Raw genomic sequence first — 56,312 nt, forward strand, 5'->3', positions numbered from 1 at the left:
TTTCTAGCAATTTAAATTATAAGGGATACCTACTTTTTTTAAACTAAAAGTGTGCAATATCTGGGGCTCTTAAACAATTAGTTTTATTTTTCTTAGATACTATCATTACACTTTACAATATTTTAGATTCTAATTTCATTAAAAAAATATAAGGTTGCAGTATCTTCGTTTTCGCGAAGCGTTCCGATGAAGTCACCTGTAGTGTTCTGTGTGAAAAAGTTGATAGCATATGTGGAAAAATATATAAAATTGATAAAATAAAGTTGTTTATATATATTAAAAAATTGAATTATTAATTATCTACTTTTTTGCCGCACAAAAAAGTAGCAAAAAACGCAATTGCTAAAACTTTATATTTTAAGAATATGTATTAAATATATGGGTAATACCATTGTTTTAGGTTAAAAATGCAGTTGTTTTGGTTCTTTTATACCAATAAAAGAACTGGGGGTGCGGGGCAAAGCCCTGCAGATATTTAAAATTTAAAAAAATTATTTCTGATAAAATATAGTTGTATACATATTAAAAAATTTGAATTATCAATTATCTACTTTTTTGCCGCACACGCTCTGCGGGCTTCGCCAAAGTTTTTATACTTCGGATACGCTACGCTAAAAACGCAAATACTATAACTACTATATATGTAATTTTCAACTTTCTTAATTTTTTTGTTGTTCTTTTTCCCGCCGCAAAAAGAACCAAAAAGTGCAAATCCTATAACTCTATATAAAAAAGGAGCTTAGCTTTTAATTAAGTTAAACTCCTTTTTTATTTGTATTTTAGTTAATTATAATTTTAATATTTATCAAAAAATTCTCTTTTAAGCACATCTTTATAATCCTTAAAAGTATAATTATTAAGACTTCTATATTCTTCTTTCAAAAAATCTTTATCTCCTTTTTTAATTGTTAATTGATTCCATCTATCAAAATTTAAATTATAATCTTTATAGTAAATAGTTATTTCAAAACATCCGAAGTATTCTATTTTTTTCTTATCTCCTGACTGTAATTCATATGGAAGCTGATAATTATTTCTATCTTCACAATTATAATTAGATATTAAATACTTTATCAATTTATTTCTATATGAACCTATTAATACTCTATCATTAGGGGATCTATATCTATAAACATAGAAATTTCCATAATCATTTTTTATATTATGAGCACCTTTTGCTTGCATCCAATTTTGTAAATCAGGTTCTTTATATAAAGCTTCATGTGCTATTTTTACTCTTTCTCTAAATGCTTCATTATTATCTATATTAATTTCAGAATTACGCTTAGTAGATTTCTCTAATTCTTTAATTAATTCTTCTTTATTTTTTGAATTATCAAACCAATATCTAATAATATTATTCATTAAATAACGTCCATCACTACTATAATCATAGTATTCTTTATATCGAATTAATATTTTTAGTGATTCTGTAGTATCTTTAAAGTTATCTGATAAATCCCAAAAATAATCTATTTTTGATATCAAAGCCCTTAAAAATAAATGATTTTCTAAAAATTCTTCTTTTGTACCATTAGGACCAAATACTTTATACATCATTTTTTTTCTATGATTGAATTTGCCTATATCCATATTATCATCAATTAAAAAATCTATATAACCTTTAAAAAATGGATGTTTTTCAGCTTCGGTAAAATATTTTTCCCAGTTGTTATTTGCAACTATAAACTTGCATTTTCTTCTTTCATATTGAACGGCTTCTTTTGATATTTCAGACTTTATTTTATTATTATCATCAGCTAAAAAATTATATATATTTGAATAATGTTCTGATAATTCATAAAAAAGTTTTATTAGGCTTATATAAGAAGATTCATCTATATATGAATTTTCAGTTATATTCCATACTATTCTCATCCATTGTTTAAAAGATGTTTCATTATATTTGAAATTATTTTTGTCAATATAAAATATTAAAGCAGAAAATATTATAATATCTTCATATTCATATTTTATTTTTGATAAAATATCATAATCATTTTGATCCCATATAGGTTTAATAGTATTTAAAATGTTATTATTATATTCATTCTCTAAAAGATCTAATACTTTGAATATTATTTTAATTATATTTTTGTTTTCATCATAAGTTTCTTCAAATACATTAAAACTAGAATATTTATTTTTTTCATTTAGTTCTTCAAAACTTCCATTTTTTAAATATTTATTATAATATTTATTATCGATTAATTTTTCATTACTTTCTTCATAATTTATTATAAAATATATTAATGTAATTCTATAGAAAAATTTAATGTATAAATCATCTAAGATAATATTGTTTTGTTTATTTTTTTTATTATACTTTTCAGATAATTGCCAGAAAAAGTTTGTATATTTGTTATCTAAATCGCTTAATTGCTGCTGTATTGAACTATCTATTTTATTTTCATTACTTTTTATAAAATAATTAGTTAAATCAGCTTTAAAATTTTCAAAACTTGTTAAAGGCTTTCCTCTAGCATTCATTTTCAGATAAATTTCATCAGTAAGTTTGAAATCTTCCAAAGGTAAAAAATAAAACTGTATTTTTTCTAAATTATAAAATAACTTAATAGAACTATTATCTTTCGTAATTTCATTATATTTTTCATCTATTTTATCTATCATATTAAGCATAGCTTTTATGGTAGGGTCATTTTCATTTGTAAACCAATAAAAATTTTTTATTATATTAGATAATTTTACTTCATTATCTTCTTCACTTTTATCTAAATATTCATCATCATAATATTTTTTTATTTTTTCCATATTATCTATTATATTTTGGCAGAACTCTCTTGATGATACTCTTGTAGAATAAGTAAATTTATTTAAACATTCTATTTTGTTAAATTCATCTTTTGCTAATTCTCTCAATGCTATATACCAATGAAGCAAAAATAAAGTTGTAACTCTCTGCTGTCCGTCCAATAAATAAACTACATTTTTATCTACAGAGCCGTATATAAAATCTAACTCTAATTTTTTATCATCTTCTTTTAAACATTCAAATATTTTATCTAAAAATCTATTTGCTACTTCGCTTTCATTTTCTCTGCCCTGAGCATAATCTCTTTGTATCTTTGGTATTTCTATTCTAAAATTTTTTTCTATATTAAAAAATTCTATTAAACTTAAAGGTTTATTTAAATCATAATTCATAATATAATCTCCTTTATTTTGTTAAAAATTTTTCTAGTGTTTTATATATATCTTGCTCATATTTAACAGCATCTATTTTTGTCCATTGATGTACACTAGATGTTTCTATACTTTCATCAAAATATTTTAAAAATACATATTTAGTACATATAGGAATAAAATTCTCGTTATTATTTTTATCTTTCTCTATTATTATTTTTCTTTTAATAGCAAAGAATGCATTATGATATTCTCTATTGGTTTTACTATCAAGCAATACTAAATTACCTAAATAATCTTTTAATTCTTCATCTATAATATTTTCATCATTAGAAAATTTATTTTTTATTTTTTTATATAAATCCGATAATTTTTTATTTCTATTTTTATCATTATTTTTTATATTTTTAAATTCATTATTTAAAGTATTTAATTCATTTTTTACATATTCATTTTCTAATATACTTTTTATGTACCCTTCTAATTTATCTTCAGACTGTGGCGTTTTAGGCTCTATATGTTCAATATCCCATTCTTGTTTTCTAAATAAATAAAAAGGAAATTTTGAATAAGAATTATTGTTTTTTATCATATACTCTATATTATAGAGTAAAAGCAGCATTTTTATATTATCTCTAGTTTTATTATCATAGTAAATATTACACTTATTATTTTCATTATAATATTTAATGTTTTTTAATATTAACTTTATTCTATCACTTAATTTATTATGGAACTCTATTTTTGTATTATTAGTATACAAATTATATAATTCAATTATATCTTTTTTTGTATCTTTAGACCAATATATAATATATCCAATATAATGATAAAGAGTTAAATCATTATACCATTTATTCATAGCATAAAAAGAATATCTTATTTCTTTCCAAGTATCTTCCATAAAAGACATTTTATTTTTATTCTCCTTCCACTTTTTGTAAAAATATCTGAAAGTTTTATAATTATCTTCACCTATTTCATTTAATAATTTTTTTATTTCATTTTTATCTTTTTTATTACTTTCTTCTAATAGCGATTTATTAAATACTATTTCAAAAATATAGTCTATCCTATTATATTTTTTATCCATATCATTATTAATGAATCCCCAAAATCTATTATCCTGCAATGTATTTTCTATATAATCCCATTCGCTTGCAATTTCTATTTGAGTATGTTCATATAAAGCTTCATCAAAATTTTCATTATGTTTGAAATTAGCTTTCTGTAAAAATAAAGCTTTAATAAGTTCAGAATTAGTAAGAGGAATTTTTCCTATATTTATTCTTGTGAAAATTTCTATAGGATTAGCATTATGATTAGGTTCAGGTTCATACCATATAAATTGTACTTTTTCTCCATCCAATAGAATATCTTTTATTATTTCTTCTATGCCTTTGTTTTCATCTTTACCTTTATTTTCTTTATTGCTTTCAAACCATTTTTTTATTGTATGATATGCATTATAGATATATTCAAAATCGATATGTGTTATGTATTGTTCTTTTTCGGACAATTCTTTATCTGTTAATGTTTCTTCCAAAAAAATTTTAGAATCTTTCCTTGTACTATAAGTTATTGTGTATATATTTTCTTTAATAATATTCTTACTTTTTAAATATTTTAATATTAAATAAATTGTAGTTAATCTCTGCTGTCCGTCTATAACTTCATATACGTTATTTTTATCTTTAAGTCCTAATTCATTTAATTCTTTTTCATCTGATATTTTTTTTAATACAAGGGGCTGAAGACAATAAAAGCCTTCATTATTATTTTGATGAAACTCATAAATATCGTTGAGCAAATCGTTTACCTGTATTTCGTCCCATCTATACCCTCGCTGATAACTAGGTATAACGAAATTATAATTATTGTTTAATAAATATTTCACTGTAAGCATTTCTACAGACTTATTATTATTTTCTTGATTAGTTTGTTCTGACATATAATAATCCTTAAAACTAAGTATACGCCATATAGTATAACACATTTTTACGACAAAAACTGTCACGAATGTTGTTTTTTGCATATAAAGTAATATTTTGTGAGAAAAAATTAAATAATTATCTGTTCTCGCTTCTGAATTTGGCGGGGTCTGTGAATGGGCGTCTGCCTTGAAATTTCGATGAATAAACTATATTGCTTCTACATTTATTATAATAATTTATAATTTTGATTTTTTTTATTAATATATATTGACAAAAAACTAATTTAGTATTATAGTACTAATATACTAAATTAAAGACTTTTAATGATTCAAATATCAGAAGCTTCAGCTATAGCATTACATTCTGTGGTATATATATCTATAAAAGATTTCGCATCTCTAAAGGATATAGCAGAGAGATTTGATGTATCTTCAAATCATTTATCAAAAGTTCTTCAAACACTTGTAAAGGCTGGATATCTTATATCTTCAAAAGGTCCGGCTGGAGGATTCAGAATAGCTGAAGGAAAAGAAGATACTTCATTTCTTGAAATATATGAAGCTATAGAGGGTAAGAATTGGGAAAGAAGCTGTTTATTTCATTCTAAATGCGGTAAATATTGTTCAAACTGTATAATGGGGGATCTAGTTAATGACATAAACAGAAAATTCAAAAACTATATGGAAAGCCATACAATTAAAGATCATTATCTGCTAGATAAAGATTTCAAGATAAATGAAACAAATGATAAAAAATAAAAACAATAAAAAACAAATGGAGGATTAATCATTATATGGATAATAAAATGTTTTGTTATCAATGTCAGGAAACAATGAATAATACAGGCTGTGTTGTATCAGGAGTATGTGGTAAAAAGCCGGACTTAGCATATTTAGAAGATTTGCTTGTTCATGTAACTAAAGGACTTTCTAATATAACAACTGCTATAAGAAAAGAAGGCGGAAAAGTAAATAAAAAAATTAATCATGATATAACATTCAATTTATTTACTACAATAACAAATGCTAATTTTGATAAAGAAGTTTTTTATAAAAGAATAGAATATACTTCAAAACTTTGTAATGAATTAGCAAATCAAGTAAAGGATAAATCATTAATACTTGAAGAATCTTTATGGACTCCTAAAAGTAAAGAAGATATGGATGCTAAATCAAAAACTGTCGGAGTACTAGAAGAAAAAAATGAAGATATAAGAAGTTTAAAAGAAACTGTTATATACGGAGTTAAGGGATTAAGTGCTTATATGAGGCATGCAAATATGCTTGATTATGAGAATGAAGAAGTGGATGCATTCATACAAAGAGCTTTGAATGAAACATTAAGAAATGATATAAATGCTGATGAACTTTTAGCCTTAGTACTTGAAACAGGAAAAAACGGAGTTGATGGAATGGCTTTACTTGATAAGGCTAATACCTCTACTTATGGCAACCCAGAAATTACAAAAGTAAATATAGGCGTTGGTACAAATCCGGGTATATTAGTTTCAGGGCATGATTTAAAAGACATAGAAATATTATTAAAACAAACAGAAGGTACAGGAGTAGATGTATACACTCATTCAGAGATGCTTCCTGCTCATTATTATCCGGAATTAAAAAAATATAAACATTTTGTAGGAAATTACGGCGGAGCTTGGTGGGATCAAAGAAAAGATTTTGAAAACTTTAATGGCCCAATACTTATGACTACAAACTGTATAGTGACGCCTTTAGAAAGTTATAAAGATAGAATATATACAACAGGTGCTGCTGGTTTTGAAGGATTAAAACATATAGAAAGTCATACTGATAAAGAAAATGATAAAGATTTTACTCCTATAATAGAGCATGCAAAAAAATGTAAAGCTCCTAAAGAAATAGAAAGCGGTTTTATAGTAGGAGGATTTGCTCATAATCAGGTTTTATCACTTAAAGCTAAGATAGCTGAGGCTGTTAAATCTGGTGCTATAAAAAGATTCATTGTAATGGGCGGTTGTGATGGAAGACATAAAGAGAGAGAATACTATACTGAATTTGCTAAAAAACTTCCTAAAGACACTGTAATATTAACTGCAGGATGTGCTAAATATAGATATAATAAATTGAATTTAGGAGATATTAACGGTATACCTAGAGTATTGGATGCAGGACAATGTAATGATTCTTATTCATTGGCAGTTATAGCTTTGGGACTTAAAGATTTATTTGGTTTAGAAGATATTAATGATTTACCTATAGTTTATAATATAGCTTGGTATGAACAGAAGGCTGTAATAGTTTTACTTTCTCTTTTATATTTAGGAGTTAAAAATATTCATCTTGGACCTACAGTTCCTGGATTCTTATCACCTAATGTAGTTAATATATTAGTTTCAAAATTTGGTATTTCAGGAATAACTAATGTAGATGATGATTTGAAAAAATTTAATTTGATAGCATAAACTCAATAAATATTATAGAATAGAACCCAGCTTTTATGCTGGGTTTTATTTTTATAAAAAAGTATAATAAAAAAAATATTATCTGTTTTCACTTCTAAATTTTGCTGGATCAGTGAATGGACGTCTGCCTTGAAATTTGGATAAATAAACTATATTGCTCGCTATATTTACAAAGCCGTTATCTCCGTATTTCATTATGGTTTCTTTGGCTTGCTTGTCTTTCATCATAGGATATGCTAATGGAATATCATCTATAAATAAATGACATAGTATACGCCCGAAAGCATCATAAGAGCCTACAAGCATGCTGACATTTGAAGCATTATTAATTTTGTTTTCAACATAGGCTTTAACATTGGTTCCATAGTTCTGCTTTAGTTCTGGTGCATCGAGTCCTATGAATCTGTAATAATTGTCTTTGTATTTTATAGTGTCGCCGTCTACCACTCTTATAGAATTTTTATCGAGGGCTTTTAAATATTTTGACAGCTCTTTATTGTAGTTGGAATCTATATTATAAAAATCTTTATTTGTAAATGATAGAAAAAGTTTTGTATTATAAGAATCTTTTAAAGTTAAATATTCATCACTGTTTATATCGTCAATATTCAAAATCACATGGCTATAATGAATTTTAAAAAATCTAAGTTTATCAATCAGCTTATCATCGCTAGCATAAAACATAATTTTGTCTTTGAAAAATAAAGTATAAAAAATTAGTTTGAACTTGCCTATAAATTTTATGCTTGGAAAATGAGTTTTTATATATTTTTTATCATCATTTTCAGCATACAATACATAAACTTTATCTCTGTTTTTTATATAATCATATATAATGCTTGCTTTATTATTTTCTATCATGCTTATTATTGATTTTGAGTCAATGATTAAATCTTTGCTTTCTTTAAGATTAGAAGTTTTTATAATAAAAATAAAAGCAAATATTATAATGACAGTATAAATACAAGCCTTTATAATCTTTTCATTTTTTTGATTAGAAGTTCGCATTTAGCTTTTATATCCTCAGAAGATACTATCTCTGTAAGCATGCATAAACTCATGGCTTTATGTTCTATAAGCAAATCCATATTATTTAATTTTATTCCTCCTATACAAACGAAAGGAATATCCAAATTTTTAACTACATAATCAAGATAATCAATACCGGTAGCTTCATTAGCATCTGGTTTAGTATTAGTTGAAAATATAGGACCTATTCCAATATAATCTGCACTTGTATGAATGGCTTCTTCTGCCTGTTTTTCATTAGTAGTAGAAAGCCCTACAATTTTATCATATCCTACAATTTTTCTTACTACTTCGATAGGCATATCTTTCTGACCTATATGAACTCCGTCAGCTTCAACTGCAATTGCCAAATCAGCATAATCATCTATTATAAATAAGGCATCATACTCTTTTGTAAGCTCTCTAATCTTTAAGCATTCTTCATACTTTTCACGCATATATTTATTAGGGTTGTCTTTTTCTCTATACTGAATAATTTTAATGCCGGCTTCAAGCATTGATTTTACAACTTCTATATTATTTCTTCCGTTTGAAAAATCTTCTGCTGTTACGCAGTATATTGAATCTTTAAAATATTTCTCTTTTAAAATCTCTCTTCTTTTATTTATATCTTTTGTATTTATTATATCTTGTATACCTTTCATAAATAATTCCTAAAATTTATTTATTATATTTTATATTTTTTCAAATATTAAGTAAAGTATAAAATTATTCGCCTCCAGAGCAAATCTAAAAATATAAATTATTTTGCAATTCAAATTTTATTATATTCAAAATTTTGTTAACCGTGCGTTAAATAAATTTTAAATTTAATTAACACTTGGGTGGGTTCTTAAAATTCTAATAAAAGTAGAAAAATAAATGAAAGTGAAAATATCAAAATAAAGTAATGAAAAATAAAGGGCGGGGTATGTAAATAAAGTTTTAAAACTTAATTACATTTACCCACCCTCTAGGCTTTTTAATTTTTTATGATATTTTTGTATTATTTTTCTTTTAAACTTTCAATAGTTATTTTAGCTGCCCACCCAATATTTTTTAAATTTATTGCATACTCACCGCACGCAGAATAAAGTTTATTAATATGAATAATTAATAATAGCATGATAATTATATAAATAGTTGTGTTTAACGTGCGTTATAAAAAATAAAAGCCTAATATGTTTTTATTATCATACTAGGCTTTATTATTAAATTAATTTCTAATTAATTTATTTCTTTTTATTCTTTTTTGCTTCTTTTGTATTTACTTCAAGTGCAGGATTATAATCTTTTCTTGTATAAATATAAACAAGCATAACAATACCGATTAACATCATAGGCATAGAATAAATAGCACCAGCTGTGATTGGTCCTGCAGTCCATTCTGTAATATCTCTTGCAAACTGTTCTATTAAAGTTCTGAAAAGTCCGTAAAGGAAAATCCAAACCCAAAGCCTTGTACCAGGTCTTATATTTTTATTCTTCTCGCTTAAATAACCTATTAAAAAAGATACTAAAGCAAGAACAATACCCTCAAGAAATGCTTCGTATAATTGTGAAGGGTGTCTTAATTCTGTATAAGGTCTTATTGCCGGAAACATTGCTGCCCATCTCTCATAACCGCCTACTGCATCATATAACGGAAATTTCATTGCCATAAAAGAATCAGTAACTCTTCCGTAAAGTTCAGCATTCATAAAGTTTCCAATCCTTCCAAAGAACAAACATAAACTGCATGGAAGTGTGGCATTGTCTGTGATATTGTAAAAATCATATTTATACTTTTTGCTGAATATAAATAATGCTATAAACATACCTATGAATCCGCCATGAAATGACATACCGGCGAAACCTGTGAAACTAAATCCATTATCAAGATTAATACCTATTATTTCCCAAGGTGTTAAAAAACTCTTTGGTGAGTAAAAAAGAAAATAACCAATTCTAGCTCCTGCTATAGCACCTACAGCAGCATAAAAAACCATGTCATATATACCGCCATTTTTTTCATTAATATTGAATTTTATCCAACCCCTTTTTTGAATAAAATATAATATTATGCATGATACTAAAATGCCTACAATGTACATAAGCCCATACCATCTTATAGCACCTAGTATTGGTATATTAGGCGGAAACACATAAGGCGTGAAAAATTCTGGATAAGTCATATATTTTCCTTAAAAAATTATTAATTATTTTTATATACTAATTATTTTCTATATATAAAAGAAGATTTTTAATATAAGATAATACATTGAAATTGTTAATCTATCAAGTGTTTATATGTTGGATAATTTTCTATTTAGTACTAATTTTACACTTGCACTTTAGCGAATCGTATCCGAGTTTATCGAGGATATAAGGTTCTTTGATGAAGTCTGCCTGCGACCGAAAGAAGTCCTTTAGGTAGTCGTGCGGCGGGAAAAAGAACAACAAAAAAATTGACAAACTTAAAAATTTTTAGTATATACCTAAACAATTATATTTTGTCAAAAATAAAACTATAGTTTCTTTTTAATATATGGGGCTTTGCCAACCGCTCTGCGTGCTTACGCAATACCCCAGTTCTTTTACCGAGTAGGTACCTTCGGTATTGGTATAAGGCGAAGCCCGCCTCGCTGTGCGTGCCTTCGGCAGGCGAGAACCTATATCCTCAACAGGCTCGGATACGCTTCGCGAACAACTGCATTTTTAACCTAAAATTAGGGTATTACACCATTTGATAGATATTCTTAAAATATAAAGTTCTAGCAATTGCGTTTTTTGCTACTTTTTTGTGCGGCAAAAAAGTAGATACAATTTACATAAAGTGCATCAATTGACAAACTTAAAAATTTTTAGTATATATCATTTAAATATTTATTTTTTATTTAATATAGACAAAGACCTTTTAGCCTCTAATGATAAAATATCTTTATTATCTTCATTTATAAAACTATTTAGTATTTCTTTGCTTTTATCAAGATTAAATGCTGATAGGCAAGTTATACATTTCCATAAAAGAAGTTTGTCATCTTTATACTTGTTCATTAATTTTATTATACATTCAAGATTTTTCTCATTTTGTAAAGTTTTATTATAAAAACATATATATCCGAAGGCGTCTATAGCTTCATAAATTTTTATTAAATTACTGCTTTTTAATATTTTTATTAATGCAGGTAAAATGCTCATATCCATTTTAGATAAAGTTCTTGCTATTATATCTCTAGGCAGGGGGTACGATTTTTTTGATGATATTTTTTGGGGTAATTTTTTATATTGATTATTTCCTATAATTCCAAGATATTCAGTCATCTTTTCTGCAGTATCAATATTTCCATGCTGAAGAGTTTCACAAATTGCTATTTTAGTATATAAACTTTTTTCTTCAGATAATTGCATTAATAATTCATTTTGTACATTATCTTCATTTATGTAAGGCATCAAATTGATAGAAGCCGATGTTCTTATTATAGCATTACCATTATTCAAACAATCAATAAGCTTTTCTAAAGAATAATTTTTAAGCATATTGATATCATCGTCCAATGCCATCCCTCTATTTGTTAATTTATCCAAATCGGATTTTAAATTATGTTTCATATATTAATAATATTATTTTTTTGATATTATGCAACAATAATTGTTATTTCTATTTTATAAAATATAATTTTTATATATATTTTTTCATCAAATTGTTATATATTATTATTGTTCATAACTTATAAAAAAGGAGCTGTTAATGTATCAGGATTTTAATAAAACTAATTTACAGAATTTAGGAAACGGACTTAAAAGAAGAATATTGGCCTATTCTGATAATTTAATGACTGTTTATATGGAATTTGATGAGGGTGCTGTAGCTGAAACTCATTCTCATGATGAGCATGAACAAATAACATATATTATAGATGGAGAGTTTGAGTTTACAGTTAATGGAGAAAAGTATTTATGTAAATCAGGTGATAGTTTGCATTTTGCTAAAAATATGAGCCATGGCTGTAAATGCATTAAGAAAGGCAAATTATTAGATACTTTCACACCTAAAAGAGAAGATTTTTTGAATAATTAATTTGAATATGAATATAAATCAGGCAATAATCAATTACGCTAAACAATTAGAAAAAATCAATGATGATTATAAAGTGTCATATATTGAGGCACAAACTATTATAATGCATGCTTTATGTATTAGTAAGATAAAATTAATATCAGAAGGTTTAAAAGAGCTTACAGATAGTGATATAAATAAAATAGATAGTTTTATAAATAGACGCTTAAATTATGAGCCTTTATCATATATAATAAATAAAAAAGAGTTTTACGGATTCGATTTTTATGTTGATGGTAATGTGCTTATACCAAGACCTGAAACTGAAGAGCTTATTGATTTGGTGTTAGATTATGCAAAGGATAAAGATAATATTTCAATATGCGATATTGGTTCAGGAAGCGGAAATATACCTGTAACATTAAAAAAATTATTTTTAGAGAAAAATAAAAACATTGATATTACAGCTATTGAAATTAGTGAAGGTGCTTTTCAAGTTATAAATAAAAATGCTTTAAATATATTAGGAAATGAAAAAATTATAAATATAATAAATGCTGATGCTTTAAGTTTTATACCCGAAAATAAATTTGATATAATAGTTTCAAATGCTCCTTATGTGCCTTTAAGAGATAAAGATTCGCTTCAAAAGGATTTGGAGTTCGAGCCTCAAAATGCTTTATATTCAGGTTATGACGGACTTGATTTTTATAAGAGTTTTTTAAGTATCATAGAAAAATATTTAAAAGATAATGGAGCTTTCTTTTTTGAAATAGGCTATGATCAGGGAGAGGCATTGATTAATATATGTAATTCTCTTGATATAAAAAATGTATCGGTAAAAAAAGATTTAAGCGGTAAGGACAGATTTCTTGTTTGTAAAAATATGAAGAATTGTTAATTTTAAGGAGAATAATATGCAGTATGTGAAGTTTGGAAGCAGAAGAGGGGAGCATGGTGATATTAAACTTTTGGATATATTCTATAAGCATAATATTGTATTTGCTGAAGTGAAGGCAGGGGCAGAAAAAGTAAAAGAAAAGAAATTTTTAAAAGGTACTAGAATAATGATAGCAGATGGTTTAACTGCAGTTGCTGTTGCAGAAGCTTTGACTGATTCAGATTCTCTTGATAAGTTCAATATTAAATTTGGAAAAAATGAAATTGATAGGGTTAATGTTTCAGATTGGGTAATAGCTGCCAAAGTTAAAATATATAAATTAAAAGAGGAAGATTATTTTCCTACTACAATAGGTAAATTCTATCATATAAAAAATAAAGATAAAATAAAATTAATAGATGAATTATTAGAAAAATATTCAAATTAATATTAAATATATATATTTAAATATTATCCAAAAAGTAATTCTGAATTTATTTAATTATTGTTCATTTAATACAAAACTATATAAAAATTAAATTTTTTTAATAAAAAGTCAAAAAAATTACATATTGATTATTGTATATAGTATTTAATTAATATAAAATTATGTCTCATTTTAAAAATTTAATTTAAAGGAGTTTACAAAAAGTGAACAAAAAAACATTATTACCAATTATTTTACTAATTTTATCTTTTATTGTAATCGGTTGCAATGGCGGCAGTAAATATGCTGACACTGTAATAACGGGTACAATATACACATCTGAAGCTGATAAAAAAATAGTAAATGCTATTGCTATTAAAGATGGTGTATATCAATATGTTGGAGATGAAGAGGGAGTAAAAGAGTTTATAGGTGATAATACCGAAGTTATTAATTTAGAAAGCGGTATGGCAATGCCTAGTTTTTTTGAAGCCCATGCTCATACAGCTAAAGGCGGTCTTTTAAAATTATATCAAGTGCAGTTGTATTCAGGTAAATCCGTAGATGATTATGCTAATAATATCAGAGATTTCTATGAAAAAAATAAAAATGTAACTGTGTTAAGAGGAAGAGGCTGGAATAATGGATATGCTCCTGTAACAGGCCCTACAAAAGATGTACTCGATAGTATAACATCAGAAATACCAATAGTAATGACTTCTGAAGATGGTCATGCTGTATGGGTTAATTCAAAAGCTATGGAAATAGCAGGAGTAAATGCTGATACTCCAGATGTTGAAGGTGGAGTTATAGAGAGAGATCCTGTAACTAAAGAACCTACTGGAACATTCAGAGAAAAAGCAGCAGATTTAATTACTCAAAAAATTCCAGATTTTGGGGTAGATGAATATAAAAATGCAATACTTGCATATCAAGATGAAGTATTATCATATGGAATAACATCTGTTTTTGAACCTGGTATTAATACAGTTGGGCCTTCTGATAATTTTTTTACAGCTTTAAATGAACTTGATAAGAATAATGAATTAAAATTAAATTTCTTTGTTGGTTACAGTTTATACAATACAGATAACCCTAAAGAAAAATTTGATAAAATATCTCAGCTTAGAAAAGATGTAAACGGAAATAAATTCAAAATGACAACTTTGAAAATATTTGCCGATGGTGTAGTAGAAGGTAAAACAGCTTATTTACTTGATGATTATGCTTCAGATAGCGGATTTAAAGGCTATAAACTTTGGGAACAAGATTCTTTAAATGATGTATATCTTAATGCTCAAAAACTAGGTTTACAAATACATGTACATTCTATAGGAGATGCAGCTGCTAGACAGGCTATAGATGCTTTTGAATATTTAAAAGACACTACAGGTGAAACTAACAAAAGACATGCTATAACTCATTTACAGTTAGTTAATAAAGATGATATAAAAAGAATGGGAGAATTAAATATAGTTGCTGTTACAAACCCATATTGGTTCTTTAAAGAAAAAGGATATTTTTATGAATTGGAAGTACCTTATTTAGGAGAAGAAAGAGCTAATAAAGAATATCCTATGAAAGACTTATTTGATGCTGGATGTGTAGTATCAGTTGCAAGCGATTATCCTGTAACAATATCGCCTAAACCTTTGGATGCAATACAGTTTGCTTCTACAAGAATGAATTTGGATGGAGAGCCTTCTTCTTTACTTGGAGCAGATCAAATTGTAAGTGTTGAACAGATGATGGACTGTGCTACAATAAATGGTGCTTATCAGAATTTTGCTGAAGATAGTTTAGGTTCTATAAAAGTAGGAAAGAAAGCTGATTTTATAATATTGGATCAAAATATACTTGATATAGTTCCTACAGATATTACTAAAACTAAAGTATTAAAAACTTACTCTGATGGAAAATTAGTTTATCAGGCAGCATAATTGATTTTTCATTTAATTAAAGAATAAAAAAGCCCCGTTTTATTTATTAAAATAATTCGGGGTTATTCTTTTTTTCCTCTTAATTTATCGAATAAACTTACTATACCTGCTATAATCAGACCGATTATACAAAATATTCCTCACATAAATACTCCTTTTATAGGTATTTGTTGTATTATACCCTAATATGGTATTTAAAGCAATAGTTATAATTCTTTGTAAATAATGTCAGAAATAAAATTAAAATATTTATCTGTTATAGCTTTTATTTTCTCATTTGCATTAATCTGTGCATAACCATCATATCTTTTTATCATTTCTATATCATTGTTAGAATCGCCTGCAACTAATATTTTATCTATAGACTGATTATTATTTTTTAGAAGTTTATATACAAAATCAACACCATTAGCTTTATTAACAGTATGCTTTACTATATCAACCGTTCTAATATTGGCATAGGCTGTTACTTCTTCAAATTCTTTATTAATGGTATTTGCTACAATTTCAGTAGTTTCTGCATTAGGAGTCATTTTGTTTATCTGTATAATATCTTTTACAGTTTCTATTTCTTTTATATTTATTTTTTTATCAACTCTAAAAGGAAGTATATCATTTCCGTCTTTTGATTTTACTGATATTATATAATTATCATTTGCTATTTCTACAGTGCCTCCGAACTTCTCATGCAAAAATCTTATAACCTTATATGATACTTCATCATCAATAGCATCTTTAAATATTACTTCTCTTTTGTTATTAAATACCAAAGCTCCGTTATTTGCTATTAAATAATCAAACTCTAATCCATGCCTTTCAATATGTTCAAATATAGAAAATTTATTTCTTCCGGTTGCTATAGTAAATATGTTTCCAGCTTCTCTCCATTTTTTCACAGCATCAAAAACACTATCATCGATTTTTTCATGAATATATATAGTCATATCATAATCGCTAAAAAACAATTTCATAATAACTCTCTTAATTTTATTTTTATTGTTTAAACTTTTAAATCAATACATTTTCTAATGTTTCAAAACTTTTATTTTTTGCATCAATCTTTACCATAGCACCATGAGCCATAGTAAGTTTAGTTTTTCCATGTCCGCATTTTACATTTGTTAGTACAGGTATATTTAAATTACTTAATCTCTCTATTATAGTTTCTTTAGCAGTTTTAAAACCTGTTTCTTTTTCGCCTTCGACTAAATCGCAGTTTTCAAAATCTCCTACTACGATTCCTTTTATGGATTTGCCTATTTCTTTTGAATTAAATAAAGTAGATATAATCCTGTCAATCTTATAAGGTTTTTCATCTACTTCTTCTATATATAATATATAATCTTTATTTAATTTTGGAAAATATTCCGTACCGAAACTAGACATCATTACAATGAAATTTCCGCCTATAAGTATGCCTTCTGCTTTTGAATCATTTCCATAAGATATACTTTCAAACTCTGAGCCGTCAGGATTTTTATAAATGATTTTTTCATTGCTTTCTAAAACATCGAACATATCATTTAATGAAGCTTCATCGAATGATTTTCCTTTTACCATATCTATGCTTACCATTGGGGCATGGAAAGTGATGAGTTCTGTTTTTTCATAAAAAGCCAAATGAAAAGAAGTGATATCACTGTAGCCTGCAAATATTTTAGGATTATTTTTTATAATATCATAATTCAATTTATCAAGTATTCTGACAGCTCCGTAACCGCCTCTTGAGCATATAATAGCATCGACTTCATCGTCTTTAAAAAAATTATTTAAATCTTCCGCCCTTGCTTCATCAGTTCCGCCGTATCCATTATAATTATCAAATACATGTTTTGACAATTTTACTTTGTATCCTCTATTTTCTAAATATTCTATTCCTTCATCGAGTTTATCTTTAGGGCATGCACTTGAAGGAGTGATTATTCCTATTGTGTTTCCTTTTTCTAATCTTTTTGGCTTTATCATAAAATTAATATCATTCTCCTATAATTTTTATCAATACTCTTTTAACTCTTTTTCCGTCATATTCTCCGTAGAAAATCTGTTCCCAAGTTCCGAAATCAAGTTTTCCTTCTGTAACAGCCACAACAACTTCTCTTCCCATTAATTGTCTTTTCATATGAGCATCAGCATTATCTTCATAGCCGTTATGATTATATTGACTATGAGGCTTTTCAGGAGCTAATTTTTCAAGCCATACTTCAAAATCCTGATGTAGTCCGCTTTCATCATCATTGATAAATACACTTGCTGTTATATTCATAGCATTGCATAAAACAAGTCCTTCTTTAATACCGCTTTCATTTAAGCATTTTTGAACTTCAGGAGTGATATTGATATAACCTCTCCTTTTAGGGTAATTTATTTCTAAAACTTTTCTATAAGATTTCATTTTATTCTCCTAAAAAATTTTATTATCATGATATAATAAAATTTCAAGCATGACAAGTTGTAACATACAGTTATATTAATATTTTTTATAATTAAATTATATTATTTTGTATTCGTTGTACCCGCATTGATTATTTTATCAAACGTCAACTATACGCGACTGAAGGAAGTATACCGAAGGTGAAGGTATATGGCATCGTACTTTTTATTACAAATTATGTATTTTCCGCACGCAGAATAAAATTAAAAATATAGATTTATTTGCAATTCAAATTTTACTATATTGTTAATTTCGTTTACCGTGCGTTAAAGAGATTTTTCGTCAAAGTTTTTATCCTTAGGATACGCTACACGAAAACGCAATTGCTAGAACTTTATTTAAAAACATTCTGTTAAATATAGGATATACACTAAATTTATACTAAAATGCAGTTCTTTTGGCTCTTTTATACCAATAAAAGAACTGTGGGTGTGGGGGCTAGTCCCCACAAATAATAAAGATAAGAAAATAATTTTTGACAAAATATAGTTGTTTAGGTGTATTCCCGCCGATATAAGTTAGGTATAGTACTTTTTATGATAGAGTAAAGTATTAATAAAAAATTAATAAGCCAATAAAAACAATATTATACTAATTCCAACTTTCTAATATTTTTTATATTGATATTGTTTTTTGAAAGATAGCTTTTTATATCGCGTACCCTTATAGCTTTTTCATTGCTTTCTAAAAGTGTTATGAGCAAATCATCGCCTTTCTTTATAACTAAATAATCGCCTTTTCTCTCCTCGCTTGTTTTTAATTCTTCCTTGTTTGATAATATTTTTAATGCTTCTTCATCATTATCAGTTTCTATCTTGTAAATGGTGTTCTTTGGAAGAGCTTGAATATTTTTAGCATTTAAAGGAGTAGATACTGCATTAATTATTTCAATTCCTATATGAGAAAGTAAATTGTTTATTTTATTTTTTAGCAACTCCACATCTATAGAATCAGTTAAACTTATTTCCATATATTCAGCTTCACTTTCGCATGCAAATGGAGTAGGGGGAGTAAACACAACTTTTTCTAATGGGTGAAAACCTTTGCTTAATGCTATGCTTGCACCTGCAATCTTTAAAGCACAAATCATAACTCTTGATAAATCATGCATTCCTAAAAGTGATGATATGCCTTCTTTTTTGAATTTCATTAATACTTTATAATTTACAGCAAATATATCTCTTTTCTTTAAAGTTTTTAATTCTTCAACCATTTGAGTGAAATTTGTATTTAAAACTTCTTTTTTATATTTATGGCAGTATTTTTTATAATCTATACCGCAGTTCTGACAATTTCCAGTGAAGCAGTAATCTGTAAATTTACCGTTTTGAAATCTTTCGTACTCCTTATCAAAGAAAGTTTGACTTACAAGAGTATCAATGCATTTCCAAGGAGTATTTATTTTTTTGCTTAATAATTCTTTTATAGTGTATCCGCTTTCTTCTATTACTTCTTTCCAAACATCATATTTAAAATATTCTACCCAAGCATCAAATTTTGCACCTTTCTTATATGCTTTATAAATAATGTCCCCGATTTTTTCATCGCCTCTTGAAATTATACCTTCAATTTCTGCCATTCTAGGAGGATGATATTTTATAGCTACTTTAGTGCCTCTGAAATGATCGCGTACCTTTCCTATATAAGTAATTGCTTCTTCATCTGTAAGCTGATTATTATTTTCTAAAGGAGTATGAGGTTTTGGAATAAATACATTAATCGCAGCATTTATTTTTACTTTATTCTTTGATACTTTTATCATTTTTTCAAGGGCTTCTATTATTTCATCAGCTTCTTTGTCCGGATTATCAGTGAATCCTATCATAAAATAAATTTTTACTATCTTCCAGCCCATTTTTTGAACATCAGCAAGTATATTGTAAATGGCATCTTCGTCCATTTCTTTATTGATTTTTTCTCTTAATTCATGGCTTCCAACTTCTAATGCAAATGTTAAGCCTGTTTTTCTAAACTGTGCTATTCTGTCTGCTGTATCTTTATCGAATGAATCTATTCTTAATGAAGGCAGAGAAAGAGAAAATCCTTTATGCTCTCCTAATGTCTGTAAATATTCAATTAATTCTCCAATATGAGGATAGTCATCAGCGGAAAGAGAGAATAAATTTAAAGTATTAGCTCCAGTAGCTTCTAATGATTCCATTGCTATATCGACAATTTTTTCTATAGTGCGGTTTCTTACAGGGCGATAAGTGATTCCTGCCAAACAGAATCTGCAGCTATGAGTACAGCCTCTAGCTATTTCAACGGATATTCTATTTTGTATTCCTTCTACAAGTGGTACTAAAGGTTTTTTTACATAAGGCATTTCATTAATATTTTCAACGAATATTCTTTTTACATGTTCTCTTGGATATTTTGGAACATAAGCGTATTCAAGTTTTGAAAGCTCTTTTAATATATCATCTCTTTTAGCTCCGTTTTTTTTGAGATTATAGATTATATCAACAAAGTTTTTCATCTCAAAATCAAACTCTCCGAATAAAAACACATCTATAAAATCAGCCAAAGGAAACGGATTGAATACGCTTGGTCCGCCTGCAGCTATTATAGGTACATCTTCTCCTCTTTCATCTCTATGTATAGGTATTTGGCTTAATTCAAGTACTTGAAGTATATTTGTATATATAAGCTCATACTGCAAAGTAAATCCCAAAACATCAGCGTCTTTTACTTTGCTGAAAGTTTCCAAAGTATAAAGCGGTATATTTTTTTCTCTTAAAAGTTTTTCAAAGTCTTCAGCTACTGCATAAACTCTTTCACAGGAAGCATATTCTATAGAGTTAATAACCTCATAAAGTATAGAAAGCCCTAAATTGCTAATTGCTATTTCGTACATATCCGCAAAACACATAACGAATTTAAAAGGCATATCAGGTTTTATTATAGCATTTATTTCACCGCCTAAGTATCTAGTAGGCTTTATTATATCTTCACTTTTTACAAGTTCTAGTATTTCGTTTTTCAAGTTCTCACTCATTATATTATATATTCCCGATTATTATTTTGAATGATTATTATATAGTAAAGTTTAGTATAATACAAATACTATATTAATTTTATTGATAGTATAAATATTTAATTTATAATACTATTATAAATTAAATATAAGAGTATTTTATGATAAAAGAAAATATTGATAAAATAAATAATTTAATAGATGAAAAAAATCATAATGAGGCTTTAAAATTTGCTAAAGAATTATTAAAAGAAAATGATAAAGACGAAGGAATATATTATTATATTGGTAATATATATTCAAGTTTAGAAGAATACAATAAATCAATAGAATACTATGATAAAACTATTAAATTAAATCCAAAATATGAAAAAGCTTATAATAATAGAGCCTTATCTAAAAATGCAATATTTGAATATGATGGGGCTTTAGAAGATATAAAAAAATTATTTGAATTGAATACAGATAAAGAATATTTATATATGTATTATGATAATTTAGGTTTAATAAAATCCAACATAGGTGAACATGATGATGCTATAGCAAATTTTAATAAATCAATAGAATTGAATAATAAATATGATAATGTTTATAATAATAGAGGATCTACTTATTTATTACTAGAAAAATATGATGAAGCTATAAAAGATTTTAATAGAGCAATAAAATTAAACGACAAATTTAAATGGGCATATTTAAATAGAGGTATAACCAAAAATAAATTAGGGCAATATAATAAAGCCATAAAAGATTTTGATAAAGTAATAGAAATAGATTATCACTATAAAGAAGCATATTTAAATAGAGGTATATCAAATTTTTGTTTAGAAAAATATAATGAATCTATAGAAGATTTTAATAAAGTTATATCACTAGATGATCAATATGAAGAAGCTTATTATTATAATGCTTTAAATTATTATGTTTTAGATAATTATAAAGAAAGTTTATATAATTTTTCTATGTTGTCTAAACTAAACTATAATTTTTCTGCTAGTAATTTACTTAATATTATTACTAAATATTTTAAGTTAAATTATAATAGTATATTAAATATAATTAATTTATTGCTAGAAGATAATTCATATATTGATATATGGAAAAGAGATATAACTTTATCTATTATAAATAAAGAAATAGAAAATATAGATAATTATATTTTGAAGAATATAAAAGAAGTATTATTATTTGAGTATTTACTTATTTCTTTATTATCATTTAAAAGTGAATTACTATATGATCATTATGAAAAGGAAGTTTCTATAGTACATTATACTTCTTTGGAAATATTATTTTCATTATTAGATGATAATAAAAACAAATTGAGAATAACAAGTATAACAACTGCAAATGATAGAAATGAAGGTAAAATATTAGAAAATATTTTTTATAATAATAATGTAAATATGAAAATAGAAAATAATAATGAATATAACTTAATTCCATTTCAAACATCTTTTAGCAGAAATAAAGATTCTTTAACTATGTTCAGATTATATGGTAAAGATAAAAATATAGAATCTACTGGAGTATGTTTGGTATTAGATGAATCTTATTTTGATGATGATCCATTTGGAGATATCATTCCTGTAAAGATGAATTCTCAATATTTAGATTTAGAAAATAGTTATATTGATAATGAAAATAAAGAAAATTATTATAATAAAAATTCTTTATATTGGATTTTATATTATAATGAAGATAAAAATCAATTAGTTTTTAATCCAACAAATTCAAAATATAAAAGTATAATAATAAATTTAGAAAATGTATATAAAGCAGAATTAAAAGAAAAAGAGAAAAATATAGAAATTGTAATAAAATTTATTTTTAAAAAAATATTTGAAGCATCAGATAATATAAATAAAATAGAAAAAGATAAAATAAAAAATATTATATTTAGTTATTTATTTGAAAATATAAGATATCTCATTAAACATGAAGCATTTTTTGAAGAACAGGAATTAAGAATTATTTCAATAAATAATATTGATTCCAAAGATATAAAAAGAGATTTAAAAAAGAAAAGATTGTATATTGATTATTGTAAATTATTTGATAAAAATGAAAATTATATTAAGGAAATTATATTAGGTTCAAAGGTATCAAATGTGCAATCAGTTGCAGAGTACATAAGTAAAATATTATTAGAAAAAGAAAATAATAAATTAAAAAGTACAAAAATTACTGTATCTAAAGCCCCTTTAAGGTAATATTTTTAATTATAAGTTTGAAATTTATTCATATATATAAATGTGAAAAAGGAATACCAACCCAAGCGTTAATTAAATTTAAAAATTTTTTAAACGCACGGTGAATGCATTTTTATATATTATTTGATTTGTATTGATAATCAATTTTATATTTTTTGGCATCGTTCAGCGTGCGGTTAAAAATATAATCAGCTTATAACTATTACAAATTCTCTTTTTTTGTTTTCCTGATATTTACTGCATATATCTGATACTCTATCTATAATGATTTCTTCGCTTTCAGTTGTAATATCTAAACATAAAGCGATTTCTTTATCTTTGGAATATACTTTCTTGATGGCATTAAGTACTTTGCCTAATCTGTAAGGAGTGTCTAATATGATAACAGGAACATTTAATCTTTTTAAATATGATAATTTTTTTTCGCGTTCTCTGTCATCACGCGGCAAAAGCCCAGCATAATAAAATTTTTTGAAGTTAAAAGGCAGGCACATAATAGCTGCCGTAACACTGCTTACACCTGCTACAGGACGCACCTTTATATTATGAGCATAACAATATTCAAGTAAAAGCCTTCCAGGATCTTCTAATATTGGAGTGCCGCAATCGCTTATAAGGGTAACTGTTTTGCAATTTATAATCTTTGTAATTATTTCATCAATATCTTTGGATTTTTTTGTATGTTCGCTAAACTCTATCAAGCATTCTTTATTTTTATTTATATTAAGTGCTTTAAAAAGCTTAGTAGCCTCTCTAAAACTTTCAACTAAAACAATATCGCTTTCAATTAAAACCTCTTTTAATCTTTCAGTATTGTCTTTATAATTACCAATATCTCTTGCAGCAATGTAAACAGTAAGCATATATATAATCCTATTTCCTTAATGATCTATTTGTATTATAGTTCCAATTTGTGCTTACTATATTATTGCTTATAAATATATTAGTAAAGAATGTATTAGTAAGGAAGTTATTAGCTTTAGAACGCTCATCCATTTCATTAATCTTTTTTACTTTAAGGTTTAAAGCCCTAATAACAGCATAAGTTTCATTATCAATGTTTCCATCTATTTTTTCAGGTCTGAAATGACATTGAAAAGCATAAAGCACCTTTCTAGAATCCAAATCCCAAACATTATTAGTAGGCATACTTGTATATCCGTATTTTATAAACTCTTCTTTTATATCCATTACTTTTGCTTTTTTATATTCATCATCATTTAAAAAGTTGCTGTAATCATATTCATCATACCACATACCTAAATTATATTCATCATGAAGTCTTTTCCATGGGAATTTAGGGCCCGGGTCTTTTTTTCTATATGGAGCTATATCAGAATGGCCTAATATATTATAAGGTTTTATTTGATATTTCTCTATTAACTCTTTAAGTAAATATGCAACTTTCTCTATTTGACTATCCTCAAATTCTATATATTCATCATAAGAAGTAAAGAATAATTCATCTCTTTGCTTTTGCGTCATTCTATTTAATTCTTCATAAGTATTTGTAACTTTTTTTAGGAATCCTAAATTTACTATTTCTATACCGATTGAGGAATCATTCATACTATATCTATTGTCAAACATAGTAATTCCAGCATGCCAAGCTCTGTCGCCGTCATCTACAAGTTTATATATAGGCTCATCTTTTTTTGTAGTTATGAGATAATGTGCTGATACTCCAGGATCAGTTAATACTTTAAAAGATAAATCATCATTTAAAGCAGTGTAATGAAGTATAATATATTTTATTCTTAAATTATATGCCGGAGATTTGAAAGCACTTGAGACTTTCGGTGCTATTTTTCTAGTTCTTATTGGTGTTATATTTTCATCATTACATGATGTAATAGCTAATATCATTATTAATAAATAAATAAATCTAATCAATTTAAACATATATAGGAACTCCATTAAATCTATATCTTATAAAACCTTTATAAAACTCTTTAACTTCAACATAAGCAAAATAATATGCTTGTGCTGTATTTATTCTGGCATATTTATGAAGTAAATTACTATAAAAACTATAAATAAAATCTAAGTACTTACCGTCAGCTAAAGAACCAATGCCGGAAATAACTGTAGCTACTCCGGAAGAAAGCAGTGATTTTGTAAGTTTATTATCAGCTTCTTCCATATTGCATGCATTAATAAAAATAAGTGATGGAGGATTTTGTAATGCTGTTACTGAATTTAGTATATAATCCTCGCTTAATTTTATCCCGTCTTTATATCCATGAGTTATAATATGTACTATATCATAACTTTCCAATATTTTAACAAATTCAAAATAATTATGCTCTTTTTTGTATAAATCTATTTCTATATTTTTTATATCATTTTGTAATGATAAAATAGAATCAATCTCCTGTTTATCATACAATATATCATTATTTGGTATTGAAATAATAGCCATTTTTAATTTTTTATTATCTGACTTTTTATTATGCAATATATTAGATGCATTACTATATGAAAAAATTATATTTTCAGATAAAAATTTTCCGTCATAAGAAAGTATATCCCAAGGAATGCTATATGTTTTATCATCAAGATGCAAATAAACTATTCTAAATCCGTCAAGCAAATGTTCTCTGAAATCTTTTTCCGGTATAAGCATATTCATTAAATAGCTTCCAAGTTCTATATATCTTTCTATATTACTATTTTCACTATTTGAATATTTTAATAAACGAATATATTCTTTATATATGCTTTCATAAGCTTTATTGTCAAAATGTTTTTCATATTCTGCTACATAAAGCGAAGGATATGTTTCTATAGCTTGGTACTTAAAAATATTATTATCTATAGAACATGAAAAAAATGTCTGCGATATATTATCATTTAGAAGTATTAATCTGTCTTTTAATTTTGAAAATGTTTTTGAATCTATTTCATATATTGAAAAATCAGAGTATTTATCTTCTAATTTATAATATATTCCTCTTCTTCTTTTATAATTATCACTTATATTTATACTTGTGTAATTATTATCTATTTGTTTTCTATTACTAAAATCTATTTCATAATAACCATATAATTTATTTTTATCATTATCATACAGAAATATATTTATTAAACTATTATTTTTTTTATTATTTTTGAAAATCTTTTTTATAGAAGAATTTTTTAAAGTAATATATTCCATATTATGAGATAAAAAATAATCTCTATTTTGAGTTACTATATATGATTTATATTCTGTCATCAAAATATTATTTAAGTAAATTTATATTAATTAGTTTAGGGTATTATATAGTAATTTTTACATATAATCAAATTAAAATATTACATAATCGATATAAATTTTATAACTATTTACTTTCAAAACCGTCAAATGTAAATTTATATGTATTATTATCAGGATACAAAACTATTGATATTAAATCTGTATTATTGTTTTTAGATTCATCATAATCTTTTAAAGGTATAGTACAGTAGAAATCATTTCTAAAAAATAAAGTTCCGCTATTTCCAATCCAAATATATCCTTTAAATGTTACTTCATCATCTTTACTATTATATGATATTTCTAATTTGGAATCTCCGGCATAGAAAGGCATACTCATACTATTTCCTATTCGATCATCACAGAATAAATAATTTACTACATATCCAGGATCTCCCCAATTTCCTGTATGAGTAAAAGTTTTGCCGTTGGCGTAATTTTTTATACTTAATTCTTTGGGAAAAATATTATTTTTATTAAATGCTTTCTGGGAAGATTTTCCAGATACTTTAAACTTAAAATACATAATTTTTGTGATGTTGTCATTATTATTATTCCCATCATCATTCCCGTTATTATTTCCTGAATTTTCATTATTATTGGATGAATTTGAACTACTGCTATTTGGATTTAATACTTGATAATTACATCCTAATATAAACAAACAAAAAATTGATAAAATGACTATAATTATTCTTTTCATATTAAAAATCTAACAAATTTAATATACTTTGTCAATATTTTTGTTAAATTTAACAGATATAAATGTAAATGTATTGTAAATTCCAAAATTATGATATATTATGTTTATTATTTTTATAAAACATATTGAAATAAATTTATATTGAATATATACTTATTAGTAATTATTCTTAAATAAGAATAATAAAATAATTTAAGGAGGCTTAATTTGAGTTGGATAGGTGCTATTATACTATTAAGCGTGCTTGTATTCGTTCATGAGATGGGACATTTACTTGCAGGCTTAGCGGTTGGAATAAAGGCTGAGGCTTTCTCTATAGGTTTCGGCCCTATACTTTTTAAAAAAGAAATTAAAGGAATAGACTTCAGATTTTCTGCAATACCTTTCGGAGGATACTGTAAATTTAAAGGTGAAATTGCTGAGGACGGTAAGGTAGAAGAAGGGGATTTTTTAAATATGTCTCCTTTAAGAAGAATAATAGTTTATTTTGCCGGTCCTTTCTTTAATTATCTATTTGCTTTTGTACTTTTGGCTGTATTGGTTTCTATGCCATCAAAGATAGATTTATATTCGCCTACTGTATCAGTATTCAAAGACGGAAGATATATGCATTCAAAATCAGGCATAACATTAGCTTATGAATACGGAATACAGAGCGGAGACACTATAACAGCTATAAACGGTATAAAAGTAGAATCTGATAATGATATATTAAAAACAATAAATGATGAGGCAATACAGAAAGCCGCTGAAAATATTACTTTCACATTAAACAGAAACGGTAAAACTTTAGATATAGTAATACCTTCTGTTGAAATGTTAAAGGCTTTAAGCGGAGAGAGAGCATTAGGTTTATACTTTGGAAATGACCTTATAATAAAAAATGTAATTTCCGATTCTGCTGCTTCTGAAGCAGGGCTTATGGCAGGCGATAAAATAATATCTATCAATGGAATGGCTGCTAATAATATAGCAGATTTCAGACCTATAGTAATGGATAATGCTTCTCAGAAAATCAATATCACAATTCTTAGAAATGGTGAAGAGATTACAAGAGAGGCTATACCAAGACCTGTAACTTCAAAATTACTTGGAACTTATGGAAGTTTAGGAGTAGAGTTTGACAGCACTCCTATGAGAGTTGAAAAAGTTGCAGGAATACCTTTTCCAAAATCTATACCTGAAGCTTTCAAAGAAACTGGTAATTATATTGTTTCATATGTAAATGGACTTAAACTTCTATTCACAGGTAAATTATCAGTTCGCGAGAATTTGGGAGGCCCTGTTAGAATAATACAGATTTCATCACAGGTTATTTCTGTTGATATAGAGTACAGACTTAGAACTATACTTTCATTTACAGCTACTATAAGTTTGATACTTTTCCTTATGAATCTTCTTCCTCTTCCTGTAGTAGACGGAGGTATGATAGTATTTTCATTTATAGAGCTTATAATGAGAAGACCTATAGACAGAAAAGTTTTAACTAAGATACAGGCTGTAGGTGCTGCTTTCTTAATAACTTTAGCAATATTCATAACTATTAATGATATAACACAGTTATTCAGATAAAAATATTTTCTTCGATATAAAAATACAATAAATAAGAGGCTTGCTTTTTTAGTAGGTCTCTTTTTTATTTTGCTTGAAAATTTTATTCTAATTCCCACCCTTTTATATTTATTGTCTTATATAGAATATTTAACTTCCATTATTTTCATTGCTTTATTAGAAATTCTAGCACCCACCCAAGCTTTTTTAAATTTTAAAACTTTACTCTACGCACGGTTAGCGAAATTTAAAATATAGTAAAAATTAGAATTCAGAATTATATATCTTTTATAATTTTACTCTGCGTGCGGTGTGTAGATTATAAAGTAAAATAAAATTTTGGGTGGGTTTTATAATTGCATAAAAGATTTTAAAGAAGTATAAAGTAAAAATAACAAATAAAAGCTGTAAATATAAAAGGGCGGGTTTTTTAATAAAGTTAAAATATAAAGCTAAAATAATATAAAAATTAAAATGACTAGTATAATTTTGTAATGATACAAATATATTATTAATAAACACTGTATAAATAAATTTTAGATAATTCTAACATAAAATTGATGTATATATTTACATTTCTTTTTTTATAGTGTATAATTCTACTGATTTTTGTAGGAACAATATTTTTTTATTAAAAATTTTATTTTTAATATTAATAAATATTTTATTTAAATTGATTGTAAACTAGGAGGTTATTATGTCAGAAAAACAATTTAAGCCAAAAACTAAAGAAGAATTAAAAAAATTAGTGGAAGATAAAAGTATTAATCTTGGAAACATTGATACAAGTTTAATAACAGATATGAGATATTTATTTCTAATTAGTAAAAGAGAAGATTTTTCAGGTATAGAAACCTGGGACGTATCTAATGTTACAGATATGGCAGCAATGTTTAAAGAGTGTGAAAATTTTAATCAGCCTTTAAATAGTTGGGACGTATCTAATGTTACAAATATGTATGCTATGTTTTATGGTGCAAAAACTTTTAATCAGCCTTTATACAAATGGAATACTTCTAAAGTTACGAGTATGGGTGAGATGTTTATGAATGCCAAGAGTTTTAATCAGGATATAAATAATTGGAATGTATCTAATGTTGAATATATGAATGAGATGTTTTTGGGTTGTGCTAATTTTAATCAGCCTTTAAATAGTTGGGACGTATCTAATGTTACAAATATGTATGCTATGTTTTATGGTGCAAAAACTTTTAATCAGCCTTTATACAAATGGAATACTTCTAAAGTTACGAGTATGGGTGAGATGTTTATGAATGCCAAGAGTTTTAATCAGGATATAAATAATTGGAATGTATCTAATGTTGAATATATGAATGAGATGTTTTGTGGTTGTGAGAATTTTAATCAGCCTTTAGATAAGTGGAATACTTCTAAAGTTACGAGTATGGGTTATATGTTTTCAGGTTGTGAGAATTTTAATCAGGATATAAATAACTGGGATGTATCTAATGTTACAAATATGTATGCTATGTTTAAAGGAGCTGCAAATTTTAATCAGCCTTTAGATAAGTGGAATACTTCTAATTTAACAGGTCTTGCAGATATATTTTGTGATGCTTTTTCATTTAATCAGGATTTAAACAGCTGGAAAACAGAGAAAGTAGAATATATGAATAATGCTTTTTTTAATGCCTCATCTTTTAATCAGGATAATATTAAAAATTGGAATTTCAAAAAAGTTAAAGATTTTGATAATATTTTTAATGATGTTTCATTAGATTTAATTTTAAAAATATATTCTTTTCAAAGCTCAAAGTCTGCTATATCAAATCTTAAAAAAATTATAGCTGAATTTGATAAAAAAGAAGTTTATAAACTTGGCTTAAAATACAATAAAAAGTCAGTATCTGAAGTTCTAAAAAAACTTGAAAATACTTGTTATGATGAATTAAAAGAGCTTATTTATAGTAAAGAAGATATTATAAAAGAGTATAAAGAATTAGAAAAAGCAGAAAAGAAATCCGAAGCAAAAAAAGATAAAAAAGATAGTAAGCAAATAAAAATGCATCAGCCAAAAAACAAAAATGAATTAATAAAACTAATAGCAGAGAAAACAAAATTTGATAAAATAGATACTTCTTTAATAACAGATATGAGTAATCTTTTTAAAGATTCTAAATTAAAAAAGTTTGACGGTATAGAGACTTGGGACGTATCTAATGTTGTAAATATGGAAAGTATGTTTGAAGGAGCATTAGGTTTTAATCATAATATTGAAAGCTGGGACGTTTCAAAAGTTGAGAATATGAGTTCTATGTTTAAAAAATGTAAAAAGTTTAATTATCCTTTTAATGATTGGAATGTATCTAAAGTTGTTAATATGAAAAATATGTTTGCTAATTGTGAGAGTTTTAATCAGCCTTTAGACAAGTGGAATGTAAGTAATGTAAAGGATATGTCATCAATGTTTTATTATGCTGAAAGTTTTAATCAAAATATTAATGACTGGGAGGTATCTAATGTTGAAAATATGTCTAGTATGTTTGAAGGTGCTGAGCTTTTTAATAGTGCTTTGGATAAATGGAATGTATCTAATGTAAAAGATATGTCATCAATGTTTTGTTTTACTAAAAGTTTTAATCAGCCTTTAAATAGTTGGGATGTTTCTAATGTTGTTGATATGGAAGGTATGTTTAAATTTTCTAGTTTCAATCAGCCTTTAGACAAATGGAATGTAAGTAATGTAAAAGATATGTCAATGATGTTTGATAATGCTAAAAGTTTTAATCAGCCTATTAATAATTGGAATGTTTCTAATGTTACAAGTATTAGTCAGATGTTTCATTATGCTTCATCATTTAATCAGCCTTTGGATAATTGGGACGTTTCTAATGTGGAATATATGAATTCTGTATTTTATTATGCTGAAAGTTTTAATCAGAATTTAGAATCTTGGAATGTATCCAAAGTAGAGCCTAATCGTATGAGAGATATGTTTAATAACTCAGCAATGGAAAATAATAAGCCTTCTTGGTATAAAGATTAATTTTTATTAAGTTTTAATTAGCTAATAATTTTTTAATAAAGTTATTAGTTAATTAAATTAATAAATCTATATATCAGGTATCATAATAAATTTTAATATAATAATTTTTAAATTTATTAACATTATATATAAAATGAACTAATTAAAGATTATATCAACTTTTTTGCCAAAGCGGCAAAAAGACAAATGTTATAATTAAAATGGCATTTAATAACTTTAGTATTGCACTAAAAAGTTGATATAAAATTTATTTTCTATAAGTTATAAAATATTAGTTAGTAAATACCTGAACCCAATATAATCTGCCATTATATTCAAATACACCAACCCCTATTTTACCGAAATTCTTTTGAAGTATATTTGCTCTGTGTCCAGGTGATTTAAGCCAGGAGTTCATAACATCATCAGCATCGAATTGTCCGTTGGCTATATTTTCACCTGCTGTTTTGTAAGTGATATTATATTCTTTTAATACTGTAGAAAAGTCTGTTCTGTTTGGTCTTGTATGCGAGAATAATTTTATTAATTCTTCGGCCCTTTTCTGGGCAGCTTCGCTTAATTTTGCATCTAAGACTAAATTAACAGATACATTATTTTGCTTTCTAGCTTCATTACATAACTCAACAACTCTTTCTCTCTCTTTTTGTATATTTAATTCCTGTTTTACTATGCTGTCATTTCTTGATGCCACATAAATTATCATCCAATATTTTTTGCCATTATTCTTATATACGGAAGCAGCAGCATGAGTGAATTTATTGTTTAATATTAAATTTCTTTGTGATTTAAGCATTTGAGCAAATACTTGTTCCGCTGTCATATCTGCAATGATAGACCCTTCAGAGTATGAAGCAAATTGTATATTATTGTCTTGCAAAGCAGTAGATTTTCTTATTCCGCTTGCTATTTCTTTAGCTCTTTGATTGGCGGCATTTTTTAATTGAGTTTCCGTTTTGTATTCATTAAGACCTGATTTTTTTCTTTCATCATTTATTAATTTAAATAATTGATTTGCTTCATCATTATTTTGAGCAAAAGATATTTGAGTAAAAACTATTAAACTTAATAATATTAAATATGCTTTTTTACAATATTTCATTTTTAGTCCTTTTGAATACATTATTTACAAAAATTATATTTCTTATATAATACTACATAATATAAAAACTGTTTATTTTTAAAGTATGTAAAATAATAGTAAATTTTAAAGCAATTTTATAACGATCAACAAAGGAATATGTATGAAATATATAATAGCTTTAACAGGTGCCACAGGAAATATGGGACTTGAAACTTTAAGACAATTAATGGAAATAGAAGATATTGAGCTTGTAAAGGTTCTTGTAAGAAAAGAAAGTAAAAAAGCAGGTGAAAAATTTAAAAAACAATATGGAAAAAGAGTAGAGATAGTATCAGGTTATTTATATGAAAGAGATGACTGCGAAAAATTATTGAAAGACTGCCATTATGTGCTTAATCTTGCTGCAGTGATACCTCCAAAATCTGATAAATATCCTAAACTAGCACATCTTACAAATTTTGTAGGAGTTAAACATATAGTAGATATATTGGAATCAATGGATAAAGATAAACGCCCTAAACTTGTGCATATATCAACAGTAGCACTTTACGGTAATAGAAATGAAAAACACCCTTGGGGCAGGGTAGGCGATCCGTTATTAATAAGTCCTTATGATGCATATTCTTTTTCTAAGTTAAAGGGTGAAAGATATGTACTTGATTCATCATTAGAAAACAGAGCTATAATAAGACAAACAGCAATGCTTCATAGCAGAATGCTTACAGATAATATGAGCGACGGATTAATGTTTCATACTTGCTATAATGCACCTCTTGAATGGGCTACTGCCAGAGACAGCGGTTTATTAATGAAAAGAATAATTGAGGAAGATATAAAAGGCAATTTAGATGATTATTTCTGGAAAGGCTGTTTCAATTTAGGAAGCAAGGCAGAAAATAGGCTTATAGGTTATGATACATTTAATGACGGATTCAAACTCATAGGCGGATCAACTAAAACATATATGAAGCCTAATTGGAATGCTACAAGAAATTTCCATGGACTTTGGTATTATGACGGATACAAACTTGAAGAGTTATTCTCTTATCAGAAAGAGTCCGTTACAGATTATTGGAATGAAATAGGAAAGACTCATTGGTATTATTCATTAGGAAAAATAGTACCTCCTTCTTTAATATCATTCTTTGCTATACAAAGACTTTTGCCTCATCCTAATTCACCTACATATTGGAGAAGAAACGGAGAGGACGGTAAAGTTATAGCTACATTCGGAAGTTTAGAAAATTTTGATAATCTGCCTAAGAAATGGGAGAATTTCAATTTACTTTTTGAAAATAAAGACTCCGAAGGAAATTATATAGATTATAAAGCTTTGCTTGATATAAAGAATGCTAAACTTCTTAATCATGGCTATGATGAAAGCAAAAAAGACAGTGAAATAGATTTAGAAGACTTGAAAAAAGCTGCAGAGTTCAGAGGCGGAAAACTTTTAAGCAGTAGCATGACTAAAGGCGACTTACATACAAAATTAAAATGGGCTTGTGCAGAAGGTCATGAATTTGAAGCTTCTCCATTCACAGTTATAAAGGCAGGTCATTGGTGCATGGAATGTATGCCTGATTATCAATGGAATTTTGACATGCTTGCAAAAAAGAATCCTTACTTTGCTCAGGTTTGGTATGATTCGCATAAAGAAGATGAAAATATGCTTTATTATTTCGATGAAGATTTTAAGGCGTATTATAAGAAGATAAATGGTTAAAAATATTGAAAAAATATAGAAAAATGCTATAATACATTATCAAGCTCTTTGACATATTGAAATTTCGCACGAGAGGGTGATTTTTTGATAATTACATAGAAAATAGCTTGATAATTACATAGCTGGGCGAAAGTAAAGCGAATTTACAAAGAGGATTGATAATTACATAATGAGTTTAAAAACATATAAAGGAAGAAACTAGTTTAAAAACCTTGTGTTGTAAATAAATATTACTAAATTTTTACAAAAAATTTAAGAAAAAATTACGGGTTTTTAAACTCATTCCCCGCGAGGGGACGAAAAGGTTCCTGCCTTTCTTCCTCCTGTTTTTACAGCTCCTTTCTTTTGTTTTTAAACTCATTCCCCGCGAGGGGACGAAAAGATATCAGTCATATTACATTTATAACCAACATCGATTATATCATAGTTTTTAAACTCATTCCCCGCGATACCACAAGGGTACTTCCTACGGTCGGGGGACGAAAACTGTTGTGCCTGCTGCTATTGGCACAGTTAAACTTTTATCAGCTAGTTTTTAAACTCATTCCCTGCGTAGCATTCCGGTACGGAGCTGAAAGGGGACTAAAACATTTTAGAATATATTTTAATGATATGTCTTTTCTTTAATTCAAGTTTTTAAACTTATTCCCAAAATATGGAGTGGTAATTACAAGTATATAAGTTTGGGTAATTAGCAGGTAATAAACCGCACCTATAGTGGACTATCTTAAATGTTTAGTAATACGGTGCGGGAAGCCACGCGGCGAGCGTTTTTAAACTCATTCTCTACAAAGTGAAGGGCAGCAGCCGAGTAGGCTATGTAATGAAAGGTAATAAACCGCACGTATAGCAGACTGTCTATAAGGTTGGCAATTCCGTGCGGGTTGCCACGCGGCGAGCGTTTTTAAACTCATTCCCGCTTACTGTCTTTTGGCAGTTTGAGGGACGAAATTATGCCTTTGAACTAAAAATAAATTTTGACAAAATATATTCACTTTAGTATAATTAGCGTATAAAATTTAATAGGTTAATAAGATGAGTATTTATGAAAATAAAAAAGCTGTAATATATTGTTTTTCAGGAACCGGAAACACTGAAAAGGCAGCTAAAGAATATAAAAAAATATTTGAAGAAAATGGTGTTGAAACTTTAGTTTATAATGTAGGCGATAATTTTGATAATATGCCTAGTCCTGAGTATTATGATTATGTATGTCTTGCTTATCCTATACATGGATTCAATGCACCTTATCCTATTTTTGATTTAATAAAATTATTTCCAAAGCTAGATAAAAAGAAGATATTTATTATAAAAACTTCCGGAGAGCCTTTAACAATTAATAATATTTCTTCAGAGCCTTTAATGGCAAGATTAAAACCAAAAGGTTATATACTTACTAATGAATATCATTATATAATGCCTTATAATATAATATTCAGACATACCGATGAGTTCGCAGCTAAGATGTGGAAAACTGCTAAGGCTTTATGCGTTATAGAGGCTAATGAAGTTTTACAAGGCAAAGAAAGTTTTTTAAAGAAATTTCCATTCGGCAGATTAATAGCATTTTTATTTAGAATAGAACACCCTGCCATGAAAGTTAATGGTAATTTATTTAGAGTTAAAAAGATTTGCACTCATTGTAATTTATGCGTGAAAAAATGTCCTGTTAATAATATTTATAATGATGAAAAAGGAAATATCAAATTCAAAAATAAATGCGTAATGTGTACAAGCTGTGCATTTAGATGTCCTGTTGATGCTATTAGTATAGGTATATTGAATTTCTGGAGAGTTAATGGGGTTTATAAATTTGAGAATCCTCCTACAGGAATAAAAGGTAAGCATGACAATTACTGCAAAAAGGCATACAACAGATATTTTGCAGATGCAGACAAAAAAATACATAATTATGCCGGCAGGGCAGAAGAAGAATATAAACAAAAATCATATTATAAAAACATAGAAAATTATCTTTTATAATTAGTATATACTGAAACGATTTAATTTTGCCTACTACTACATATTATATAATTATTATCAACTTTTTTGCCGCACACGCTCTGCGGACTTCGTCAAAGTTGCTGCCGCAGGCACGCTACGCGAAAACGCATATACTACAACTTAATATTTTAAGAATATGTATTAAATATAATATAATACTATTATTTTGTGTAAAAATGCAGTTGTTTTGGTTCTCGCCGAAGGCGGGCTTCGCCTTATACCAATACCGAAGTACCTACTCGGTAAAAGAACTGGGGTATGGCTTCGCAGCAAAGCCCCAAATATTAAAAACAAAATATAATTGTTTAGGTATATCATAACAATAAATATTATTCTAACACTTTTTTTATAATTTCCGAAAATAAAAAAAACAATATAAAAATAAGTTTGGAGCGGAAAATGATAAAGAAGTCTTTAGCAATATTAATAGCTTTATTGTTAGTTTTTACAATATCATGTAAGAAACCTGCAGAAGGCAATATAGAAGATGATTATATCAATGAGATAGAAAAGGAATATCAAAACTCATCAAGTAATGATGTTGTTGTTGAAACTAATAATGGTGTTTCTAATAATAATACATCAAATAATATGTCATCTGCATTAGATAATGATTATAAGCCTGTAAATAACAAGCCTAATCAAAATATAAATAGAACAGATAATAATACTTCATCTTCTTCAGCAGCACCTGCTAAGAAAAGACCATTGAAAGCTACTATATATAATTTTTATAGCCCTTGGACTTCCCAAGATGATCCTTTGATGATTAGAGAAATAAGAGTTATGATAGCTAATAAAGAGTACACTCAGGCTCTAAATTATATAAATAAATTAGATTTTAATAATTTACCTGAAGATGTTGATGTAGGACATTTATATCAATTTAAAGGTATAGTTCATTATTTCCTTGCTAAAGAAGGAAAATCAAATAATACTGTAGATAAAAATCATATTACTTCAGCTGATGAATGCTTTAAGAAAGTAGCGGGATTAACTTCTATAGAAAAATTTAAACCTCTTTCATTATTATGGAATGGTATGCTTTATCAAACTTATTCAAGTGATAAAAATGAACTTCAGGAAGCTATTGCTTTGTTTGACAGAGTTATCACAGAATATCCTAGAACTAGATTTGCTAATGATGCTGTATTCTATAAGGCTGTAACTATGAAGAAATTAGGTATGCCTGAAAATGAATATAATGATCTTTTCCTTTCTATAAAAAGAGGCGGTTTTGTTGATACTTTAGTTTTCTCACAAGTAATAAATGACTATGTTCCTGCTAATGATTTAGTAGATAGAGAAATGTTAAAATAAATTTTCGCTTATTTTTGTTTTCAAAAAGTGATAGTTTATATAAAAATAAACTATCACTTTTTTATTTTTATGATTATTTTTTTATTATAGTTTTTCATCTTTAAGAAGATTATTAAATTGATTTCTTGAATAAACTGTTATTTTATCATTGTATGAAACATAGCTTTTAGCACTATTACTTAATGTTACAGGTACTATTAAAATACCGTTTTTAGCTCCTGATTCATTAATCATCATTTGGAAATCTCTTATTAATAATTCTCCTATTTCAATTTTTTTCCATCTTTTGAAAGATATTAAAGTGGTATCTCTTTTATTTCCTTTGGTATTGTATGTTATATAATTAACCTCATCACCGTAATCACTTTTAGAAGCAGCATCAGTATATTCCTGTATTATAGAATACGATAGTTTTGTGCGTATTAAATTCTGACATAATTTTTTGAAGTCAATCATATTCATATTATAAATGTGATCTACTTTCTGAACAATCTTTAAGCTTATTTCATTATTGCTGTTATTATCATTTATTTTTAATTCATCTAATATTTTCTTAATATTTATATTATTTTGTATTGTTATAAGATAAGCTAAATAACTTATATCTATAAAAGAACCTTCCCATAAATCAACAGCTCTCTCCCAGTTTTGAATATCTTCTTTTTCTACATACTTTTCATAATTATCATTTTTAGAATTATCCAATTTCATTAAATTTCTTAATTTACTAAGTTGTTCTGTAGCTTTATTTATATCTGATAAATATTTTATTATAAGCTCAAAATTATAAGTATTTAATTCAGGCAATTTTAAATCATTGATAATTTCAAATAACCTTTTGGATAAAGATATATCTCTTAAAAAATATGAGTAGAAAGAATAGTCTAATACTAAATCAGATATTTTTTTATTAGGATTTGATATATTATATTTTTTATATAGATTATCATATAATTCTCTAAACTTTTCATTATCAAGAACTTTATACAATATATGCAGATAAATTCTATCCATATATAATTGATTATTAATATGTTTATTGATTATAATCTGCTCTATAAAACCTCTTGCTATATTTAATTCATCAGAAAGCATATACATAGATATTAAAGTTTTATTAATATTATCTATATCTTTATCATTTTCTTTTGCTAATCTTTTTTGAAGTTCTTCTAAAAAGACAATAGATTTTTTATAATCTTTTGTTTTAAAAAAACTAAAAGCAGCTGCTTTAAGATTATCTGTATCAAATTCATTTTTGTTTAATATAGCTTTATTAAAATAATCGCAGGCAAGTATATAATATCCTTCATTGCAAAGAGTAGTTCCTGCTTTAATATTACAAGGCATATTATTGGAATCTAATCTGGCAATTTTTAGAGTATATTTAAAAGCTTCTTCATTTTTATCGAAATTCTCATAAAAGCTTTCGAGTTTTTGACATATCTCTAATTCCTCTTTTTCTTTAAAGAAAGAAACCTGCAGTAATTTTTCATACATTTTTAATGCTTCTTCTATTTCGCCTATTTGTTCTTTAAGTTTAGCTAATTGATAAATAGATACATAATCTTTTTCATCTTCATTAATTTTTTTTGTCAATTCTTCTATTTGCTTTTTTACATATTTTGGAGACAAAGTTTTCTTGTTGCTAAGAATTCTTTTTAATAATTAAAATTAATAATACTATTGCTGATAATATAATATAAACCATTTTAACAAACCTTTTTACTTATATTTATATACAATAAATATAATAAAAATTATATAAGTTTTTTACATAAAATCAATTTTTTTTATTATAAAAAAACTATAGACTAAAATATTTTTTTAGTATATTATATATCAACTAAATATATCAAATTAATGGGTTTTCAATATGGAAAAAAGGGAAGAAGATTTTAGTATTTCGTTTATTACTATACTGATTATTTGTTCTTATATAGCTTGTCAAATGATATCAAATATAGCAAGCGTTAAGATAGCCAATGTTTTAAGTCTTGCTGTTGATGGTGGTACATTTTTATATCCTTTAGCTTTTACAATAAGAGATATGGCACATAAAACTATAGGCAAGAAAAATACTCAGAAACTTATAATAGTATCAGCAATTATTAATATTTTTTCTCCTATTTATTTTTATATAATATCACAAATACCTGCGGATGCAAGTTGGGAGTTTAATGAGGCTTTTCAATTAACTTTAAGTCCTGTACTTAGAATAGCAATAGCATCTATACTAGGCTCTACATTATCAGAGCTTGTTGATACAGAAATATATCATCTTTTCGTAACTAAGATAACAAAGAAACATCAGTGGCTTAGAGTATTAATAAGCAATGCTTTTAGTATACCTGTAGATAATTTAGTATTTGTTGCTATAGCGTTCTGGGGAGCTTTGCCTTTTGATGCTTTGGTAGGAATATTTATATTTAATTTCATAGTAAAATATGCTGTTACAGTGATAAGCGTTCCTATGATTTATTTAGTAAAAGATAAAAATATATAAAATATGGTTAATTATAACTATAAATACTATTGACATAAAATACTATGATTGTTATCTTTTTCTAAATAAAAATTGATTATAAGAAAATTAATAAAATAATATAAAAAGAGAGTTTAATTAATATGAAAGCTAGTATTAAATATTTGTCATCATATTTACCTGAAAATGTAATGACTAATTATGATTTAGAAAAGAAATTGGACACTAATAATGATTGGATAGTTTCAAGAACAGGAATAGAAGAAAGAAGAATAGCAGATAAAAAAGAAAGTACAGGAGATATGGCAGTTAAGGCTGTGTCAAAATTAAAAGATAAAGGTGCTGTAATAGAAGATGCTGATGCTGTAATAGTTGCTACTTCTACAAAATCATATACTTTTCCTTCTACTGCAGGACTTGTTCAAAAGGCATTTAATATAAAAAATTCATGTCTTGCTTTTGATATATCTGCTGCTTGTTCTGGATATATATATGCTTTAAATACAGCTGCTTCACTTATAGAAAGCAGAGAATGTAAGAAGGTTTTAATAGTTGCTGCTGAAAAATGTTCTGATATACTTAATTGGGAGGATAGAACTACTGCTATATTATTTGGAGATGGGGTTAGCAGTGCTTTATTAGAGGCTTCTTCAGATGATTCTAAAGGCATTATTTCAACAGATATAGGTTCTGAGCCTAATGATGAAATACTTATAGTAAAAGGCGGCGGAAGTGTTAATCCTATTACAGAAGAGAATGTTGAAGATAATACAAACACTATAACTATGGCAGGTACTGAAGTTTTCAAAAAGGCTGTTAAGACTTTCGATGAAACTATCAATAAAACAGTAAAAAATGCTGGTTTAGAGTTAAAAGATTTATCACTTATAATAACCCATCAGGCTAATACTAGAATAATGAATGCTGTTGCAAAGACTTTAGGTTTGAATGATGATAAATTTTATATTAATATACAAAAGTACGGCAATACATCTGCAGCTAGTGTAGGTATAGCATTTACAGAGGCATTTGAATCTAATGCTATCAAAGAAGGCGATTATGTTCTTCTTACTGCTTTCGGAGCCGGTCTTACTTGGGGATCTACTTTAATTAAATTCTAATTAAGGAGCATTTTATGACATTATATGAGTATTTATATTCTGGATTTGGTAAAGCTGAAGACTTGAATTGTGCGGAGAAAATGCTTTATGGAGCTAATAAAGTTTATGAACTTGGAATAAATAGAAATGATTTGAAATTGGCAGCAGGTTTTGGAGGCGGTATGGCTGTTGGTATAACATGCGGTATATTAACAGGCGGAATAATGGCTTTTGCTAAGGCTTTTATAGAAGATAGAGGACATGAAGGCACTCTTTTAAAAGAAATAGAAGCAGAATATATAAATAAATTTAATGAAAAAATGAATAGCATTAATTGCGATTATTTAGTAGAACATTACAGAGATGAAGAAAAAGGATGCGATTATTTAATATTTGAAGCTGCTAAAATATTCGATGAATTAATGGAAAAATATAAAGATTATAGAAAAATTTAATTAATTTATGAAGTTTTAAAAAGATAGAGTATTAAATAAACAATACTCACTTTTTAAAACTTAATATAAATACTTTTAAATAATATCACATATAGAATTGATAATATTTACTTTCTTTCTTTCTCTTTCACTTAAAGGTGCATATTTGGATTTGTACATTATATCATTAGCAAGAACTATAAACTGTTCTTTAACCAATTCAGCAGCCTCTTTAGGAGTTTTTCCTGTAGATTTTATAGCTAAATCCTCATTGCCTATAACATAATGATCCTCTGCTATTTTAAGCATATAACCTTTTAATGGTTTTTTAAAATGAAAATCATCTACATCACTAAAATTTAATTCTATCTTTTGTTTTTGTGCCATTAATATATACCCGCCTTTTTTGCATAATCTTCATTAGTTAAACTAAATGTTTTTTGTGTGAATATAATATCATTGGTATTGAATGCATAAGGAACTTTTCCTTTTAAACCATTCACTCCATTTGATATAGCCTGATCTATAACTATGTATAATTCTTCAGCATGCTTTTTTTGATATTTCATAACATCAGCTATAACTATTTCATAAGCAGTTTGTCTTGTAGGTGCTCCTGTATCTCCTATTATATAATAGGAATATCCATTCAAAGTATCTATCCATAAATAATTTCCATCTATATCATAAATCTCAAAATCTATTTTTACTTTTTGAGACCAAAAAGACATAGCAGATTCAGCATACATTATTCCATCTACTTTATCAGCGAGTAAAGCTAAAGTTTCTTCGCTTAATCTATTAGTTGCAAGCGTACCTGTTGCTGCAACATAATCGGCCCCCAATATAGAATGATGAGGAAGATTAGCAAATTCTTTGTTTCCTATAGCTTCCTGTAAAGTAACAAGCTTAACCATTTCATTTTGAGAATTAAAATTACTAATGAAACTGTTTAATACAAAATCAGTATATATTTCAGTATTTAAATATTTTAATCTATCCCAATAATCATTAGTCATACTCTTTGGAAAAGTAAAAGAAGCAACAGCAATAGTTCTATTTTTATCTATTATATCGTCTACTCTTACATAAGAATATTTTGATGCACATGATATTGTAATAAATAAAGACAATATTAATATAAAAAGAAAATTGATTTTATTATTCATTAAATATATTTTCCTCTATTATGTATATTATTATTCTGCTGATGCTGTTTCTTTCACTTCTTCTTCAGCTTTTGCATTTTTCTTATTTTTTCTATATTCTATTACCTGATTGATAGTGGATCTTACAGCATAATCTTTATCTGTAGAGGCTAATAGATTTAAAGACCTATCAACTCTAGCATCATCATAATCTTTTAAAGCCTCAACAGCAGCCATTCTAACCCATTTGTTTTTACTTGATAAACTATCTAGTATAGAATTCAAAAGAGTCTTAGCATTCATTCTTCCAGCCACTTTAAGACCTTCTATCTGAACCTGCAAATCAGTATCCGATATAGCTCTTTTTATTCTGTCAATAGCTTCAGGATTATTAGCATCTAATTTTCCAAGTCCTAAAACTGCCAAGCATCTCACATTAAAATCAGGGTCTTCTACGCTAGCACGAAGAAAATCACTGTATGCAATATCAGCCTCTATTTTTCCAAGTACCCATATAGCTTCAGCACGCACCTCTCTTCCGCCGTTTTGTGCCGCATTAAGTACTTCTAATACAGTTGCTTCATCATCAGGATTTTTTGCAAGTTTCTGCTCTGCTTTATGTACATCTTCGATTCTTCTTAATGTAACATCTTTTTCAGAGCATGAAATAATAAGCATAGAACTTACTGCAAATATGAAAAGTATAATATTTTTCTTCATATCAAAATTTTTTATAACCATTTACTCTTTAATTTATTAATTTCTTCTTTAGCTTTTTCTATATTCTCTATAGAACCTTGAGCAAAAGTATCTTTTCCGCCTCCGCGTCCTCCAGCAGCAGCAATAATATCTTTTATTATATTATTGGCAGATAATTTCTTATCTTTTAAAGCATTACCTGTTATCTGTACAAGTATAGAGTTGGAAGAATCAGTTTTGCTTATCATTACAGCAATACTATCTTTTACTCTTTCTTTTATAGTATCAGCATAAAGTCTAACTTCTTTAATATCTTCATTAAACTCTAAATTATAGAATTTAATCCCTTTCAAATCTTCAAAATTATCCATAAATGAAACAGCAGAAGCACCTGAAGTTTTAAGCTGTTTAATTTCTTTCTGAAGTTTTTTTACTTCATTTTGAAGACTTTCAGCTCTTACAGTAAGCTCATCTGTTTTTGAAGCATTGAGTATATGTGCTAAATTCTTCACTTTGCTGAATAATTTACTAGCTTCATTAGCAGCTTTTAATCCTGTGATAGCCTCTATTCTTCTTACACCGCTAGCCACAGAACCTTCACTCACTATATGGAAAAAACCAACTTCTGATGTATTTGTCAAATGGCTTCCTCCGCAAAGCTCTACTGAAAAACCATTTCCTATATCTAGTATTCTTACAGTATCGGGATATTTTTCTCCAAATAAAGCCTTAGCACCGCAAGCAATAGCCTCTTCTTTAGGCATATATTTTATAACAGCAGGCATTGATTTGAATACTACTTCATTAACCTGATTTTCTATACTTATTAATGTATCTTCTGAAATTGAATTAGGGTGGGTGAAGTCGAATCTTAAATATTCATCATTTACAAAACTTCCAGCCTGATTAACATGGCTTCCTAATGTAAGCTCTAATACCTTTTGAAGTATATGTGTAGCTGTATGATTTTTTCTTATAGCACATCTTCTGTCGAAATTAACAAATAATTTTATTTCTTCGCCTACACTTAAAGAATGACTGCTGCAGTCTGCTATATGTATAATAGTATTTTCTTTCTTTTGAGTATCTATAATTTTTATTATTTCTTTTTTGCTGTTTTCTATATACCCATTATCTCCGATCTGTCCTCCCATTTCTCCATAGAAAGGTGAAACATCTGTGATAATAACAGCATTTGAAGATGATGTTTTATCTTTTTTGGCATTATCTTCATATACAGCAACTATTTTTGCATTTACTCCGTTTATTAAATTATCAGTTTCTTCTCCAACATATTTAGTTTCATAATTTTCAACATATCCGAATTTTGATCTTTTATCTTCTCCAGCTCCTCTGCTTCTTTTCTTCTGCTCTTCCATAGCTTCTTCAAATCCGGCCTTATCAACTGTAAATCCATGATCTGATGCTTCTTCTTCTGTTATATCTATAGGAAGTCCGTAAGTATCAAAGAGCATGAAAGCATCTTTACCGGATATTACTTTGCTGTCTTTATTTTCTTCCATTACAGCATAAAGTTTATTCATACCTGCTGATATTGTGTTTATGAATTTATTTTCTTCATCTTTTAATATTCTTTTTACATTTTCTTCTTCTTTAGGAAGATAATCATATATTTCTTTATATACATTAACTACAGAAGATGTAATTTCATTTAAGAAAGAAACTTTATGTCCTAAATCGCTTGCAGTTTTCAAAGCTCTTCTTAAAAGTCTTCTAAGTACATAGCCTCTTCCCTCATTAGAAGGAGTACAGCCTTCGGATATTACAAATACTAATGCTCTTAAGTGATCTGCTATTAAATTGATTTTAGTTTTATTTTTATCATCATATTTAACATTCAATTTTTTAGCTATAGCATCAACTATAGGCTTCATTACATCAGTTTGATAATTGCTTTCTACGCCTTGAGTAATATAGCATAATCTTTCAAGTCCCATTCCTGTATCTATACCAACATTAGGAAGAGGAGATAAATTGCCTTCAGTATCTTGGAAAAATTCATTGAATACTAAATTCCAGAACTCTAAATATCTTTCGCAATCGCATCCAACAAAACAATCAGGTTTTCCGCATCCTTTCTCTTCACCCATATCAATATAAAGCTCACTGCAAGGTCCGCAAGCTCCTGAATCTCCAGCAGGTCCCCAGAAATTATCTTTCTTTCCAAGTCTTACAATCTTCTCTTTTGGCACGCCTATATGCTCATTCCAAATTTTGAAAGCATCGTCGTCTTTTTCATAAATAGAAACATATATTCTTTCAATAGGAAGTTTAATAACTTGAGTAGAAAATTCCCAAGCAAATTCTATAGCTTCTTTTTTGAAATAATCGCCCATAAAACAGAAATTACCAAACATCTCAAAGAATGTATGGTGTCTTGCTGTTTTTCCTATATTTTCTAAGTCAGAAAGTCTGAAACATTTTTGTATAGTAGCCACTCTTGAATACGGAGCTTTTTTTATACCTGCATAATAAGGTTTGAATTGCAGCATTCCCGCTGTTGTAAATAATAGGCTAGGGTCATCTATTGGTATAAGAGATGATGATTTCTCTATAGCATGCTTTTTACTTTTAAAAAACTCTTTAAATTTTTCTCTCAATTCTAAATGTGTCATGATAAACTACTCCTATTTTTTAAGAACATTTATATATATGAAAATTTAAATTTTTATTGTCAAATAATATATTCCATTAATAATATATTAAATCAATTATGAATGCAAGTACAAAATATAAAAATAGTTAACATAATCAATATAAAGTATTGAACATAAAAAAAGAATTGCAAGCATTTGCCTGCAATTCCTTTCTATTAACTTTTATTAAAGCACTATTCTATAATTATAACATAAGTCATTCTTGCTCGTTTTATAGTTATTGTAAAGGACTTATCATTACCATAAGATTTTACAAAGTTGTCATAATCATCAGTATTTGAAATTGTTATGCCGTTAATAGCTTTAATAACATCTCCAGGTCTAAGTCCGTATTGATAGGCTTTTGAGTTCTGAGTCATATTAAGAACTACAACGCCTCTCTCATTGCTTCTTATCTGAAGTCTTTGAGATATTTCAGGAGTGATATTAGAAACATCTAATCCCATCCAAGAACGAGTACTGCTTTGTGAATTATTTTGAGATTGTCTTGTAGGAACAACTTCTTCATCTTCAACTCTAGCTTCTATAGTAATTTTAGTGCTTCTTTCTCTTCCGTTTCTTAAATATTTAACATTAACCTCTTTTCCTACTTTAGTAGTAGCTACTTTATTGAATAAATCACCTGATTTAGTCATTTTTTCGCCGTCATACTCTATTATAATATCTCCGTCCTGTAAGCCGCCTTTTGCAGCAGGTGAATCAGGTATAACTTCACTTACATAAACACCGCTGTTTTGCTTAACATTTAAACCTCTTGAAAGATTTTCATCTATATCTTGTAAATATATACCTAAATATCCTCTTGTAACTCTTCCATTTTCTTTTAAGTCAGTCATTACTGAAGTAGCTAAATTAATAGGAGTAGCAAATCCTATACCTATACTTCCGCCTGAAGTAGAATATATTAATGTATTTATTCCTATAACCTGACCATGAATATTGAATAAAGGACCTCCGGAGTTACCAGGGTTTATAGCAACATCAGTTTGTATATATCTTTGATATTTATTAGCACCAACATCGCTTCTTCCTTTAGCACTTACAATACCGAAAGTAACTGTATTATTAAGTCCATAAGGGTTTCCTATAGCAATAGCAAATTCTCCGGGCTCTATAGCGTCACTGTCTCCTAAGGCAACATAAGGGAAAGTTCTGTTATTTGCTTCTATTTTTAATAATGCTAAATCATAAGCTTCATCGTATCCTATTAATTGTGCTGGAAGTTCTCCGTCTTCTCCATAAAGTGTAATCATAATTTTAGTAGCACCTTTCACAACATGGTAATTGGAAAGTACATATCCTTCTTCATTGATTATGAAACCGCTTCCTAAAGATTTCTGACTTCTCTTTTGTCTAGGCATTTGATCGCCAAAGAAGAATCTAAAGAATTCATCTGCATATCTGTCTTCTTCAGTTTGTCCTGCCTCTATTTCTGTAGATATATTAACTACAGCAGGCATATTTTTATCAACTACATCTCTTATAGCATTTTCAACAGCCAAAGCTCCATCTAATGAACCTGTAAAAGCTGTTTTTTCAGGTGCAGCTTGTGCATGAACCAAGAACTCGTCTTTTTTATAATTTTTTTCATAAGAAAATATGAAAAATGAAATGATTATACCAACCAAAGTAAATGTAAGCCCAAGGTTTAAAAAGAACATAAATGAACGTTTTTTTTGCTCCATATACTCATAACCTCCAGTTTAATGTATTTTTCGGACTAAAATTTTAATAATTTGCCACAACTTTATTATAGTAAAAAAATATTAATTTTTAAATAAAAAATTATAATAAAAATAAAATCGAAAATATTATATGAAGATTATTACCTCATCGTTTCATAAAATCAAGAAATTTATATTATTTATATAATGTTATTCTGACAATTATTATCGTTTTAGTACATTTAATATATAATATAAACCTATCAAAAAAAAACAAAGTAAAAAACTATTTATAATTATTATTTTTGTAAAAAATTTCAGGCTCTCCATTAGGTCTTGTATTCCATCTAGGATGAACCCAAAGCCAATTTTCAGGATGTTCTGATATTATTTCCTCTAATTTTTTTGTATATCTTTGTACATTATGTTTTATAGTTTCTTCTTTAGTCTCTTTTTCTTCTATGTACATTATATCATGTATAATGATTTTATGATGTCCGTATCTATCCGGTAAACTGTAAAGTATAGCCATTGGAGAACCTGTTTTCATAGCTATAGCAACAGGTCCAACTGCTGTGGCGGCCGGATATCCAAAAAAGTCAACAAAAACACCATCTAAATAATTTTGATCGCATAAAAAAGCAACAGGACCATTATTATTTAAAACATGAAATATTTCTCTTAAATCGCCTTTTTTTGGTATACATTTCATACCTCTTTTCTCTCTCCAAGAACGCATATAAGCATCTAATTTTGGATTATCAAGCGGTCTGAATATTACGCCTGGATGATATTTTTTTATAGCGAAATAAAAAGCTATATATTCCCAATTTCCTATATGCCCTGTAATAGCTATGATTCCTCTTTTTTTCTTGTTCATAGCTTCATCAAATTTGTCCTGACCTTCTATTTTTATTCTCTTTAATATTTGTTCATCTGACATTCTTGATGATTTAATAAACTCGGCAAAAGTCATCATCATAGATTTCATAGATCTTTTAGCTATTACTTTTCTTTCATGAAGACTTTTTTCAGGAAATGCTTGTTTTAAATTAATCAATGCAACTTTTCTAGCACTTGGTACAAGATAGTACATTAAAGTACCTATTAACTTTGCAAATAATATTACTATAATATAAGGCATAAATGCCATTATTTCCATCAATATACGAAGCGGAATATATTCAAGCATTATAACCTTTGGTGATTTATAAGCCAAAATAACCTCTCTACTTACTGTTTTAAATTTTCTTCTTCTGATTCAGATTCAGGTTCTGTAAATAAATCTTCGTCCTCTAATGATTCATCAAAGCCGTCATCTCCAAGTACAATTTCATTTGGGTTAGTTGCATTATCATTTGGATTATCAGTATTTGATTCTTCAGTTTCCGTACTTTGATTTTCACCATTTTCTGCATCAATATTATTTTCAGTATTAACATTAACTTCATTAGGATTGTTTTCAGTATTAATATTTTCTGATGCATTATTAGATGCTTCTATATTTTCAAGAGTTTCTTGTTTTTGAGCGATGCTTATATCTGGTTCATCATTATCTCCGCCTTCTATAAGAATTCCTGCTCCTGATAACTCACCCTGTGTGATTAAATAATTAAGACCGGATATAAAATAATAAGCTTCTGTTAATGCTTTCATTACATTATATCCCTGTATTCTTTTTTTACCTTTTCCTATTTCTGTTGAGAAAGTTAATATATCATTAGGGTTTTCTATAATTCTTTCTCTCTCTTCTTTATCTAATAATAATTTATCCAATTTTCTTTTGAAAGGAGTTATTATTGATACATAAGTGTTTCTTAAGTTTTTAGCTAAATAAGAACGCTGACCGTTTTTATCTGAAAGCATAGAAACTCTCTGTTCAAAACGCATAGTTTTATCTTCTTCTACTTTGTTTATTGTTTTACAAAGCTCACTGTATTCATTCAATCTTGAATTAGTATCTGATAAAGATAAGAATATATTATTAAAATCATTTTTATAATCTGTTCTTACCTGATTATCATAAACTAAATTATATCTTACTTTATTAGAAACGAATACCGCAGAATACTCTCTGTCTAAAAAGTCTATTAATACTTTGATTCTATATATTTTGTCTTTTATAGGAACAATGAAAAAAGGATCTGCTTCATATTCTATATTATTGTCAGATTTCTTGAATGATACGCATTTTTCTATAAGTTTTACACCTATAGATTCTACTTTACTTAATTTTTCTTCTTCATTGTCTTTTTGCTTTCCTATATTTTCTTTTGCCTGCTGTATTTTAGTTTCTTGTAATTTTTCTTTTTCTTTTCTTAATTTAGTATAATATCCTAATATATCTTCATCTGTTATATTTAAGTAACGGTTAAAGTCATTTATAGTTTCTAATGGTTCTTTAGATGCATACTGTAAAAGAGTGAATAGTTTAGGATAATATTTTCCATATATTAAATCTACAGCTCTTTTAAAAGCAGATATTCTGGAGTTTACAATTCCTTTGCTTATGTTATCAACCATAGCATAGGCGAACATAGCTTTTTCACCTGCTAATTTTATTCTTGAAGAATAAGCATGAAGTACATAAAGCGGTCTGAACATAGCTTTGATTTCTTTTACATAACTTTCAGCCATAACAGTGCTATTTAATTCTTTATATGGTCTTAAAAAATCTTTATAAACCCCTTCGTTATATTGATCTTTTATTCTTTCTAATAACTCTAAATCATCTAAAGTTTTAGCAAATTGAGAAATTACTTTTTGATGTTTTGCTTTTGCATCTATATCAGAAGCTTCGCTTGGATTTAAAGCATTAAAAATTAAAGTGTCCATTTCTAATAGGGCTGCTATAGCATTTTTATCTATAAAATTTAAGAATTTAGGATTAACATTTCCGCCCATCAATGTGATTACACCAGAACTTAAAGCATTGAACCATAATTTAATATTGAAAAATAATCCATTACTTTTTTTATTTTGAATACTTATAGCGGAAGAAGATTTGTTATTTTTATCCTTACTATCACCTTTGAAATTTGAAGAACTGGAGCCTTTAGAACCTTTGCTGCTATTTCCTCCTACTACTGCATTTTGACCTTTTTTTGATGATCCTACAAGAACATTATTATCCTTTTTTTTATCTGGTACCACCTCACCGCCGGCATCTACAAATTTATTAAATAAATCTTTTCTAGCATCTTTATTAAGTTCATCTAACTTTAATCTATCTCTAGTGTTATCTATATCTCCCATAAATGAAACTCCCTAAATAATTAATTGTTTTTATGTATTATAGTAGCACTACCTTGATTTTCTGCCATTATAGTCATACTTGATATTTGTACATGACTTTTTCTAGTTAATGCATACTCTATATTATCGGCTATATCTTCGGCATATAAAGGATTAAATCCTTTGTATACATTGTCAGCTTTTTCCTTATCGCCTTTAAATCTTACAGTAGAAAACTCTGTATTAACTGCTCCTGGTTTTATATTTGTTATTTTTACAGGTTTGTCTATTAATTCTACTCTTAAACTATCGCCGAACATTTCAACAAAAGATTTAGTGGCACAGTATATAGCACCTCCGCTGTAAGCTTCATCGGCAGCAGTAGATGATAGATTTACTATATGTCCATGTTTGCTTTCTAATATATATGGGAGTAAAAGTCTTGTTAACACTATTAATCCTTCGCAATTAACCCTAATCATTTGCAGAGAATCCTCTATAGGATTATTATAATATAAGTCTTTACCTAAAGCTAAACCAGCATTATTTATGAGTATATCTATTTTTTTATCTTCATCACTAAGAGAATCTATAGCCTTTACTATATCTTCAGATTTAGCAAAGTCCAATTTTATCACTTTTACTTTTACATTATGATTTTTTTCTAATTCATTTTTTAAAGTTTCAAGTTTCTCTATTCTTCTTGCAGCTAAGATAAGATTAACTCCATTAGAAGCAAGCATTTTAGCTACAGCCTCTCCAATACCTGCACTTGCTCCTGATACAAATGCAGTTCTTCCTTTAATATTTTCTACATACATAATGAATCCTTATTGTTGCTAATAAAAATTATTTTCTTAGTGGTTCTGCCAAGTAAACTTGCCAGAAGAAAATAATTTTTATAATTAGCTTTTTGATATTTTTTCACATATTAATTTTTTATAATTAGATTTAAATAATTTTAAAACTATTTTTTATTACAAATTATTGATAGACTATATCTAATAAATTTATATAAAAATCATTATTGATAAGTTTCTACCATTCCAGCAACATCTTGAGCTGTATATTGCATACCAACTTCATTAAGATATTTTGTGATTAATGCATCTACCTGTTTTTTTAATCCTTTAGAATAAAGTTCCATAACCACAGTACAATTCTGCTTAGAATCCCATTTAGTTTCTACAACAGAAGCTCCTCTTATTCTTCCAGCAACTCTTTCCTGTATAACGTATTCATCTATCATGCCTTTTTCAGTAGAGCTTAAAGATTCTATATAAGAACCTACTATTCTTGCTACAATTTTATTTTTAGCATCTAGTTCAGCTGCTTGTTTTGATGTTAATTCCCTTCTGAATTTATCATCTATATCTATATCATCTGCTGGAGAACCCATTCCCATTACTCTGAATGTGTCATCATTGATCCAGCCTTCTGGTCTTTCTCTGCTTACTCCGCTTCCGCATGAGATAATAAACAGTGAAAACATTGATGTCATAATAAATAATTTTATAAATTTATTCATATTTAATCCTTTCCTAGTTTGATTGTAGTATTATATATTTTGAGTACTATATTGCAATACCATAATAAAAATAATTTTACCCGTATATTTTAAATATAATAAAAAATATAGCAAATTTTAATTGCTTTAATAATTATCGATTATTATTAAATTTAATTTTATAAAAAAATAAGGGCTACCATTAAGGTGCCCTTATTTAATATCATATTTTAATAATTATTTATAAGTTCTTACCATTCCTGCAACATCTTGAGCAGTATATTGCATACCAACTTCATTAAGATATTGAGTTACTAAATTATCCATCTGTTTTTTAAGGTTTTTTGAATATAGTTCCATTACTACAGTGCAATTTTGTTTAGAGTCCCATTTACTTTCTACAACAGAAGTCCCTCTTATTCTTCCAGCAACTCTTTCCTGTATAACATATTCATCTATCATACCTTTTTCAGTAGAACTTAAAGATTCTATATAAGAACCTACGATTTTTGCAGCGATTTTATTTTTTGCATCTAGTTCTGCTGCTTGTTTTGCCGCTACTTCTCTTCTGAATTTATCATCTATATCGTCTGATGGCGAACCCATTCCCATTACTCTAAATGTATCATCATTAATCCAGCCTTCTGGTTGGCTTCTGCTTACACCGGTTCCGCATGATACCACAAATAATAGTAGAGAAATAGAAATTGCTACATTAAATATTTTTCTTATCATATATTTTCAACCTCCTGATAAAATAATATGTAAGTTTATATGGATTATATACCTTTAATAGTATATTGCAACATCTTTTATAATATTTTTTTATATTATAATTGACATAAAATAAACATTATATATAATTATTAATCGAAGTTATTTTAAAATCATAAAGGAACAAAAAATGAAATTAAAACATACAATCAATTTCATTAAAAAACATACTGTAGCAGTATTTGTAAAAGTAGAGAAAGAGCAGCTTAAAGTATGCTCATTTAATGAAGAATACATAAAGTTATTTAATAGTTTAGTAAAAGATAAATATTATAATACTTCTACTCCATTTGCGTTCGCATTTGCAAGCAATACAAGAGTGATTTATATTACATATAAAGAAGTAAAAAATTATATGTATGAAACTTGGAAGAATGCCGGTGCTTCATTAGTAAAAATAATGAAAGATTTACATATAGATGATATAGAAGTGGATATGGCTGAATTATTTGCTGAAATAGCTTCTGAAGAATCATATATTCAATTTTGTTTAGGTATTTTACTTTCTTCTTATAGCTTTGATAATTATTTAGGCAATAAGAGATTGAAAGAACAATCTAACATTAAGAATATACTTTTAGTTTCTGAACATAAAAAAGATACTGAAAATGCTATATCTAAGGCCAATCAGATAGCAAGCAGCATATTTTGGGCAAGAGATATGGTTAATGAGCCTAGCAATGTTATAAATTCTTTGACATTTGTTGACAGAGCTAAAAAACAGGCTGAAAGCAGAAAAATAACTACTACAGTTCTTACTGAAAAAGAATTAAAAACTCTTGGTATGAATGGAATACTAGGAGTTAATGCCGGAAGTAAGAATCCTCCTAGAGTATTTATCGCTCAATATAAGAAAGCTAAGGCTAAAAAACATATTTTATTAGTAGGAAAAGGTATTACTTTTGACACAGGCGGAATGATTTTAAAGCCTAGTACAAGTATGCTTGGTATGAAAGATGATATGGCAGGAGCTGCTGCTGTTTGCGGAGCTTTATTCTTAATATCTGATATGAATTTGGAAGCAAATGTTACTGTAATATGTCCTTTAACTGATAATAAAACAGGAAGTGCTGCTATAAATCCTGGTGATATATTGAAAATGTATAATGGCGTTACTGTAGAAGTTGTTAATACAGATGCTGAAGGAAGATTAATACTTGCCGACGCTTTGGCTTATGGAATAAAAAAATATAATCCTGATTTCGTAATAGATATTGCTACTTTAACAGGAGCTTGTTCAATAGCTTTAGGAAGACATGCTTCAGGACTTCTTTCTAATGATGAATCTTTGTCCGCTGCTTTAAAAGAGGCAGGCAATGATACTTATGAGAGAGTATGGGAACTTCCTATGTTTGATGAATATAAAGAAGATATAAGATCTGATATTGCTGATATAAAAAATTCAGGCGGAAGATATGCCGGAGTTATAACAGCTGCACAATTCTTATCATACTTTACAGAAGGAGCAAGATGGGCTCATTTAGATATAGCAGGTACAGATATGAGTGATATAAATGTAAAATATATATCTAAAGGTGCTACAGGAGTAGGTGTGTATTTACTTGCTAAAACAGTAGAAAAACTTGTTGATATAGATAAATTTTAATTTGTGAATATTAATTAATTTTTTAATAGTTATAAGAATAATCATAGTATTTTTATAAAATGCTATGATTATTCTATATTTTATAAATGTATTTAGTTATATTGGTTATTATTTTTCCAATTCAAATTCTTTATTTTATCATCATCATTTATTTCTCTTATAGCCTTGCAAGGGTTGCCAAAAGCAAGCATATTATCAGGTATATCTTTAACAACAACACTTCCTGCTCCTATAACACAATTATTTCCTATGGTTACTCCCGGAAGTACAATGACATTTGCTCCTATCCATACATCATTTCCAATAGTTATAGGATATGCATATTCTATATAACTATTTCTTCTTTCTTTATCTAAAGGATGTCCGGCAGTATAAAAACCGCAATTAGGAGCAATAAACACATTATTTCCAAATTTCACTTTAGCACAGTCAAGTATTACACAATTATGATTTACAAAAAAATTGCTTCCAGCTTCTATATTGAATCCATAATCACAATAAAAAGGTGCTGTAATTGCGAAATTTTGTCCTATTTTTCCAAATAACTTTTTAACAATATTTTCTTTTTCTTCTGCTTGATTAGATTTTAGTAAATTATAATCTAAACATAAATCCTTTGCTTTGTTTCTCATAATTTCCAGATCTTTATCAGCAGAGTTATATTCTAAACCATTAATCATTTTTTCTAATTCAGTCATTAATAAGTTCCTTTTTGATTAAATTATGATGATAATTATATGATAAATATAAAAAAATAAAATTAGTTTTTAGTTTAAACTTGAAATTATTTGTGTAAAATGTTATAATTAATTTTCAAATTAGATAAAAATGGGAGTGTATATGCCTTCAGGAAGAAAAAGACTTCGTCAAAAGATGGCTACGCATAAACGCAAAAAACGTTTACGCAAAAATAGGCATAA

General features: G+C 27.1%; 43 protein-coding genes and 1 pseudogene. 16 read left to right on the forward strand and 28 right to left on the reverse strand.

The window, feature by feature from the left end; genetic code table 11:
- Positions 1–795 precede the first annotated feature (795 nt).
- The 3 genes and pseudogenes from Q0K19_RS06810 to Q0K19_RS15410 form a co-directional block, all read right to left on the reverse strand.
- Entirely contained in the window at positions 796–3,165 is a 2,370-nt protein-coding gene (locus tag Q0K19_RS06810) for a DUF262 domain-containing protein (protein ID WP_297246603.1), read from the reverse strand.
- Positions 3,166–3,178: 13 nt separating this feature from the next.
- The gene (locus Q0K19_RS06815) at positions 3,179–5,095 is read right to left on the reverse strand and encodes a DUF262 domain-containing protein (protein WP_297246605.1); all 1,917 of its coding nucleotides are present in this window, start codon (positions 5,093–5,095) and stop codon (positions 3,179–3,181) included.
- A gap of 118 nt (positions 5,096–5,213) precedes the next feature.
- Positions 5,214–5,294, reverse strand: a pseudogene (locus Q0K19_RS15410) (thermonuclease family protein); the annotation flags it as partial.
- 107 nt (positions 5,295–5,401) lie between these two features.
- Here Q0K19_RS15410 and Q0K19_RS06820 point away from each other — a divergent pair.
- Both Q0K19_RS06820 and hcp read left to right on the forward strand, forming a co-directional pair.
- Positions 5,402–5,836, forward strand: a complete 435-nt coding sequence (locus tag Q0K19_RS06820; protein WP_297246607.1) for an Rrf2 family transcriptional regulator — start codon at positions 5,402–5,404, stop codon at positions 5,834–5,836.
- Between the two features lie 35 nt (positions 5,837–5,871).
- Positions 5,872–7,521, forward strand: a complete 1,650-nt coding sequence (hcp, locus tag Q0K19_RS06825; protein ID WP_297246610.1) for a hydroxylamine reductase — start codon at positions 5,872–5,874, stop codon at positions 7,519–7,521.
- A gap of 78 nt (positions 7,522–7,599) precedes the next feature.
- Here hcp and Q0K19_RS06830 read toward each other — a convergent pair whose 3' ends face one another.
- The 4 genes from Q0K19_RS06830 to Q0K19_RS06845 form a co-directional block, all read right to left on the reverse strand.
- Positions 7,600–8,529: a thermonuclease family protein gene (locus tag Q0K19_RS06830; protein ID WP_297246612.1), complete on the reverse strand. Its 930-nt coding sequence runs from the start codon at positions 8,527–8,529 to the stop codon at positions 7,600–7,602.
- Positions 8,493–9,194, reverse strand: coding sequence for a thiamine phosphate synthase (gene thiE, locus Q0K19_RS06835; protein WP_297246614.1), 702 nt, complete (start codon positions 9,192–9,194; stop codon positions 8,493–8,495). The genes Q0K19_RS06830 and thiE overlap by 37 nt, the downstream gene beginning before the upstream one ends.
- 567 nt (positions 9,195–9,761) lie before the next feature.
- Entirely contained in the window at positions 9,762–10,703 is a 942-nt protein-coding gene (lgt, locus tag Q0K19_RS06840; protein WP_297246616.1) for a prolipoprotein diacylglyceryl transferase, read from the reverse strand.
- Between the two features lie 691 nt (positions 10,704–11,394).
- Complete coding sequence (locus Q0K19_RS06845; RefSeq protein WP_297246617.1) at positions 11,395–12,120, reverse strand: hypothetical protein; 726 nt, start codon at positions 12,118–12,120, stop codon at positions 11,395–11,397.
- A 139-nt stretch (positions 12,121–12,259) separates the two neighbouring features.
- On the opposite strand from Q0K19_RS06845, the gene Q0K19_RS06850 reads away from it, so the two are divergent.
- The 4 genes from Q0K19_RS06850 to Q0K19_RS06865 all read left to right on the forward strand — a co-directional run bounded on the left by Q0K19_RS06850 (position 12,260) and on the right by Q0K19_RS06865 (position 15,815).
- Positions 12,260–12,589, forward strand: a complete 330-nt coding sequence (locus Q0K19_RS06850; protein ID WP_297246619.1) for a cupin domain-containing protein — start codon at positions 12,260–12,262, stop codon at positions 12,587–12,589.
- A gap of 7 nt (positions 12,590–12,596) precedes the next feature.
- Positions 12,597–13,469: a peptide chain release factor N(5)-glutamine methyltransferase gene (prmC, locus tag Q0K19_RS06855; RefSeq protein ID WP_297246621.1), complete on the forward strand. Its 873-nt coding sequence runs from the start codon at positions 12,597–12,599 to the stop codon at positions 13,467–13,469.
- 16 nt (positions 13,470–13,485) lie between these two features.
- Positions 13,486–13,896 carry an ATPase gene (locus tag Q0K19_RS06860; protein ID WP_297246623.1) on the forward strand — a complete coding sequence of 137 codons (411 nt, stop codon included), beginning with the start codon at positions 13,486–13,488 and terminating at the stop codon, positions 13,894–13,896.
- Between the two features lie 203 nt (positions 13,897–14,099).
- A complete protein-coding gene (locus tag Q0K19_RS06865) occupies positions 14,100–15,815 on the forward strand; it encodes an amidohydrolase family protein (RefSeq protein ID WP_297246625.1) in 1,716 nt (571 codons plus the stop codon).
- A 206-nt stretch (positions 15,816–16,021) separates the two neighbouring features.
- Here the strand turns inward: Q0K19_RS06865 and Q0K19_RS06870 are convergent, their stop codons facing one another.
- The 4 genes from Q0K19_RS06870 to Q0K19_RS06885 form a co-directional block, all read right to left on the reverse strand.
- Entirely contained in the window at positions 16,022–16,786 is a 765-nt protein-coding gene (locus Q0K19_RS06870) for an HAD family hydrolase (RefSeq protein WP_297246627.1), read from the reverse strand.
- 37 nt (positions 16,787–16,823) lie between these two features.
- Positions 16,824–17,780 (reverse strand): LD-carboxypeptidase, encoded by a 957-nt coding sequence (locus tag Q0K19_RS06875; RefSeq protein WP_297246629.1) that lies wholly within the window; start codon positions 17,778–17,780, stop codon positions 16,824–16,826.
- A gap of 10 nt (positions 17,781–17,790) precedes the next feature.
- The gene (locus Q0K19_RS06880) at positions 17,791–18,207 is read right to left on the reverse strand and encodes a secondary thiamine-phosphate synthase enzyme YjbQ (protein ID WP_048593356.1); all 417 of its coding nucleotides are present in this window, start codon (positions 18,205–18,207) and stop codon (positions 17,791–17,793) included.
- A 625-nt stretch (positions 18,208–18,832) separates the two neighbouring features.
- Positions 18,833–21,244 (reverse strand): TIGR03960 family B12-binding radical SAM protein, encoded by a 2,412-nt coding sequence (locus Q0K19_RS06885; protein ID WP_297246632.1) that lies wholly within the window; start codon positions 21,242–21,244, stop codon positions 18,833–18,835.
- Positions 21,245–21,384: 140 nt separating this feature from the next.
- Here Q0K19_RS06885 and Q0K19_RS06890 point away from each other — a divergent pair, with 140 nt between their 5' ends.
- The gene (locus tag Q0K19_RS06890; protein WP_297246634.1) at positions 21,385–23,436 is read left to right on the forward strand and encodes a tetratricopeptide repeat protein; all 2,052 of its coding nucleotides are present in this window, start codon (positions 21,385–21,387) and stop codon (positions 23,434–23,436) included.
- Positions 23,437–23,624: 188 nt separating this feature from the next.
- On the opposite strand, the gene Q0K19_RS06895 is transcribed toward Q0K19_RS06890, so the two are convergent.
- The 4 genes from Q0K19_RS06895 to Q0K19_RS06910 form a co-directional block, all read right to left on the reverse strand.
- Positions 23,625–24,299, reverse strand: coding sequence for an SAM-dependent methyltransferase (locus tag Q0K19_RS06895; RefSeq protein ID WP_297246636.1), 675 nt, complete (start codon positions 24,297–24,299; stop codon positions 23,625–23,627).
- A gap of 10 nt (positions 24,300–24,309) precedes the next feature.
- Positions 24,310–25,338, reverse strand: a complete 1,029-nt coding sequence (locus Q0K19_RS06900) for an N-acetylmuramoyl-L-alanine amidase (RefSeq protein WP_297246638.1) — start codon at positions 25,336–25,338, stop codon at positions 24,310–24,312.
- Positions 25,331–26,653 (reverse strand): CHAT domain-containing protein, encoded by a 1,323-nt coding sequence (locus Q0K19_RS06905; RefSeq protein ID WP_297246640.1) that lies wholly within the window; start codon positions 26,651–26,653, stop codon positions 25,331–25,333. Before Q0K19_RS06905 ends, Q0K19_RS06900 begins: the two co-directional genes overlap by 8 nt.
- A 106-nt stretch (positions 26,654–26,759) precedes the next feature.
- Complete coding sequence (locus Q0K19_RS06910; protein WP_297246642.1) at positions 26,760–27,377, reverse strand: hypothetical protein; 618 nt, start codon at positions 27,375–27,377, stop codon at positions 26,760–26,762.
- 207 nt (positions 27,378–27,584) lie between these two features.
- Here Q0K19_RS06910 and rseP point away from each other — a divergent pair, with 207 nt between their 5' ends.
- Complete coding sequence (gene rseP, locus Q0K19_RS06915; RefSeq protein ID WP_297246644.1) at positions 27,585–28,949, forward strand: RIP metalloprotease RseP; 1,365 nt, start codon at positions 27,585–27,587, stop codon at positions 28,947–28,949.
- Between the two features lie 676 nt (positions 28,950–29,625).
- Positions 29,626–31,935, forward strand: a complete 2,310-nt coding sequence (locus Q0K19_RS06920; RefSeq protein ID WP_297246646.1) for a BspA family leucine-rich repeat surface protein — start codon at positions 29,626–29,628, stop codon at positions 31,933–31,935.
- 271 nt (positions 31,936–32,206) lie between these two features.
- On the opposite strand, the gene Q0K19_RS06925 is transcribed toward Q0K19_RS06920, so the two are convergent.
- Positions 32,207–33,034, reverse strand: a complete 828-nt coding sequence (locus Q0K19_RS06925) for a CAP domain-containing protein (RefSeq protein ID WP_297246648.1) — start codon at positions 33,032–33,034, stop codon at positions 32,207–32,209.
- 142 nt (positions 33,035–33,176) lie between these two features.
- Between Q0K19_RS06925 and Q0K19_RS06930 the strand changes: the two genes are divergently transcribed.
- The 3 genes from Q0K19_RS06930 (at position 33,177) to Q0K19_RS06940 (ending at position 38,063) form a co-directional block, all read left to right on the forward strand.
- A complete protein-coding gene (locus Q0K19_RS06930; RefSeq protein ID WP_297246650.1) occupies positions 33,177–34,739 on the forward strand; it encodes an NAD(P)-dependent oxidoreductase in 1,563 nt (520 codons plus the stop codon).
- Positions 34,740–35,780: 1,041 nt separating this feature from the next.
- The gene (locus Q0K19_RS06935; protein ID WP_297246682.1) at positions 35,781–36,722 is read left to right on the forward strand and encodes an EFR1 family ferrodoxin; all 942 of its coding nucleotides are present in this window, start codon (positions 35,781–35,783) and stop codon (positions 36,720–36,722) included.
- Between the two features lie 420 nt (positions 36,723–37,142).
- Positions 37,143–38,063 (forward strand): hypothetical protein, encoded by a 921-nt coding sequence (locus Q0K19_RS06940; protein ID WP_297246652.1) that lies wholly within the window; start codon positions 37,143–37,145, stop codon positions 38,061–38,063.
- Between the two features lie 84 nt (positions 38,064–38,147).
- Here the strand turns inward: Q0K19_RS06940 and Q0K19_RS06945 are convergent, their stop codons facing one another.
- Complete coding sequence (locus Q0K19_RS06945; RefSeq protein WP_297246654.1) at positions 38,148–39,662, reverse strand: restriction endonuclease; 1,515 nt, start codon at positions 39,660–39,662, stop codon at positions 38,148–38,150.
- Between the two features lie 277 nt (positions 39,663–39,939).
- Here Q0K19_RS06945 and Q0K19_RS06950 point away from each other — a divergent pair, with 277 nt between their 5' ends.
- From Q0K19_RS06950 to Q0K19_RS06960, 3 genes are all read left to right on the forward strand, one after another.
- Positions 39,940–40,569: a queuosine precursor transporter gene (locus tag Q0K19_RS06950; RefSeq protein ID WP_297246656.1), complete on the forward strand. Its 630-nt coding sequence runs from the start codon at positions 39,940–39,942 to the stop codon at positions 40,567–40,569.
- 122 nt (positions 40,570–40,691) lie between these two features.
- Complete coding sequence (locus Q0K19_RS06955; RefSeq protein ID WP_297246658.1) at positions 40,692–41,669, forward strand: beta-ketoacyl-ACP synthase III; 978 nt, start codon at positions 40,692–40,694, stop codon at positions 41,667–41,669.
- A 14-nt stretch (positions 41,670–41,683) separates the two neighbouring features.
- On the forward strand, positions 41,684–42,103 hold the full coding sequence (locus Q0K19_RS06960) for a C-GCAxxG-C-C family (seleno)protein (protein ID WP_014486854.1): 420 nt from the start codon (positions 41,684–41,686) through the stop codon (positions 42,101–42,103).
- A gap of 75 nt (positions 42,104–42,178) precedes the next feature.
- Here the strand turns inward: Q0K19_RS06960 and Q0K19_RS06965 are convergent, their stop codons facing one another.
- The 10 genes from Q0K19_RS06965 to Q0K19_RS07010 all read right to left on the reverse strand — a co-directional run bounded on the left by Q0K19_RS06965 (position 42,179) and on the right by Q0K19_RS07010 (position 53,747).
- A complete protein-coding gene (locus tag Q0K19_RS06965; RefSeq protein WP_297246660.1) occupies positions 42,179–42,469 on the reverse strand; it encodes a hypothetical protein in 291 nt (96 codons plus the stop codon).
- Positions 42,469–43,251, reverse strand: a complete 783-nt coding sequence (locus Q0K19_RS06970; RefSeq protein ID WP_297246662.1) for a hypothetical protein — start codon at positions 43,249–43,251, stop codon at positions 42,469–42,471. The genes Q0K19_RS06965 and Q0K19_RS06970 overlap by 1 nt, the downstream gene beginning before the upstream one ends.
- Before the next feature lie 30 nt (positions 43,252–43,281).
- A complete protein-coding gene (locus tag Q0K19_RS06975; protein ID WP_297246684.1) occupies positions 43,282–43,950 on the reverse strand; it encodes a HEAT repeat domain-containing protein in 669 nt (222 codons plus the stop codon).
- 11 nt (positions 43,951–43,961) lie between these two features.
- Positions 43,962–46,565, reverse strand: a complete 2,604-nt coding sequence (gene alaS / locus Q0K19_RS06980; protein WP_297246664.1) for an alanine--tRNA ligase — start codon at positions 46,563–46,565, stop codon at positions 43,962–43,964.
- Between the two features lie 215 nt (positions 46,566–46,780).
- Positions 46,781–48,292 carry a DegQ family serine endoprotease gene (locus tag Q0K19_RS06985; RefSeq protein WP_297246666.1) on the reverse strand — a complete coding sequence of 504 codons (1,512 nt, stop codon included), beginning with the start codon at positions 48,290–48,292 and terminating at the stop codon, positions 46,781–46,783.
- A 265-nt stretch (positions 48,293–48,557) separates the two neighbouring features.
- On the reverse strand, positions 48,558–49,490 hold the full coding sequence (locus Q0K19_RS06990; protein WP_297246668.1) for a lysophospholipid acyltransferase family protein: 933 nt from the start codon (positions 49,488–49,490) through the stop codon (positions 48,558–48,560).
- 14 nt (positions 49,491–49,504) lie between these two features.
- Positions 49,505–51,526, reverse strand: a complete 2,022-nt coding sequence (locus tag Q0K19_RS06995) for a hypothetical protein (RefSeq protein ID WP_297246670.1) — start codon at positions 51,524–51,526, stop codon at positions 49,505–49,507.
- Positions 51,527–51,546: 20 nt separating this feature from the next.
- Positions 51,547–52,326 carry an SDR family NAD(P)-dependent oxidoreductase gene (locus Q0K19_RS07000; protein WP_297246672.1) on the reverse strand — a complete coding sequence of 260 codons (780 nt, stop codon included), beginning with the start codon at positions 52,324–52,326 and terminating at the stop codon, positions 51,547–51,549.
- A gap of 203 nt (positions 52,327–52,529) precedes the next feature.
- Complete coding sequence (locus Q0K19_RS07005) at positions 52,530–53,033, reverse strand: hypothetical protein (protein ID WP_297246674.1); 504 nt, start codon at positions 53,031–53,033, stop codon at positions 52,530–52,532.
- Between the two features lie 216 nt (positions 53,034–53,249).
- Positions 53,250–53,747: a hypothetical protein gene (locus tag Q0K19_RS07010; RefSeq protein WP_297246676.1), complete on the reverse strand. Its 498-nt coding sequence runs from the start codon at positions 53,745–53,747 to the stop codon at positions 53,250–53,252.
- A 169-nt stretch (positions 53,748–53,916) separates the two neighbouring features.
- On the opposite strand from Q0K19_RS07010, the gene Q0K19_RS07015 reads away from it, so the two are divergent.
- Positions 53,917–55,392: a M17 family metallopeptidase gene (locus Q0K19_RS07015; protein ID WP_297246678.1), complete on the forward strand. Its 1,476-nt coding sequence runs from the start codon at positions 53,917–53,919 to the stop codon at positions 55,390–55,392.
- A 92-nt stretch (positions 55,393–55,484) separates the two neighbouring features.
- On the opposite strand, the gene Q0K19_RS07020 is transcribed toward Q0K19_RS07015, so the two are convergent.
- Positions 55,485–56,090 carry a sugar O-acetyltransferase gene (locus Q0K19_RS07020; protein ID WP_297246680.1) on the reverse strand — a complete coding sequence of 202 codons (606 nt, stop codon included), beginning with the start codon at positions 56,088–56,090 and terminating at the stop codon, positions 55,485–55,487.
- Positions 56,091–56,312: the final 222 nt, after the last annotated feature.

Origin of the sequence: uncultured Brachyspira sp., assembly GCF_944393015.1 — a bacterium.
In the GTDB taxonomy this organism is placed as follows: Bacteria; Spirochaetota; Brachyspiria; order Brachyspirales; family Brachyspiraceae; genus Brachyspira.

What these genes read in the sequence shown, in the direction of transcription:
- Q0K19_RS06960 (WP_014486854.1), top strand. Translation starts at nt 41,684, where the DNA reads ATGACATTATATGAGTATTTATATTCTGGATTTGGTAAAGCTGAAGAC.
- alaS (WP_297246664.1), bottom strand. Translation starts at nt 46,565, where the DNA reads ATGACACATTTAGAATTGAGAGAAAAATTTAAAGAGTTTTTTAAAAGT.
- Q0K19_RS06875 (WP_297246629.1), bottom strand. Translation starts at nt 17,780, where the DNA reads ATGATAAAGCCAAAAAGATTAGAAAAAGGAAACACAATAGGAATAATC.
- lgt (WP_297246616.1), bottom strand. Translation starts at nt 10,703, where the DNA reads ATGACTTATCCAGAATTTTTCACGCCTTATGTGTTTCCGCCTAATATA.
- Q0K19_RS06845 (WP_297246617.1), bottom strand. Translation starts at nt 12,120, where the DNA reads ATGAAACATAATTTAAAATCCGATTTGGATAAATTAACAAATAGAGGG.
- Q0K19_RS06925 (WP_297246648.1), bottom strand. Translation starts at nt 33,034, where the DNA reads ATGAAATATTGTAAAAAAGCATATTTAATATTATTAAGTTTAATAGTT.
- Q0K19_RS07005 (WP_297246674.1), bottom strand. Translation starts at nt 53,033, where the DNA reads ATGAATAAATTTATAAAATTATTTATTATGACATCAATGTTTTCACTG.
- Q0K19_RS06975 (WP_297246684.1), bottom strand. Translation starts at nt 43,950, where the DNA reads ATGAAGAAAAATATTATACTTTTCATATTTGCAGTAAGTTCTATGCTT.
- Q0K19_RS07020 (WP_297246680.1), bottom strand. Translation starts at nt 56,090, where the DNA reads ATGACTGAATTAGAAAAAATGATTAATGGTTTAGAATATAACTCTGCT.
- Q0K19_RS06900 (WP_297246638.1), bottom strand. Translation starts at nt 25,338, where the DNA reads ATGTTTAAATTGATTAGATTTATTTATTTATTAATAATGATATTAGCT.
- Q0K19_RS06985 (WP_297246666.1), bottom strand. Translation starts at nt 48,292, where the DNA reads ATGGAGCAAAAAAAACGTTCATTTATGTTCTTTTTAAACCTTGGGCTT.
- Q0K19_RS06860 (WP_297246623.1), top strand. Translation starts at nt 13,486, where the DNA reads ATGCAGTATGTGAAGTTTGGAAGCAGAAGAGGGGAGCATGGTGATATT.
- Q0K19_RS06885 (WP_297246632.1), bottom strand. Translation starts at nt 21,244, where the DNA reads ATGAGTGAGAACTTGAAAAACGAAATACTAGAACTTGTAAAAAGTGAA.
- Q0K19_RS06820 (WP_297246607.1), top strand. Translation starts at nt 5,402, where the DNA reads ATGATTCAAATATCAGAAGCTTCAGCTATAGCATTACATTCTGTGGTA.
- Q0K19_RS06930 (WP_297246650.1), top strand. Translation starts at nt 33,177, where the DNA reads ATGAAATATATAATAGCTTTAACAGGTGCCACAGGAAATATGGGACTT.
- Q0K19_RS06965 (WP_297246660.1), bottom strand. Translation starts at nt 42,469, where the DNA reads ATGGCACAAAAACAAAAGATAGAATTAAATTTTAGTGATGTAGATGAT.
- Q0K19_RS06920 (WP_297246646.1), top strand. Translation starts at nt 29,626, where the DNA reads ATGTCAGAAAAACAATTTAAGCCAAAAACTAAAGAAGAATTAAAAAAA.
- Q0K19_RS06940 (WP_297246652.1), top strand. Translation starts at nt 37,143, where the DNA reads ATGATAAAGAAGTCTTTAGCAATATTAATAGCTTTATTGTTAGTTTTT.
- Q0K19_RS06890 (WP_297246634.1), top strand. Translation starts at nt 21,385, where the DNA reads ATGATAAAAGAAAATATTGATAAAATAAATAATTTAATAGATGAAAAA.
- prmC (WP_297246621.1), top strand. Translation starts at nt 12,597, where the DNA reads ATGAATATAAATCAGGCAATAATCAATTACGCTAAACAATTAGAAAAA.
- Q0K19_RS07010 (WP_297246676.1), bottom strand. Translation starts at nt 53,747, where the DNA reads ATGATAAGAAAAATATTTAATGTAGCAATTTCTATTTCTCTACTATTA.
- Q0K19_RS06950 (WP_297246656.1), top strand. Translation starts at nt 39,940, where the DNA reads ATGGAAAAAAGGGAAGAAGATTTTAGTATTTCGTTTATTACTATACTG.
- Q0K19_RS06895 (WP_297246636.1), bottom strand. Translation starts at nt 24,299, where the DNA reads ATGCTTACTGTTTACATTGCTGCAAGAGATATTGGTAATTATAAAGAC.
- Q0K19_RS06905 (WP_297246640.1), bottom strand. Translation starts at nt 26,653, where the DNA reads ATGACAGAATATAAATCATATATAGTAACTCAAAATAGAGATTATTTT.
- Q0K19_RS06955 (WP_297246658.1), top strand. Translation starts at nt 40,692, where the DNA reads ATGAAAGCTAGTATTAAATATTTGTCATCATATTTACCTGAAAATGTA.
- Q0K19_RS06995 (WP_297246670.1), bottom strand. Translation starts at nt 51,526, where the DNA reads ATGGGAGATATAGATAACACTAGAGATAGATTAAAGTTAGATGAACTT.
- Q0K19_RS06910 (WP_297246642.1), bottom strand. Translation starts at nt 27,377, where the DNA reads ATGAAAAGAATAATTATAGTCATTTTATCAATTTTTTGTTTGTTTATA.
- hcp (WP_297246610.1), top strand. Translation starts at nt 5,872, where the DNA reads ATGGATAATAAAATGTTTTGTTATCAATGTCAGGAAACAATGAATAAT.
- Q0K19_RS06970 (WP_297246662.1), bottom strand. Translation starts at nt 43,251, where the DNA reads ATGAATAATAAAATCAATTTTCTTTTTATATTAATATTGTCTTTATTT.
- Q0K19_RS06815 (WP_297246605.1), bottom strand. Translation starts at nt 5,095, where the DNA reads ATGTCAGAACAAACTAATCAAGAAAATAATAATAAGTCTGTAGAAATG.
- Q0K19_RS06880 (WP_048593356.1), bottom strand. Translation starts at nt 18,207, where the DNA reads ATGAAATCTTATAGAAAAGTTTTAGAAATAAATTACCCTAAAAGGAGA.
- Q0K19_RS06830 (WP_297246612.1), bottom strand. Translation starts at nt 8,529, where the DNA reads ATGCGAACTTCTAATCAAAAAAATGAAAAGATTATAAAGGCTTGTATT.
- Q0K19_RS06870 (WP_297246627.1), bottom strand. Translation starts at nt 16,786, where the DNA reads ATGAAATTGTTTTTTAGCGATTATGATATGACTATATATATTCATGAA.
- Q0K19_RS06810 (WP_297246603.1), bottom strand. Translation starts at nt 3,165, where the DNA reads ATGAATTATGATTTAAATAAACCTTTAAGTTTAATAGAATTTTTTAAT.
- Q0K19_RS07015 (WP_297246678.1), top strand. Translation starts at nt 53,917, where the DNA reads ATGAAATTAAAACATACAATCAATTTCATTAAAAAACATACTGTAGCA.
- thiE (WP_297246614.1), bottom strand. Translation starts at nt 9,194, where the DNA reads ATGAAAGGTATACAAGATATAATAAATACAAAAGATATAAATAAAAGA.
- Q0K19_RS06850 (WP_297246619.1), top strand. Translation starts at nt 12,260, where the DNA reads ATGTATCAGGATTTTAATAAAACTAATTTACAGAATTTAGGAAACGGA.
- Q0K19_RS07000 (WP_297246672.1), bottom strand. Translation starts at nt 52,326, where the DNA reads ATGTATGTAGAAAATATTAAAGGAAGAACTGCATTTGTATCAGGAGCA.